This window comes from Streptomyces tropicalis (assembly GCF_029269835.1).
GTDB classification, from domain to species: Bacteria; Actinomycetota; Actinomycetes; order Streptomycetales; family Streptomycetaceae; genus Streptomyces; species Streptomyces tropicalis.
Window position 1 is genome coordinate 57,672 of the sequence record NZ_JARJBB010000011.1, and the last position, 57,050, is coordinate 114,721.

Below are 57,050 nucleotides of genomic sequence, written 5' to 3' on the forward strand. Positions count from 1 at the left end.
GCGATCAGACGGCCGGCGCCCGGTTCCGGGGCCGCGCCGGGTCCGAGGGCCGGTGCGGGGCCCGGAGCGGAGGCGGGATCCGGTGCCGGTGCGGGCGCGGCGTACGGGTTCTGCGGGTGAGGCACCGGCGGCCGCGGAGCGGGCGGTTGCAGAACGAAACTCGTGGTCTCGTCGGACTCGTGGTGGGCTCCCCCGTTGCTGCTCATACGTCCATCCATACCGTGCCGTCCGCTCCCGCCTCCACCGTGCACGGCGGGCGGTCACAGACCCGTGACCGACGGCGCCGGGATTCTCCCCGTATGGTCCGTACCGGGCGGGACAAGGTCTCCCGGCGAGGGGGCGTTCGGGCCCGGGGGCCGTCCGGGCCGGGGTTCTCAGCCGGGCGCGAACGTGTCGAGGGCGACGTCGAAGTACTCCTTGGACTCGCGGGCCTCGCCGACCGGCGCCGACACCCACACGTCGTACATCTGCCCGTCCTGCTCCCAGCACAGGTCGTACGTGTGCCGGGCGCCCTCCGCCGCGGTGAAGCCGTTCCAGCTGAACTGCCAGAGGGCGGCAGGGTGTCCGTCGTGCGTGGCGGCCGTGATGCGGCCGTCGTGGTAGCCGGGGTTGGTGGCCGGGCCCTGCGCGTCCGACCGGCGCATCACCGCGAGCGGACCGCCGGCGACCGGGTCGGAGACCCGCACGCCGAGCCGGAAGGTCTCCTGCGGCGACATGTAGAAGATCCGCTCGCCCTGCGGCCTGCGGACGAACCGGTCGGGCACGGCGAGGGAGAAGCCGCCGGGGTCGCGGACCGTGCGGTAGCCGGACGGTGCGGTCGGCCCGTGCGCGGCGGAGGCCGCGGAACCGCCGGCGGACCCCGGGGCGGCCGGGCTGCCGGGCGCGGAGGCGGACGAGGACGGCGACGAGGGCGCCGGGCCCGACGGGGTGCGCGGTGCGGTGCTCGCGGGGGTGCCACCCGCGGGGCCGCCGCCGTCCATGAGCAGCGCGACCGCGGACACGCCTGCCCCGGCCATGGCGGCGACCAGCAGCGCCGCGACCAGCACGCCCCGGGTGGAGGGCCGGGCCGGGGCCGCGGTCTCCCGGGTCGGCGCGGCGGGGGCGGCGGCGACCCGGGGCACGTCCCGCTGGGTCGGGCTGTACCGGGCGGGCGGCTGCGGGGTGCGGCCGGAATCGAGGAAGGCCCGCAGCATCCGCTCCGCCTCGGGCGCGTCCAGCCGCCGGTCGGGGTCCCGCTCCAGCAGCCCGCGCACGACGGGGAGCAGTGGCTCGGCCTGGGCGGGCGGCCGGATCTCGTCGAAGACGACGGCGTGCAGGATGCCGCCCAGCGAGTCGCGGCGAAAGGGCGACTCACCGCTCAGCGCCGTGCACAGCAGGGCGCCCAGCGACCACAGGTCGGAGGCCGGGCCGGTGCGGGCGCCGGACATCCGCTCCGGGGCGGTGTACTCGGGCGAGCCGACGAAGGAGCCCGTCTCGGTGAGCGTGGTGGCGCCCGCGACCTGCGCGATGCCGAAGTCGGTGAGGACGGCGCGGTCGGTGCCGGACTCCACCAGCACGTTCGCCGGTTTGATGTCGCGGTGCAGGACGCCCGCCTCGTGCGCGGTGCGCAGCGCGCTCAGCAGGGCCACCCCGATCCGGGCGACCCCGGTCGCGTCGACCGGGCCCTGCGCCGCGATCCGGTCGGCGAGCGAGCCGCCGCCCACCAGGTCCATCACGATGTACGGGCGCCCGTCCTGCTCGACGACGTCGTGGACGACGATGATGTGCGGGTGGCGCAGCTGGGCCACGGCGCGTGCCTCGCGCAGGGTGCGGTCGCGCTGGAGGCGGGCCTCCTCGGCGGACAGCGTCTCGTCGAACGCGAGCTCCTTGACCGCGACCTGACGGCCGAGCAGCTGGTCGGTCGCCCGCCACACGACGCCCATGCCGCCCCGGCCGAGCCGCGCCTCAAGGCGGTAACGGCCCGCGATCACACGGCAGTCGTCCCCCTCGGTCCCCATGAGCCCCATCATGCCGCATCGGACACCGCCGCTCCGGGGCGCCGACCGGCCAAGACCCGACCGGGTTACAGGCCGGTCCGGGACGGGCCGGTACGCGGAAACGATCCGGCCGAGGTGCCGTCAGGATCCGGCCGCGGGGCCCGCCGGGGGCGCGGTGTGCGGGGCCGCCGTCAGCCGGACAGCGGGCGCCAGCCCTGCAGCACGGCGGTGAACTGCTTCCGCGTGGTGCCCCAGTCGGCCGCGGGCGAGGACATGTAGAGCGCGTACTCGACGCCCTCGCGGCTCACGTACGTCTCCTCGACGGCGTGCCGCGGCCCGGGGAACGGGGTGTCCTTGGCCAGCGCGGTCCAGGTGTAGTCCCACAGGGAGCCGGGACGGTCCCGGTAGGTGTTGGCCTCCAGCGTCTGCCGCCGGTAGTCGACCAGCCGGTGGAGCTGCTGCTCCAGGTCGATCTGGTGGTCGTGCGGGGTGGCGAAGTCCGGCGAGGTGTCGATGGCGATGCGGAGGAAGTGCTTGCCGCCGTCGGGCGTGTAGTCGACCTGGTGGGTCGCCTTGTCGAAGACCGTGCGCTTCCAGGCACGGCCGGGGACGGCGATGCTGAAGCCCATGGGGTCGTCGCGGCGCACCCAGCCGGCCGGCAGGTTGTCCGTCGTGTCGGTGGCCCGGCCGGCACCGGAGCTCGACGAGGGCGAGGTGGGCGTCCCCGGGGTGCCGGAGCCCCCGGTGATGTCGTGCTGCCGGCTCTCGTCCCATTTCTGCAGGCCCACCGCGGTGCCGCCGCCGATGAGCGCGGCGAGGGCCACCACGAGCGCGAACGTGCGCAGCCGGCTGCGCCGGGGCGGCGCGGCGGCGGGCACGGGGACCGGGGCGGTACCGGCGGCCGTCGTCGGCTGGTACGGCGTGGTCGCGGCCGTGTCCGGCGCGGGACGGCCGTCCGCCTCCCACCGGGGGCCCGCCGGCTGTGTCGGCACGAAGGCCTGCGCGACACTCGGACGGCGTCCCTCCGCGGCCTCCGCGAGCATCTGCTCGGCCTCGGCGAGGGACGGCCGCGCGGCCGGATCCTTGCGCAGCAGCGCGGTGATGACGGGCCCGAGCGCGGCGGCGTGCCGGGGTTCGCCGGGTTCCTCGTCCACGACGGCCTGCATGGTGGTCAGCGGCGAGGTGCGGCGGAACGGGGACAGCCCCTCCACCGCGGTGTAGAGGGTGGCGCCGAGCGCCCACAGGTCGGAGGCCGGGCCGGGATCGTGGCCGCGGACCCGCTCGGGCGCCAGGTAGTCGACGGAACCGACGACCTCACCGGTGCGCGTGATGGTGGTGTCGCCCTCGATCTGCGCGATGCCGAAGTCGGTCAGCAGCACCCGGCGGTCCTGCGAGAGCAGGACGTTGCCCGGCTTGACGTCGCGGTGGAGCACTCCGGCGGTGTGCGCGGCGCGCAGGGCGCGCAGCACCCACAGGCCGATCCGGGCGGCCTCCGCCGGTTCCACCCGGCCCTGCTCCTTGACCGCGTCGGCGAGCGAGTGCCCCTCGACGAGCTCCATCACGATCCACGGGCGGCCGTCGTGCTCCAGCACGTCGTGCACGGTGACGACGGCGGAGTGGTTGATCCGGGCGGCTGCGCGTGCCTCCGCCCGGGTGCGGGCGAGGAGGACCGCCTGGTCGCTGTCGGAGACGTACAGCGCGGCGGTCAACTCCTTGATGGCGACGGCACGGTGCAGCACCTCGTCGTGCGCGCGCCACACCCGGCCCATGCCTCCGCTGCCGATGGCGTCGGCGAGCCGGTAGCGGCCCGCGAGAAGCAGGCCCTGCATCTGATTCACGTTTCCCCGCAATGGTCTTGACAGGGTCAGAGTAAGGACCGGCCCCCGGACAGGGAACCGGCGGGGTGCCAAGGAAACCGCACTGTGACGGTTGTCGCTCCCGGCCATGGCCGGGAACCGCCCCATTCAGCCCGTGAAGCGGTAGCTGGCCGACGCCTGCTCGTAGACCGCGGTGACCCGGTCCCGCTGCGTCTCCGGACCACGGACCTGCACCACGTGGTAGCGGCCGTCCTGGAGCAGGGCGAGGTTGCGCACGAACAGGTCCGTTCCGTCGGAGCCGGTCCAGGTGAACTGCCCCTCCGCCATGGTGCGTCCGCCTACCTGGATGGTCCGCATGCCGGAGGAGGTGGCCCAGCTGGAGTCGCGGTAGGCCTGCAGTTCGCTCTCCTTGTCGCGCTGATACGCCATCGGGTCGCCGCCGAACTCGGCCGAGGTGTCCCGACCGGGGACGACGACGAGCTGGAACCCGCCGTGCTCGTACACGATCTGGCCCCGGTCGTTGCGGGGTTGCCGGGACCACCCCTTGGGCACGGCCATCCGGAAGCCGGCGGGGTCCCGGCGCAGGGTGAAGCCGTCGGCGACCTCCGGAGCGGTGGTGCGGGTGTCCGCCGAACCACTCGACGGAGGAGCGCCGTTGCCCGTGCCGGATCCGGCCGGATCGGGGCGCCCGGCACCGCTCGCGCCGCCGTCCGGCGCGGCGGACGAGGCGTCGCCGGCGGCCGAGGTGCGTCCGCCTCCCGCCGCCCCGTCGTGGTCCGCCTTCGGCATGAGGAGCATCGCGTAGGCGACCACGCCGGCCAGCACGAGCAGGATCAGCAGAAGCAGGGTGCGCCCGAGGCTGCGCGGTGAACGCTCCTGCTCCCGGGCCCGCTTGTGCCGTCCGTGCGGCGCGGGCAGCCCGGCCCGCCGTCTGCGCACCAGCTCGCCGCGGCGGCGCACGACGGGCAGCCGGCTCGGGTCGGCGGGCGGGGCGGCGACGACGTGCGCGCCCGCGTCCGGCTCGGGCGCGGAGCGCACCAGCGAGCGCAGCCAGCCGCGCAGTTCCTCGAAGTCGATCCGCTCGGTGGGGTCCTGACGCAGCAGCGACTCCACGACGGGCCGCAGCGGCCCGCATTCCTCCGCGTAGGCGGGCGGTTCGGCGCACACCATCTGGACCAGCTCGGCGGTCGACTCCTCCGGGTAGGGCGCGTGGCCCTGCACCGCGCGGAAGAGCAGAGCCCCGAGGGCCCACAGGTCGGTGGCGGGGCCGATGGGCGCGGCCAGCTGCCAGTTCTCGTGCACGGGCCCGGCCTGCTCCGGCGCCCAGCGCTCGGTCACCGGCCCGACCACGGTCATCCGGGCCTGCCGGGCCCGCTCGGCGGCCAGCGCGGTGGCGGGTCCCCGCCGCGCGGCGGGGACTCCGGCCACGAGATCGCCCCAGCGGGCGGCACCCGGACCGTCGGCCTCCGGGTGCCCGGGGACGTCGCCGCCCGCCGGATGCGCGGGGGCGCCGTCGACCTCCCGATGCGCGCGGGCGGCCTCGACGAAGGGCCGGCCCGCGCCGGACGCGGCGCCGAGCGCCGGCGCCGCCTGCGCGGGGACACCACCGGGACGGCCACCGGAGTGACCACCGTACGGCGGGGGGCCGTCGACACCGTGGGGGCCGACGCTTCCACCGGGCCTCCGCACCGCGTCGACGCCGTACGGAGGCCGGGTGCCGGGCCGGCGGTCCCCGTCGGGACCGTAGGGCGACGGCACACCGGCCCGCCGGTCCTCGTCCACCCCGTACGGCGGCCGGGAGCCGGGCCGGCCGTCGATGCCCGAGCCGTACGGGACCGGGGCGCCGGGGGCGCCGTCCGTGCCGAACGGCGGGCGGGTGCCGGGCCGCGGGTCCGGTGCGGCCGGGCCGTGCTGCGGCCCTGTGGCGGCGTCGGCGGGTGGACGGGCGCCGGGGAGTGCGGGGCGGGGGCCGGGCTGCCCGGTCTCCTGCACCCGGGCGGCCGCCCGCGCGCCCGCGCGGTACGCGGCGATCGCCCCGGCCCGCGCCGCCCGGACGTCCTCACCGGTCTCCAGGGCCCGCGGCGTACCGGCCCCCGGCGAGCCGGACGCCGTGCCGGTGCCGCGCCCCGGCAGTGCACCGGTCGCCCGCGCCTCGATCGCCGCCCGCCGGGCCGCCTCGGGATCGGCCCCGCCGGGTCCGCCCGGAACGGGGTGCGTGTCCGGGCCGGGGTGCGCCTTCGGGCGGGGGCCGTCGGGACCGGGCTCGGCGGCGTCCGGCGGCTCGCCGCCGTCCCCGCCGTCCGGGTCCGGCGGCACGGGGTCGTACCCGCACAGCGCCTCCTCCGCCGCCCCGACGGCGAGGCCGGTGAGCATCACCCGGCCGTCGTCGCAGACGAGCACCGTGCGGGCGGTGATGTTGCGGTGCACCCAGCCGTGGGCGTGCAGGACGCGCAGCGCGGTGAGGACGTCGGAGGCGATCTCCGCCGCCCGGTACGGCGACAGGGGACTCCCGGCCAGCAGCGCCGCCAGCGGCCGCGCGGCGACCAGCTCGCTGACGACCCAGAGCGAGCCGCCCTCCGCGAACACGTCGAAGACCTGGTCGAGGCGGGCGTGGTCCGGGATGCGGGCCGCCGCCTGCGCGGCCTCCACCGCACGCCGGACCGACGGATCGGCCGGCCGCCGGGTCGCGGACCGCGCGGGCGGCCGGCGCGCGGCTCCGGCACGGGCGGTGAAACCGTCGGGCAGCCCGTCCGCGTCGAGTACCTCCGCCTCGACCACTTCCGGCAACGGCACCTGGCGGACCAGGACTTCCTGGCCGCTGTAGGTGTCGAACGCGCGGGACTCGGTGAGTTCGTACTCGTCGGACGGCGGCAGCGGCAGGCGGTAGCGGTCGGCGAGCACCCGGCCCGCATAGTCGTCCACGTTGCCTCCCCCGGCCCCACGGTCGGTCAGTTCCGTTCGCCATGCGACCCGTTCCCCCTGCTTACGGTCCGCAACCACTCACGATACGTGCCGGAGGCAACCCGCATTGAGGGGATGCGGCATCTCCCGCCGGAAACCGGGTCGGCTCAGCTCACGGCTTCGGTTCGAAGGTCTTCGTCAGGGTCTGCCATGTGTTCTTGCGCAGGTCGCTGTCCCAGTTCGCGGCCTTCGCGCTGTACATGAGGGCATATCCCTGATGCCCGTTGACGACGAACCCACGGTCGATGGTGCGGTACGGAGTGCCGCCGTCGGAGTAGGTGAACTCCCAGTCGGCCGTGTTCCAGCCGCGGTAGTCGACCTTCTCTATACGGATGCGCCGGTACTGCGAACGCACCATGTACCGCTCCTGGTTCGTCCAGTCCGCGACCGGGTCGCCCTTGGGCGTCGACGTCCAGGCGACCAGCAGCCGCTGCCCGTCCGGGCCCGTGAACCGGGCGCCCGCGGAGTCCGTGCTGGCGTACTTCCACCCGGCGGGCAGCCCGATCGAGAAGCCCTGGCCGCTCTTGTACGTCGAGGCGGCCCCGCCGTTCTTCCCGGATCCCCCGGCACCGGAGCCGTCCGCGCCGGAGCCGTCCGAGGAGGGGGCGCCGGAGCTCTGGCCCGCACCGCCGCCCGCGTTCGGCGCACCGGTGCCCGCACCGGTCCCGCCCCCGCCCGCGCGGGACCCGCCGCTCGGGTCCTCCTTGGTGGAGGGCCCGGCGGAGGTGTGGGCGCCGGAGGAGGTGCCCTTCCCCGCGGCCTTGCCGTCCCCGGAGTCGCCGCCGCCGAGGGTCAGGGCGAGCACCGCACCGATCACGGCGAGCGCCACGACCACCGCGACGACCACCAGCGTGCGCTTCGGCACCACGTCGGTGAGCGGAGCCCGCGCCGCGGGGCGCGGCGGCAGGTCCGGCGGCGTCATCACGGGCCAGCCCGATTTCGTGTGCCGGGTCTTCGCGTCGGCGGCGGGCGTGGCGGCCTCCTGCGAGACCGCCTCGGCGTCCGCCCCGGCACCGGGCTCCGCGGACTTCGCGCCCGCGCCCGCCGCCGCCCCGGACTTCGCCGCGCCCTCGGCCTGCTTGCCGCCGGCCGCAGCTCCCGGCTTCGCCCCGTTCCCGGCCGAGGCCCCGGACGCGGCGTCGGACGCCGCCCCGGATCCGGCGCCCTTGGCGGCTCCGGACGTGCCGGCCGCGGACGTGCCGCTCGCGGACTTGGCCCCCGAGCCCTTCCTGGTCCCGTTCTTCCCGGCGCCCGCCCCACGCGTGCCGGACGCCGCGGACCTCTTGCCCGCCGACCCGGACGCGGCGGCCCCGGACGCCCCGGAGTCCGCCGCCGAGGACGTGGAACCGTCCTCGTCGGCGTCCGAACCGGTGCCGGCGGAGCCGGACTTGGTGCGGGAGGCGGCCACCGAGCCGGCCGCACCCGCGGCCGTGGCGGCCTTGCGCACGGAGCGCAGGGCACCGCGCAGCCGCTCGGCCGCCTCCTCGCCGCGGCGCGCACCGGCGGCCGCCGAGCCGTCCCGGCCCGCGGGCCCGTCCGGCTGCGCCGGCAGCGGGACGACCTTCGTGGCGTCGACCGGCTCCGGCTCGGGGGCGCGGAGCACGGACGTGAGCATCGCGCGGGCGCCCTTGTCGTCGAGGCGCTGCTCCGGGTCCTTGGCGAGCAGGCCGTACAGCACGTCGCGGAGCGGCCCGGCGTTCTTGGGCTCCTCCAGCGGCTCGGTCATCACCGCGGTCAGGGTGGCGATCGCCGAGCCCTTGTCGTACGGAGGGACACCCTCGACGGACGCGTACAGCAGCCCGCCGAGCGACCACAGGTCGGCCGCCGGGCCCGGCTTGTGACCGCGGGCCCGCTCCGGGGAGATGTAGGAGGGCGCGCCGACGAGCATGCCGGTGGAGGTGATCGACGGGTCGCCCTCGACCTGCGCGATGCCGAAGTCGGTGAGCACGACACGGCCGTCGTCGGAGATGAGGACGTTGGACGGCTTCACGTCGCGGTGCAGGATGCCCTCGCGGTGCGCCGAGCGCAGCACGTCGAGGACGGCCAGGCCGACCTCGGCCGCGCGCCGCGGCTCCAGCACGCCGTCCTCGCGGATGACCTCGGCGAGCGACCTGCCCTCGACGAGCTCCATCACGATCCACGGGCGGTCGTCCTCGTCGACCACGTCGTAGACGGTGACCGCGCTGGTATCGCGGATCCGGGCGATCGCCTTGGCCTCGCGCAGGGTGCGCGTGATCAGGCGCCGCTTCTCCTCGTCGTCGATGTTCGTCGGGAACCGCAGCTCCTTGACGGCGACCGTCCGGCCGAGGGTCTCGTCCTCGGCGCGCCACACGGTGCCCATGCCGCCCCGGCCGAGCACGTCCCCCAACCGGTACCGCCCGGCGAGAAGACGCTCGCTGTTGTCCTGACGAGTGTCCTGACGGGATGTCCCCGCCCGCTCCGCCTCCGACATGCGTCCCCTCATGCAACCCGCCCTGACAGAGCCTCCATTGTCTCTCACCCGACAAGTGCTCAGCGCCCAGGGTGCCCCCTCGCGCGCCGTACGCCTCCCACGAACGGCGCTGCTCCCGGGCGGGGATGACGGGCCGTGACAGACGGGCACCCGCGGGTGCCGACGCTTCGGACCTTTCCGGCCATAATCCGCACCGTCCCTCCCTGCCGCTCCGATGTGCCCGCCCGGACCACTGCCGGTGCGAACCCGGACCACTCACCCGGATCGCCTTCCCGGCGGACGGTTGAACGACGAACGGGACTCGTGGAGATGGTGCGAAGAATTCGCGGTGGTTCCGCACCCTCCGGGCGAGGCTTCGGCGCATCCGCCGCACGCGACTCCCCTGCCCCACCGGCCCCGGACCCGGGCCGACACCCCCGCTCCTCCCCCCACCGCCACACGCCCCTCGCGGACCCCGCCCGGCCGCACCGCTGACGCGGCCCCGCCCAATCGCCCACCGGCCGGGCGGCGCCCGGCCCGACGCAACCCGCTCCCGCTCCCGCTACAGCTACAGCTACCGCTACAGCGGCACGATGTCCGGCGCCCCGAGGCGGGCCGCGTCGGCCGTCAGGTCGTCGGGCTGCCGCTGCGACTCCCGCTCGGCCTCGACCCGCTTCTCGTAGTGCTCGACCTCCCGCTCGATCTGGTCCTCGTCCCAGCCCAGCACCGGCGCCATCAGTTCGGCGCACTCACGGGCGCTGCGTACGCCCCGGTCGAAGGTCTCGATGGAGATGCGGGTGCGCCGGGTCAGCACGTCGTCCAGATGACGGGCGCCCTCGTGCGAGGCGGCGTGGACGATCTCGGCGCGCAGGTAGTCGTCCGCCGCCCGCAGCGGCTCGCCCAGCTTCGGGTCCTCCGCGATGAGGTCGAGGACCTCCTGCGCGGCCGAGCCGTACCGGTTGAGCAGGTGCTCCACGCGGACGACGTGGATGCCGGTCTCGGCGGCTATGCGCGCCCGCGCGTTCCACATGGCGCGGTAGCCCTCCGCGCCGAGCAGGGGCACGTCCTCGGTGACGCAGTCGGCGACCCGCATGTCGAGTCCGTGCACGGCCTCGTCCACCGCGTCCTTGGCCATGACCCGGTACGTCGTGTACTTGCCGCCCGCCACCACCACGAGCCCCGGCGCCGGGTGGGCGACGGTGTGCTCGCGCGAGAGCTTGCTCGTGGCGTCGGACTCGCCGGCCAGCAGGGGCCGCAGGCCCGCGTAGACGCCCTCGACGTCGTCGCGGGTGAGCGGTACGGCCAGGACCGAGTTCACGTGCTCCAGGAGGTAGTCGATGTCCGCGCTGGAGGCGGCGGGGTGGGCCTTGTCGAGGTCCCAGTCGGTGTCGGTGGTGCCGACGATCCAGTGCCGGCCCCAGGGGATCACGAAGAGCACGGACTTCTCGGTCCGCAGGATCAGCCCCGTCGACGAGCTGATACGGTCCCGCGGCACCACCAGGTGGATGCCCTTGGAGGCCCGCACGTGGAACTGGCCGCGCTCACCGACCATCGCCTGGGTGTCGTCGGTCCACACGCCGGTGGCGTTGACGATCTGCTTGGCGCGGATCTCGTACTCCTGGCCGCTCTCCACGTCCGTCACCCGGGCACCCACGACCCGCTCGCCCTCGCGCAGGAAACCGGTGACGCGGGCGCGGTTGGCGGCCTTCGCGCCGTACATCACCGCGGTGCGCACCAGGGCCGTCACCAGGCGGGCGTCGTCGACCTGGGCGTCGTAGTACTGCAGCGCGCCGACCAGTGCGTCCTTCTTCAGGCAGGGCGCGACCCGCAGGGCCTGACGGCGGGTCAGGTGACGGTGCACGGGCAGGCCGCGGCCGTGCCCGCGGGCCATCGACATGGCGTCGTAGAGCGCGACGCCGGATCCGGCGTAGAAGCGCTCCCAGCCCCGGTGCTGCAGCGGGTACAGGAAGGGCACCGGCTTCACCAGGTGCGGGGCGATCCGCTCCAGGAGCAGGCCGCGCTCCTTGAGGGCCTCGCGGACCAGCGCGAAGTCGAGCATCTCCAGATAGCGCAGCCCGCCGTGGATCAGCTTGCTGGACCTGCTCGACGTGCCGGACGCCCAGTCGCGGGCCTCGACGATGCCCGTGGACAGACCGCGGGTCGCGGCATCGAGGACGGTACCCGCGCCGACCACGCCCGCGCCCACGACCAGGACGTCCAGTTCCCGCTCGGCCATGTCCGCGAGGGCCTCGGCTCGCTGCACCGGCCCCAGAGTCGCTGTCCTCACTGCCGCCTCCCGCTGTAGGTCGCGCCGGCCGCACCCCGTGGGCGAAGCCCGTCCCTTCCCCATGCACCAAATTCTGACCTTGATGCCCGACTTCAGCCACCAGTCGCCCTCAGCCTGTGGACAACCGGCGCGGACTCTCCGAGAAACGCGCTGGTCAATCCCACAAAACGGTCATATTTACTCCTAGTCTGACATTGCGCTCGCTCATTCTGTCCACCGGGCTTGCGCGCCAGCCCCACCTCGGTTATTGGAAGGACGGCCCACTCCATGCCCGCAGATCTCGCCGTCATCGGACTCGGCGCACTGGGCCTTCCCCTGGCCCAGGCCGCCGTCGCCGCCGGCATCCCGACCCTCGGGTACCGGACAGGCCCCGAGGCGGGTCCCCTCAGCCCCGCCGAGCTGCGTCGCATGCACGCCAGAGGTTTCCGCACGGCCACCGGCCCGGCCGAGCTGGGCCGGGTGCGCACCGCGGTCATCTGCGCGCCGACCCCGCGGAGCGCGGACGGCGGGCTGGACCTCGGCCAGGTGGAGGCCGCCGCACGGGCGCTGGCCGAGCGGCTGCGCCCGCACACCACGGTGATCCTGGAGTCGCCGGTGCCCCCCGGCACCACGGAGGGTGTCCTGCGTCCCCTGCTGGAGGAGGGCTCGGGGCTGCGCGCGGGCCGCGACTTCCACCTCGCCTACTCGCCGAGCCGCGTCGACCCCGGCAACCGCGACGTCACCCCGGCCAACACGCCGAAGGTGATCGGCGGCCTGACCCCGGCCTGCACCGAGTCGGCCGCCGCCTTCTACGGGCGGCTCACCGACAAGGTGGTCCGCGCCCGCGGACTGCGCGAGGCGGAGACCGTCCAGCTGCTGGAGTCCAACTACCGGCACGTGAACATCGCGCTGGTCAACGAGATGGCCGTGCTCTGCCACGACCTGGGCGTCGACCTGTGGGACGTGGTGCGGTGCGCCGAGACCAAGCCCTTCGGCTTCCAGGCGTTCCGGCCCGGCCCCGGCGTCGGCGGCCACGGCCTGCCGCAGGACCTGGCCGGGCACGCGGGCTCCGGCCTGCGCATGGTGGAACTGGCCCAGCAGGTCAACAGCCGGATGCCGCGCTACGTCGTCCAGCGCGCGGCCACCCTGCTGAACGAGCACGGCAAGTCGGCCCGCGGCGCGCGCGTGCTGCTGCTCGGCGTCACCTACAAGCCGGACCTCGCCGATCTCCAGGGCACACCCGCCCGGGAGATCGCCGCGCGGCTGATGGAGCTGGGGGCGTCCGTCAGCTACCACGACCCGCACGTGCCGTCCTGGAGCGTCCTGAACCGCCCGGTGCCCCGCGCGGACGCCCTCTACGAGGCGGTCGCCGACGCGGACCTGACCGTCCTGCTCCAGCAGCACCGCACCTACGACCTCCAGGGCCTGTCCGTGAAGGCCCAACTCCTCCTGGACACCCGCGGCGCCGCCCCGACGGGGGCGGCGCACCGGTTGTGAGCACGGGCATGCACGCCGAAGGGCCCGGTCACCCGCGTGTGCGGACGGCCGGGCCCTGTCCGCCCCAGGGGGCGGTGGATCAGCGGCGGTGCTGGGAGTCCGCGACCGTGACCTCGACCCGCTGGAACTCCTTGAGCTCGCTGTAGCCGGTGGTGGCCATGGCGCGGCGGAGGGCGCCGAAGAGGTTCATGGAGCCGTCGGGGGTGTGCGACGGGCCCGTGAGAACCTCCTCCAGGGTGCCGACCGTGCCGAGGTCGACCTTCTGGCCGCGGGGCAGTTCGTCGTTGACCGCCTCCATGCCCCAGTGGTGGCCCTTGCCGGGGGCGTCCGTGGCGCGGGCGAGCGGGGAGCCCATCATCACCGCGTCGGCGCCGCAGGCGATCGCCTTGGGCAGGTCGCCGGACCAGCCGACGCCGCCGTCGGCGATCACGTGCACGTACCGGCCGCCGGACTCGTCCATGTAGTCGCGGCGTGCGGCGGCCACGTCGGCCACGGCGGTGGCCATCGGGACCTGGATGCCCAGCACGTTGCGCGTGGTGTGCGCGGCGCCGCCGCCGAAGCCGACCAGGACGCCGGCCGCGCCGGTGCGCATCAGGTGCAGGGCCGCGGTGTAGGTGGCGCAGCCGCCGACGATCACCGGGACGTCCAGCTCGTAGATGAACTGCTTCAGGTTCAGCGGCTCGTGCGAGGACGAGACGTGCTCCGCGGACACGGTGGTGCCGCGGATGACGAAGATGTCGACGCCCGCGTCCACGACGGCCTTGGAGAACTGGGCCGTGCGCTGCGGGGAGAGCGCGGCGGCGGTGACCACGCCCGCGTCGCGCACCTCCTTGATGCGCGCGCCGATCAGCTCCTCCTTGATGGGAGCCGCGTAGATCTCCTGCAGACGGCGGGTCGCGGCCTCGGCCGGCAGCTCGGTGATCTCGTCGAGCAGCGGCTGCGGGTCCTCGTGGCGCGTCCACAGGCCCTCGAGGTTCAGCACTCCGAGGCCGCCCAGCTCGCCGATCCGGATGGCGGTGGCCGGGGAGACGACGGAGTCCATGGGGGCGGCGAGGAAGGGCAGCTCGAAGCGGTAGGCGTCGATCTGCCAGGCGATCGAGACCTCCTTCGGGTCCCGCGTACGGCGGCTGGGGACGACGGCGATGTCGTCGAAGGCGTACGCCCGGCGGCCGCGCTTGCCGCGCCCGATCTCGATCTCAGTCACGTCTGTGGCCTTTCCCTCTGCGTTTCAGCGTCTTCCAGTATCGCCGACGGGCACGACAGGGGCGGCCCGGGAGTCCCGCCGGGCCGCCCCTGTCGTGCCTCACGCGCGCGTGAGGATCACTTGCTGCTGTAGTTCGGTGCCTCGACCGTCATCTGGATGTCGTGCGGGTGGCTCTCCTTGAGTCCCGCGGAGGTGATCCGCACGAAGCGGCCCTTCGACTCCATCTCGTCGACGGCGGCGGCGCCCACGTAGCCCATGGTCTGGCGCAGGCCGCCGACGAGCTGGTGCAGGACGTTGGCCAGCGGGCCGCGGTAGGGCACCTGGCCCTCGATGCCCTCGGGCACGAGCTTGTCGTCGGCGGCCACCTCCGCCTGGAAGTAGCGGTCCTTCGAGTACGACTTGCCCTGGCCGCGGGACTGCATGGCGCCCAGCGAGCCCATGCCCCGGTACGACTTGAACTGCTTGCCGTTGATGAACTGCAGCTCGCCCGGCGACTCCTCGCAGCCCGCCAGCAGGCTGCCCAGCATCACCGCGTCGGCACCGGCGGCGAGCGCCTTGCCGATGTCGCCGGAATACTGGAGGCCGCCGTCGCCGATCAGCGGGATGCCGGCCGGGCGGGCGGCGAGGGACGCCTCGTAGATGGCGGTGACCTGCGGGACGCCGATGCCGGCGACCACACGCGTGGTGCAGATCGAGCCGGGCCCGACGCCGACCTTGATGCCGTCCACACCGGCGTCGATCAGCGCCTGGGCGCCGTCGCGGGTGGCGACGTTGCCGCCGATCACGTCGACGCGCACGCTCGACTTGATCTTCGCCATCCAGCTCAGGGCGTTGCTGTTGTGGCCGTGCGAGGTGTCGACGACCAGGAAGTCCACACCGGCCTCGGCGAGCGCCTGGGCGCGCTCCAGCGCCTCGGGGCTGGCGCCCACGGCGGCGCCGACGAGCAGCCGGCCCTCGGCGTCCTTGGCGGCCCGGGGGTACTGCTCGGCCTTGACGAAGTCCTTGACCGTGATGAGGCCCTTGAGGACGCCCGCCTCGTCGACCAGGGGAAGCTTCTCGATCTTGTGGCGGCGCAGCAGCTCCATGGCGTCGCTGCCGGAGATGCCGACGTGCCCGGTCACCAGCGGCATCGGGGTCATGACCTCGCGCACGGGGCGGGAGCGGTCGGACTCGAAGGCCATGTCGCGGTTGGTGACGATGCCGAGCAGCTTCTTGCCGCCGTCGGTGACCGGGACGCCGCTGATGCGGAACTTGGCGCACAGGGCGTCGGCCTCGGCCAGCGTCGCGTCGGGGTGCACCGTGATCGGGTCGGTGACCATGCCGGACTCGGAGCGCTTCACGAGGTCGACCTGGTTGACCTGGTCCTCGACGGAGAGGTTCCGGTGCAGCACGCCGACGCCGCCCTGGCGGGCCATCGCGATCGCCATGCGGGACTCGGTGACCTTGTCCATCGCGGCCGACAGCAGCGGGATGTTCACCCGGACGTTGCGCGAGATGCGCGACGAGGTGTCGACCGCGTTGGGGAGCACCTCGGATGCGCCCGGCAGCAGCAGTACGTCGTCGTAGGTCAGCCCGAGTGTCGCGAATTTGGCGGGCACTCCGTCGACGTTGGCAGTCATGACACCTTCCCCACATGGCCTTGATCGGTGCGGATGTCCATGCTAACGGGAAGCGCGGCTGGCTCATTCCACGGTCCGAGGGGATGTACAGCTTCGTACGTTCGTACGGAGGGAGGCGGGGGGCCGTTCACGGAGGTCCCCCGCAGGGTCATGGGCCGCCGGTGGCGTGGGTGTTGCCCCGTGCGGGCCCGCGGGTCACTGCTCCGCCAGCGCCCGCAGCCGGCTCAGCGCACGGTGCTGGGCGACCCGGACCGCGCCCGGTGACATTCCCAACATCTGACCCGTCTCCTCCGCCGTCAGGCCGACGGCGATGCGCAGCAGCAGGAGCTCGCGCTGGTTCTCCGGCAGGTTGGCCAGGAGTTTCTTGGCCCATTCGGCGTCGCTGCTGAGCAGCGCACGCTCCTCCGGGCCGAGGGAGTCGTCGGGCCGCTCGGGCATCTCGTCGGACGGGACGGCGGTGAGCCCGGGGTGCCGCATCGCCGCCCGCTGCAGGTCGGCGACCTTGTGGGAGGCGATGGCGAAGACGAAGGCCTCGAAGGGGCGGCCGGTGTCGCGGTAGCGCGGCAGGGCGAGCAGGACGGCGACGCAGACCTCCTGCGCGAGGTCCTCGACGAAGTGGCGCGCGTCGCCCGGGAGCCGGGACAGACGGGTGCGGCAGTAGCGCAGGGCGAGCGGGTGCACCCGGGCCAGCAGGTCGTGCGTGGCCTGCTCGTCCCCGTCGACGGCGCGGTGGACGAGTGCGCCGATCTGCCCTTGGGCACGTGCCGCCTCGTCGTCGCGCATCGGTCCATGGTGCCTTGGCGCCGAAGGCTCGGCGGCACCGCCTCCGTGGTTGTGCACCGAAGCGTTATGAGCAGGTGCGCCGGAACTCATCCCCTGCGCCCTCCCCTTCCGCTCGACCGACTCGTCCCCGAGGAACTCCACATCCTCAAGGATGCGGCATCCGCCGCGAAACGAGCAGCGGACGTCCGGCGGGGCACAGCGCCACCGGCGCCCGCCCCGCACCGGACGGCGGCCGCGCCGGCCGTCCGGACCGCGCGGCCGTCTCGCCCCGCAGGCCGGTACACGGTACGCCGCACGCACCGCCACGACCGTAGGGCGGCCGGACGTCCCCCACGCCTCCACTGACGCGTGGGGGTGCCGCCGGCCGCGTGCTCCACCCCGGGGCCGGGGTGCTCCTCAGCGGACCAGGCCCCAGCGGAATCCGAGCGCCACCGCGTGCGCGCGGTCCGAGGCGCCGAGCTTCTTGAAGAGCCGGCGGGCGTGCGTCTTCACGGTGTCCTCGGAGAGGAACAGCTCACGGCCGATCTCCGCGTTGGACCGGCCATGGCTCATGCCCTCGAGCACCTGGATCTCGCGCGCGGTGAGCGTGGGCGCGGCGCCCATCTCGGCGGAGCGCAGCCGGCGCGGGGCGAGCCGCCAGGTGGGGTCGGCCAAGGCCTGTGTCACCGTGGCGCGCAGCTCCGCGCGGGAGGCGTCCTTGTGCAGATAGCCGCGGGCGCCGGCGGCGACGGCGAGCGCCACCCCGTCGAGGTCCTCGGCGACGGTGAGCATGATGATGCGCGCACCGGGGTCCGCCGAGAGCAGACGCCGCACGGTCTCGACGCCGCCCAGACCGGGCATGCGCACGTCCATCAGGATGAGATCCGAGCGGTCGGCGCCCCAGCGGCGGAGGACTTCCTCGCCGTTGGCCGCCGTCGTCACGCGCTCGACGCCGGGCACGGTAGCGACCGCGCGACGGAGCGCCTCTCGGGCAAGCGGGGAGTCGTCGCAGACGAGGACGGATGTCATGGCCGCCCTCCGCAGCTGATGCGCGTCACCTTGAGCCTCCAGGCTGGTACGAAATCGTCACCTGTGCGGTCGAGCGCCTCGGACGCCTGCCCGAGCACTTTTGTTTTCAACCGCCTCCGCACTCTCAACGACGGTCACTCGAAAGAGTTACGGGGCTGTGTGCCATCTTCGGCACTCTACGTGAGGAAGCGGACACGGTGCAGACATGCCCGCCAGGCTCTCAACTTTTCATCACAAGCAATGCCCCATTCGGCCGCTTTTCTTCCCGTTTCACGGTGTCTGGAGCTAGATTCGCAATGAGTCATATTTTCATCTCCTTAGATTGGAGATGTACGGTCGTTGGCACCGTATCCGCCACGAATGGCTACAAGGGGTCACGTAATGGCAGATTTCTCGCGCCTCCCCGGTCCGAACGCGGACCTGTGGGACTGGCAGCTGCTGGCGGCCTGCCGCGGGGTCGACAGCTCGCTCTTCTTCCATCCGGAGGGCGAGCGCGGTGCGGCTCGGAGCGCTCGGGAGAACTCGGCCAAGGAGGTCTGTATGAGGTGCCCGGTCCGTGCGGAGTGCGCGGCGCACGCCTTGGCGGTGCGCGAGCCGTACGGCGTGTGGGGCGGGCTCACGGAGGACGAGCGCGAAGAGCTCATGGGGCGGGCCAGGAACCGGCTGGTAACGGCGTCGTCCGGCAGCGCCGACGGCGCATCGAACAACTGAAGGAACGTTTCTGCATCAGCAGGGCACGCGCAGGCGTGCCCTTGTGGTTCCGGGACGGCGCACCGCGTGCGGGTGTGACCGCGCCCCGGCTTTCGTGTGCCCGCGCACGCCCCGCCGGTCCGTCGGGGGCCTGAGCGCACCCCACCGGCCTTCCGCAGGACGGCGCACCCCACCGGTCTCCGCCTCCACCGCCGCGCGCCCCGCCGGTCGTCCTTCTGCCGCCGCGCGCCCCACCGGTCGTCCCGCCGCCGACGCGAGCCCCACCGGTCACCCCTCCGCCGACCCGCACCCCGCCGGTCACCCCTCCGCCGACCCGCACCCCGCCGGTCACCCCTCCACCGACCCGCACCCCGCCGGCCCTCCGGGGCTACGCGCGCCCCGCCGTTCTCCCCGCAGCCCGTGCGCGGCCTGCCGGCCGACGCCTCACGCGGGACGGAGGCCCGGGTCCGCGGTTCCGCGGGCCGCCGCGCGCGTCAGCTCGTCCAGGGTCGCCGCCACCGCCGGCACCTGGGCCAGGTCGGGCAGGGTCAGCGCGACGATCTCCCGCCGCACCTCCGGCTCCAGCGCCACGATGCGCGCCCCGCGCGGGCGGACGGACTCGATCGCCAGCTGGGGCAGGACGGCGACGCCGAGTCCGGCGCCCACCAGGCCGACCACCGCCGGGTAGTCGTCGGTCGCGAAGTCGATCCGGGGGGTGAAGCCGGCACCGGCGCACGCCTCCACGAGCTGGCCCCGGCAGCGCGGGCAGCCCGCGATCCACGGCTCGCCGGCCAGCTCGCCGAGCGCGACCGTCCCGGCGCGGGCGAGGCGGTGCCGCTCGGGCACCAGCGCCACCAGCCGGTCGGCCAGGAGCGGCCGGACGACGAGGTCGTCCCACTCCCCGGCGCCCGCGGCCCCCTCGTAGCGGAAGGCGAGGGCCACGTCGCAGTCGCCCTCGCGGAGCAGCTCGACCGAGCGCGGCGGCTCGGCCTCCTCCAGGGAGACGCGGGTGCCCGGGTGCGCGGCGCGGAGCGCGGCCAGCGCGGTGGGCACCAGGGTGGAGCTGCCGCTCGGGAAGGAGACCAGCCGGACCCGCCCGGCGCGCAGCCCCGCGATGGCGGCGACCTCCTCCTCGGCGGCCGTGAGCCCGGCGAGGATCCCGCCGGCATGGCGGACGAGGGCCTCGCCCGCCTGGGTCAGCCGCATCTCCCGGCCGCTGCGCACGAGCAGCGGGGTGCCGACGGCGGACTCCAGGGCCTTCATCTGCTGGCTGACGGCGGGCTGGGTGCAGCCCAGTTCGCGCCCGGCCGCGGAGAAGGATCCGGTGGTGGCCACGGCGCGCAGCACCCGGAGATGACGAGCCTCTATCACTCTGTGAGCATAAGCGATCCTTGGGTGCGGACGCCGGATGGCTGTCGCCGCTTTGGGCCGCTCGCCTACCGTGGCGCCATGAAGCTTCTGTCAGTGAATCTGGGCCGCCCGCGGGCCGTGCCGTACACCGACCAGCCGGAGGGCGTGACCGGCATCGACAAGCGGCCGGTGGAGGGCCCGGTGCGGGTGGCGGCGCCGGGGCCGAAGGGGACGGGTGCGAGCGGGCTCGCCGGCGACGCGGTCTGCGACCTGCGGCACCACGGCGGCGACGACCAGGCGGTGTACGCGGTGGCCCGTGAGGACCTGGACGACTGGGAGCGCACACTCGGCCGCACCCTGGCCGACGGCGCCTTCGGCGAGAACCTGACCACGGCGGGCCTGGACGTGTCCGGCGCGCGGATAGGCGAGCGCTGGCGCATCGGGGCGGGCGTCGTGCTGGAGGTCACCAGCGGGCGGATCCCGTGCCGGACCTTCCAGGGGCACCTGGGCGAGGGGGGCTGGGTCCGGCGGTTCACGCAGAAGGGGGCGCCGGGCGCGTACCTGCGGGTGGTCGAGGCCGGGGAGATCCGGGCGGGCGACCCGGTCGAGATCGTGCACCGGCCCGACCACGGCGTGACCGTCGCCCTGCAGTTCCGGGCCGTCACCACCGAGCGCACCCTGCTGCCGCGCCTGCTCGCCGCCGGCCCGGCCCTGCACCCGGCGTCGCTCGCGGCGGCCCGCACGTACCTCGATGCACACGGAGGGTGAGCAGGCGTCAACAGCGTGACGGGCGACGGCGGCTGAACGGGCGTCATCGTGCGCCCTCCGCCCGGGCCGGCGGGTGTGCACCGGCGGGCACCGGCCCGCTCCGCACTCCGCCCCACCGATCGGGGGCCTGTACGGAGATCGGACCCACCGCCCGGCCCACTAATCTTTCGCCATGACAACGGCTCTGATTACGGGATCGACCGCGGGGATCGGCGCCGCGTTCGCGCGGCGACTGGCGGCTGACGGGCACAACCTCGTGCTGGTGGCACGGGACACCAAGCGTCTGACCGAGCAGGCGACCGAACTGCACGACCGGCACGGCATCGAGGCGGAGGTGCTGACGGCGGACCTGGCGACCGACGCGGGCATCGAGTCGGTCGCCCGGCGCCTGGGCGACCGCAAGAACCCCGTCGACCTGCTGATCAACAACGCCGGCTTCGGCAACAAGGGCCGCTACCTCGACGTGTCGATGGACGACGAGCTGCGGATGCTCAAGGTCCACATCGAGGCGGTGCTGCGTCTGACGTCGGCGGCGACCGACGCGATGCGCGAGCGGGGACGCGGCGGTGTGGTCAACGTGGCGTCGGTGGCGGCCTTCGTGCCGCGCGGCACGTACGGCGCGTCGAAGGCGTGGGTCGTGCAGTTCACGCAGGGCGCGGCCCGGGACCTCGCCGGGACGGGCGTGCGCCTGATGGCGCTGTGCCCCGGCTTCGTGCGCACCGAGTTCCACGAGCGCGCCGGGATGGGCACGGACAGCATCCCGAACTGGATGTGGCTGGACGCGGACAAGCTGGTCGCGGCCGCCCTGGCCGACCTGGCCCGAGGCCGGACCCTCTCGGTCCCGGACCCCCGCTACAAGGCGCTGATGGGTCTGGTGAAGGTGACCCCCCGCGGTCTGCTCGGCGGAGTCACCTCGAGGACGGGACGGAAGTACGGGCCGCAGTGACCCGCCGGTCCGTGCTCCCGGCACGGAGGTGACGGCGGCGCCCCGGTGGGAAAATGGTCGTGCTCACTACCGGGACCCAGGGGGGCCGGAGGCGACGCCATGACCTTCGTACAGCTCATCGAGTGCAGGACGAGCCGGATCGACGAGATGAATCGGCTGATGGACACCTGGGTCGAGCAGACCCGGGGGAAGAGGACGGCGACGCACACGGTGGTCGGCAAGGACCGCTCGGACGCGTCGCACATCGTGGAGCTGGTGGAGTTCCCGTCGTACGAGGAGGCGATGCGGAACTCGCGGCTTCCGGAGACCGACCGGATCTTCCGGGACATGCTCGCGCTGTGCGACGGGGCGCCCGTGTTCACCGACCTCGACGTGGTGCGGGACGAGCCGCTGTGCGCGGCCACCGCGCGGAGGCTGTTCGAGACGCTGGCCGCGCCGGGCGAGCTTCCCGCGATGAACGACCTGCTCGCCGAGGACTGCCACAGCCACGACCCGGTGAACCCGCAGGACACCATCGGCCTCGACGCCCTGCGGCGCGAGTTCGACATGTGGCGGGGCGCCTTCGACTTCGCCTTCACGGTCGATGACCTGATCGCCCAGGGCGACCGGGCCTGCGCGCGCTGGACCTGGAACGCCGTGCACACGGGCGACTTCCTGGGCATCGCGCCCACCGGGAAGCAGGTCACCATGTCCGGGACGACCCTGTTCCGCTTCGGTGAGGACGGGAAGATCGCCGAGCTCTGGTGGCAGCACGACCAATTGGGCCTGATGGCGCAGCTCGGGGCGCTGGACGCGCTGGAGGGCTGACCCTGGAGGGCCGACCTGCCGGATCGCTTCGGCGAGTCAGGGCTGCCGCAGCCCGGGGTCGAGGCGAGGCGACGGCGCGGGTGGCCGCGGCACTGATCGCCGCGCCGTTCCCGCTCGGCCGGGAGCGAGTGGGAGCGGCGGCCGCGTACCGCGGCCCGCCGGGACGGAGATCGCTCCGATGCACGGGTCAGCCCAAGGAGCGCTTCATCTGCTACCCCGGCACCTCCCCCGAGGCAGACGGCTCCCTGCTGCTCGGCTGGGCCGGCTGGAACCACAGCGACCCGGCCGACGCCCTCGTCAGCCTGATCCGCGACCGCGTCGAGACCGACGGATGGGCCAAGGAAGACCCGCGCTTCGTTCCGCTCCTTGCCGGTCTGCGCGAGGTGATGCCCTGGGTCCACCAGTGGTACGGCGAGTACGACGAGGAGTCGGAGGGCAACCCCGCCGAGGAGTTCCAAGCCGCCCTCGGCTCGGGCCGCGCCGAGCGGGAGCCGTCCGAGTCCGACCTCGTCAACCGGCGGGCGCCCCGAGAAGAAGACTCGCGGCCGCCAGAAGAAGAGCGAGTGCCCCTGCCAGCAGGCGCGAGTGAGGGGCGGCAGGGAGCGAAACGGCTCCTTACCGCCCCTCGTGCGCATCAACCGCGTACGGCCAGGCTCACGAACGCCGTCCACCTCGCGGCGGAGACGTTGAGTACCGCCCCGCCCGGCCGCTTCGAGTCGCGCACGTACACGAGAGGGCCGGCGGTGGCGACCTCGACGCACTGACCACCATCGCCTGCGCTGTAGCTGCTTTTCACCCAGGTCAGCTCGGCTGCCTGATCGTCGTTGGCGTTCACAACTCTCCCAAGAGCTTCTCGATCCAGGCCAGCGACTCCCTGGGGGTCATGGCTTGCGCTCGGAGGACTCCGTAGGTGGACTCGAACCCTTGGACCTTCGCTGGCTCCGTGTGCAGGGTGCTGTTGCTCTGCACCTCCGTGTACGCCATCCTCCGTCGTCCCCGCGTGAGGATCAATGTGAACGGTCCCGCGACTCCGGCATGTTCGTCGCGGTCGGTCGGCATCACTTGGAGTTCCACGTTGCGCTCATGCCCGATCAGCAGCAGGTGTTCCAACTGGGCACGCATGACATCAGTCCCACCGAGCGGCCTGCGCAGCGCGTTCTCTTCGATGACGAAGCTCAGCAACGGCTTGGGGCGTCGCGCCAGCACCTTCTGGCGATCCAACCGTGCCGACAACCGTTGCTCGATGATCTCGGCATCCAGTAAAGGTCGCCACATGCCGAAGACGGCTCGGGCGTACTCCTCGCATTGCAGAAGCCCGTTGACGAGGTGGGCGTCATAAGCGTGCAGCTCGGCCGCATCGGCCTCCAGAGCCGCGAACTCGCGGAAGAACCCCGGATACCGAGCCTTCGCCACCTCCCCCTTCATGGCCGCGAGCACCCCCCGCGCCCCCGTCTCCCGATCCACCGCCTCCACCAGTTCCGGCCTCGGGATCCGCCGCCCCTGCTCCACCGCCGCGATCTGCGCCTCGCCGTAACCGACCCGCTCGCCCAACTGCGCCTGCGTCAGCCCGGCAGCCTCTCGAAACAACTTGACCTGGCGGCCGAAGCAGCGCAGGAACTCCCCGTTCGAGTCCCCTTCCGCACCCACACCCACACCCGCGCCCGAATCCGCGCCCGACTCCACCCCTCGCCCCTTCGGCTCCCGCGTCACCCGGCCGTACGCCGACCCAACCAGTTCACGTGATCGCAGACTAGAAAGAGAGAGCGTCAACCAAGCTCAGAGCAGGACAAGTTGCGTCGTACGAGTGAACGCCCCACGCGAAGGCTTTCTTCACTCAACGCGTACGCGCGCACTTTCCGTGCGGTACGGTCACCCCGACAACACGTCTTCCGCGCGCCTCGCCGGGCGCACACGAAGACGGCCCCCGCAACGGCTGCAACCGTCCGCGAGGGCCTTGACCACCAGTGGAAGTAAGGGCTCCCACAGTGATTTACCGGCACCATATCGCGCCCCCGCGCGCCTTCACCCAGTTCTCGCACGACCTCATCCGGCACCCACGGCTGTCCTCCGACGCCTCCTTTTCACGCTCGTCTGGATTGCCGTACTCATCGGAGTGAACAAGCTGCTCGCCGGGACCGATTGGGCTCAATACGTGGCCACATTCGTTCTGGCCGGCGCCTACGCACTGCTGATAGACAAAGCGAACAAGCGCACTGTCCGGGGCGGCCAGAATTAGGGGATCGTTTTCACACGGTCTTGGCCGCATCAGAAGTAATGCGAATGGCCCGCCGCTTCACAGGAGGCGGCGGTGCCGGAGAGACCGAAGCCGCGCCGTCCCGGGCCGGGTTCGCCGACGGCGGCCGGTGCGGGACTCCCGGCCGACTCCCGTCCGCCCGGCCGGGCACCCCGACAAGCCCTACGCGCCCGCGCCCCACCCCGACAGACCGCGCGCGTAGGGGCTGCGGACCTGGTGACGGCCCGACGCGCCGCGAGATCTTCGGTCCATGACGACCTCCCCCGACCGGCAGCGCCCGCCGCTGCGCCCGGCCGCCGACCAGCCGGTCCTCACCCTCCGTTTCACCGCGTCCCCGCGCGGCGCCCGGCTCGCCCGCAGACTCGCCTCACAGCAGATGGACACCTGGGGATGGCCCTACGGCACGCCGGTCCACGACGCCGTGGAACTGGTCGTCGCCGAGCTGGCCGCGAACGCCGTCACCCACGGCCTCGTACCCGGCCGGGACGCCGAGCTGAGGCTCAGCGCGGAGGCGGGGCACGTGCGCGTCGAAGTGAGCGACGCCCGGGGGGAGCGCCTGCCGACGCCGCACGAAGCCGAGGGCGACGATGAGAGCGGCCGGGGACTTCTCCTCGTCGCGTCCCTCGCCAGGGATTGGGGTGCGGTCCCACGGCCGGGCGCCCCCGGCAAGACCGTCTGGGCCGTCGTGCCCGCCGGGTGCCCGGCAGGGCGCACCTACGGGATGAGGATCACGGCCGACGAGCCGCAGCCGATGAGCTGACCGGGCCGAGCCAGGGAATGGGGCCGACCTGACCGGCGGCGGTGACGTGCGGTCCGCCCCGGCCCGAGCCGCGCTGCTCAGTAGTGGCCCTCGCCGCTCGGCCGGCCGACGAGGCCGGTGCCGGTGCGGAGCTCGGGGAGAAGGTGCGGTTCCTGGTGCGCGAGGGCGGCTGAGGCGCGCTTCGAGCGACGCCCTGTCGCACGCCGAGGCCCGGCCCCCCGCGGGGGACCGGGCCTCGGTGGGCTCGGCGCCGTACCTCAGTACGGCTCACCGACGTGCGTCAGTGGGCGTGGCCGTGGCCCGCGGCGGCCGGCTCCTCCTCCTCCTTCTTCTCGACGACCAGGGTCTCGGTCGTGAGGAGGAGGGAGGCGATGGAGGCGGCGTTCTCCAGGGCGGAGCGGGTGACCTTCACCGGGTCGATGACGCCGGCCTTGACCAGGTCGCCGTACTCGCCGGTGGCGGCGTTGAAGCCCTGGCCCTTGTCGAGCTCGGCGACCTTGGAGGTGATGACGTAACCCTCCAGGCCGGCGTTCTCGGCGATCCAGCGCAGCGGCTCGACGACCGCGCGGCGGACGACGGCGACACCGGTGGCCTCGTCGCCGGTCTTGCCGAGGCTGCCCTCGAGGACCTTGGCGGCGTGGACGAGCGCGGAGCCACCACCGGAGACGATGCCCTCCTCGACCGCGGCGCGGGTCGCGGAGATGGCGTCCTCCAGACGGTGCTTCTTCTCCTTCAGCTCCACCTCGGTGGCGGCGCCGACCTTGATCACGCACACGCCGCCGGCCAGCTTGGCGAGGCGCTCCTGGAGCTTCTCGCGGTCCCAGTCGGAGTCCGTGGTCTCGATCTCGGCCTTGATCTGGGCGACGCGGCCCTCGACCTCGTCCCGCTTGCCGCCGCCGTCGACGATCGTGGTGTCGTCCTTGGTGACGGTGATGCGGCGGGCGGAGCCGAGGATGTCCAGACCGGCCTGGTCGAGCTTGAGGCCGACCTCCTCGGAGATGACGGTGGCGCCGGTGAGGACGGCCATGTCCTGGAGCATCGCCTTGCGGCGGTCACCGAAGCCCGGGGCCTTCACCGCGACGGCGTTGAAGGTGCCGCGGATCTTGTTGACGACCAGGGTCGACAGGGCCTCGCCCTCGACGTCCTCGGCGATGATCAGCAGCGGCTTCGAGGCGTTCGCCTGGATGATCTTCTCGAGGAGCGGGAGCATGTCCGCGATCGAGGCGATCTTGCCCTGGTGGATCAGGATGTACGGGTCGTCGAGGACGGCCTCCATGCGCTCCTGGTCCGTGACGAAGTACGGCGACAGGTAGCCCTTGTCGAAGGCCATGCCCTCGGTGAAGTCCAGCTCCAGACCGAAGGTGTTGGACTCCTCGACGGTGATGACGCCGTCCTTGCCGACCTTGTCCATCGCCTCGGCGATGAGCTCGCCGACCTGCTGGTCCTGGGCGGACAGCGCGGCGACGGCGGCGATGTCGGACTTCTCGTCGATCGGGCGGGCGGTGGCCAGCAGATCGTCGGAGATGGCCTTGACCGCGGCGTCGATGCCCTTCTTCAGGGCGGCCGGGGAGGCACCGGCGGCGACGTTCTTCAGGCCCTCGCGCACCAGCGCCTGGGCGAGCACGGTGGCGGTGGTGGTGCCGTCACCCGCGATGTCGTTGGTCTTGGTCGCCACCTCCTTCACCAGCTGGGCGCCGAGGTTCTCGTACGGGTCCTCGACCTCGACCTCACGGGCGATGGTCACACCGTCGTTGGTGATGGTGGGAGCGCCGAACTTCTTGTCGATGACGACGTTGCGGCCCTTGGGGCCGATCGTCACCTTGACCGTGTCGGCAAGCTTGTTGACGCCGCGCTCGAGGGCGCGACGGGCGTCCTCGTCGAACTTCAGGATCTTCGCCATGGCAGCGGGAGCCCTCTCGGAATTCTTGGTGAACGAAACTGCGCCCCGGGCGCCCGGCTTTCCTATCGGTGGCGGGGAGCCAGGGGCGCAGCTGACAGCAGGTTTGCTGAGGTGACTACTTCTCGATGATCGCGAGGACGTCGCGAGCCGAGAGGACGAGGTACTCCTCGTTGTTGTACTTCACCTCGGTGCCGCCGTACTTGCTGTAGAGCACGACGTCGCCGACCTTGACGTCGAGCGGAAGACGGTTGCCGTCCTCGAAGCGGCCCGGGCCCACGGCCAGGACGACGCCCTCCTGGGGCTTCTCCTTGGCGGTGTCCGGAATGACCAGGCCAGAGGCCGTGGTCTGCTCGGCGTCGAGCGGCTGGACCACGATGCGGTCCTCGAGCGGCTTGATGGCAACCTTGGAGCTGGTGGTCGTCACGATCCGACCTCCCCCTTCGGAGATCTCACGGGGTTTCACTGTCTGAGGTGGCGACCAGGTCGATCCGTCGTCGCGGGTGCCGGACCTGCCCGTCGCTGTGTTGGCACTCTCCAGTGGTGAGTGCCAGGGCCGAGACTATGACCGTCGTTAGCACTCGGTCAAGCGGAGTGCCAATTGCGCACGGCGCGTCGGCCCGTGTTCGTCGTGGGCGTACACGCGGGCGGGTCCTCCGGGCGCCGGTCAGAGGTAGTCCTGGAGGCGCCCCACCGTCAGTCCCTGCTCCTGGACGCGGCGCAGCAGGCGGGCCGTCCGCTCGCGCAGGCCCGGTCCGTCGAGGTCGTCGTCCGAGGCGACGAGGAGGACGTCCCCGGGGCGGAGCGCGCGGGGGCCGTGGACGTAGTGCAGGTCGGAGTCGGTCATGGCGGCGCGCCAGAGCACGACCGCGCTCACGCCGCAGTCGGCCGCCGCGTGCAGCGTGGTCGCGTCGTACCTGCCGTACGGCGGGCGGAGGAGGCGGGGGCGGACGCCGAAGCGGGCGCGGAGCTTGTCGCGCTGGCCGCAGATCTCGGTGCGCTGACCGGCGTAGGGCAGGCCGCGCAGCGACGGGTGGTCCAGGGTGTGGTTCTGCAGGTCCGCGCCGACCGACAGCAGCCGGGCGAAGTGGCCGTACCCCGGTCCCACGACACTGTCCGTGAGGAACATGCTCACCGGGAGCCGCAGGTCACGGACCATGTCGACGAACCGCGGATCCCGTTCCGCCCCGTCGTCGTAGGTGAGGAAGACGACCTTGTCGGCGGTGCGGACGCGGTCCACCACGGGGGGCGGTCCCGCGTCCCGGGCGCCGGGGGGACCCGGGCGGGCGGACGGCCGCGGGGGTGCGGCGAGCGGGGCCGCCAGGCCCCAGCGGCGGTAGGCCGGCTCCACGGCCGGGTGCTGCGGCCCGACGCGCTGGGCCGCCTTCCTGCCCAGCCGTTCGATGGGGTCGACCGAGGTGGCGCAGCCGCCCAGCAGCGTGGCCGCGAGGAGGGCCGCGGCCGAGGTGCGCAGCCGCACCCTCACAGGTAGTCCTCCAGCCGGGCCACCGCGAACCCCTCGGCCGTGACCTTGTTCAGGAACCGTCGCATGTCGTCGGTCATGGTGCCGTTCCACTCGCGGCGGCCGCGGAAGTGGGTCAGGACGATGTCGCCGGGGCGGATGCGCTGGTCGTCCGCGCGGAACTCCCAGTGGTCGACGTAGACCTCCTCGTTCCAGATCGGCGCGTACCTGATGCCGCAGGACTTGGCGGCGCGCAGGGTGTCCTGGTTGTAGTTGCCGTAGGGCGGGCGGAAGGCCGTGGGACGCCGGCCGAACTGCCGCTGCATGATGTCCTGCATGTCGCAGATCTCGTGCCGCTGCTCGCCGTAGGACAGGCCGGGCAGGTACGGGTGGTGCAGGGTGTGGTTGCCGAGGGTGTTGCCGTGGCCCTGCACGGTCCGGAAGTAGCCGTAGTCGTCCTTCACCAGGTAGTTGCTGAGGAAGGCGGTGTACGGGACGTTCAGGTCCCGCATCATCCGCAGGAACCGGGGGTCCTTCTCGGCACCGTCGTCGATGGTGAGGAAGACGACGCGGTCCTTGGTGGGGACGGTGGTGAAGACCGGGGGCAGGTCCCAGTCCCGCTGGTGGCCTACCTCGAAGCCGGCGCGGGGGGTGATCTCCGGCTTGACCGCGGGGGGCTTCGGGGGCAGCAGCGGCACCTGCTCCAGGTCCCAGCGCCGGGCGGCCGCGGCGCGGGCCGGGTAGGAGGCGCGCAGCCGGGCGGCGTAGGAGCCCACCCGCTCCTGACCGGGGGCGGGGCGCACCTCGCGGGCGTCCGGCCGGGCGCAGCCGGAGGCGAGAGCGGCACCGGCGAGGGCGGCGAGCAGTCCGCGGGCTCCCATCGTTCGCGCCGACGCCCGCTTTGCACATTTTTTGTAATTTTGTACTACTGCTCCCATGAGCCGGATCCTCGCAGGCCCGGGCCCGCAACCGGCGCCGACACCGCGGGCCGGAGGCACTCCGTCCACCGACTGGCCCACAATGAGCCGGTGAACGACCACCTGCACGCCTTCGCCCAGCTGCTCACCCCCGAGGGCCGCGCCCTCCTGGACGAGGTCCGCGGCACCGACCCCGCGGCCGAACTGGCCGTCGCCACCCGCCTGCGCCGGCAGCACCCCGCGGAGCTGGTGTCGGCGGCCCTCGGACAGGCCCGGCTGCGGCAGCGGGCGGCGGCCAAGTTCGGCACCGCGGACGCGGAGCGGATGTTCTTCACCCCGAACGGCGTCGAGCAGTCGACACGGTCCGCCGTGGCCGCGCACCGGGCGGAACGCCTGCGCGCCCTCGGCGTGGCCTCCGTCGCCGACCTGTGCTGCGGGATCGGCGGGGACGCCGTCGCACTCGCCCGCGCCGGGATCCGGGTCCTCGCCGTGGACCGCGACCCGCTGACCGCGGCCGTGGCCCGCGCCAACGCCGAGACGCTGGGGCTGTCGGAGCTGATCGAGGTCCGCGAGGCGGACGTCGCCGGCATCGACACCGCTCCCTACGACGCCGTCTTCGTCGACCCCGCCCGGCGGGGCGGCCGGGGCCGCGTCTTCGACCCGGAGGCCTACTCACCGCCGCTGTCCTGGGCCGTCGAGGCCGCCCGCGCCGCCCCGCACGCCGCCCTCAAGGTCGCCCCGGGCATCCCGCACGAGGCGGTCCCCGAGGAGGCCGAGGCCGAGTGGATCTCCGACGGCGGGGACGTCAAGGAGGCGGTGCTCTGGTTCGGCACCGAGCCCGGCCGGGTCCGGGCCACCCTGCTTCCCGGCCCGCGCACGCTGCTCGGCCGGGGACTGCCCGACCCCGGGGTGCGTCCCGTCGGGCGCTACCTCTACGAGCCCGACGGCGCCGTCATCCGGGCCCACCTGGTGGCCGAGGCCGCCGAACCGCTCGACGGCGGCCTGATCGACCCGACCATCGCCTACGTGACCGCCGACGAACTGCGCCCGACCCCGTACGCCACGGCCTACGAGATCACCGACCGGCTCCCCTTCAACGCCAAGCGGCTCAAGGCCCTGCTGCGGGAGCGGGAGGTCGGCACACTGACCGTCAAGAAGCGCGGCTCGGCGGTCGAGCCGGAGGAGCTGCGCCGCAAGGTCCTCCCCAAACCGCAGGGCACCGGGTCCATGACCGTGTTCCTCACCCGCGTCGCCGGGGCCCCCACCATGCTCCTCGGACGGCCCGCCACGCCGTGACGGCCCCCGCCGGGCCACGACGGCCCGGCAGGCCGCGCCGCGCCCCGGTCCGGCACCGGGCGCGGGGCTCAGGCCTCCGGACCGGCGGCGCGGCGCAGGAGGAGGGCGCGCTCGCGGGTGTTGCGGGCCAGGGTCGCGGCACGGGCGAACTCCGCGCGCGCCTCCTCCGTGCGGCCGAGGCGGGCGAGCAGGTCGCCGCGGACGCTGGGCAGCAGGTGGTAGTCGCGCAGGGCGGGTCCGGCGGCCAGCGCGTCGACGATCGCCAGGGCGGGGGCCGGCCCCGACGCCATGGACACCGCCACCGCGCGGTTCAGCTCCACCACCGGGGACGGGGACCGGACGGCCAGCGCGCCGTACAGGGCGGCGATCCGCGCCCAGTCGGTCTCCTCGTAGGAGTACGCGTGCGCGTGGCAGGCGGCGATGGCGGCCTGGAGGGCGTAGGGGCCCGGGGCTCCCCGGGAGGTGGCGTCGGCCCGGGCCAGGGCGTCGACCCCGCGGGCGATCAGCATGCGGTTCCAGCGGCGCCGGTCCTGGTCCTTCAGCAGGACCGGCGCGCCGTCGGTCCCGGTACGCGCGGCGGTGCGGGACGCCTGGAACTCCAGCAGCGCCGTCAGCGCGTGCACCTCCGGCTCCTTGGGCATCAGGCCGCCGAGCAGCCGGGCCAGGCGCAGCGCGTCCTCGCAGAGCCCCGGGCGCAGCCAGTCGTCGCCGGCGGTCGCCGCGTACCCCTCGTTGAAGATCAGGTAGATGACCTCCAGCACCGACCCGAGGCGCTCCGCGCGGTCGGGACCGCAGGGCACCTCGAAGGCGACGTTGCGGGCGGCCAGCGTCCGTTTGGCGCGCACGATGCGCTGGGCGACCGTGGGCTCGGGCGCCAGGAAGGCACGGGCGATCTCGGCCGTGGTGAGCCCGCCGAGCAGACGCAGCGTCAGGGCGGCGCGGGCCTCGGCCGACAGCACGGGGTGGCAGGTGGTGAACACCAGCCGCAGCAGGTCGTCGTCGATGTCGTCGGGGCCCGTGGGTTCGGCGGGCGGGGCCACGGTGCCGAGGTCGCGGCCGATCTCCGCCAGCTTGCGGGCGTACCGCTCGCGGCGGCGCACCAGGTCGACGGCCCGGTGGCGGGCGGTGGCGGTGAGCCAGGCGCCGGGGTTGTCCGGCACCCCGTCACGGGGCCACTGCTCCAGCGCCGCGACCAGGGCGTCCTGGGCGATCTCCTCGGCGATGCCGACGACCCGCACGATCCGCGCGACGGCCGCGACGACGCGCGGGGACTCCAGGCGGAAGACGGTCTCCAGGGCGTGGGCGGCCCCGGCGGGCGCGGCGGACCCCGGTGACGGGGCCGGCCCCGCGGAGGGGGCGGGTCCGCCGGGCGGGGCGGTGGGCTGCGGTTCCACAGCCCACCATGCAACACCCTCCGCGGCCCGGGGCCAAGGGAGACTCACCCCTCGACGATCTCCCGCACCTCGCAGGTGACCGTCCAGTGCTCCTCGTGGACCTTCAGGAACCGCTTGGTCCACTCCAGCGCCTCGGCCATGTCCTTGCACTGCATCAGGGCGTAGCCGCCGACGACCTCCCTGGCCTCGGTGAAGGGCCCGTCGGTGACGGAGATCCGCCCGCCCTCCCAGTGCACCCGGGCGCCCTGCGCGGACGGGGTCAGCCCGGCCGTGTCGAGCATGACCCCGGCCTTGGTGATCTCCTCGATCAGTTCGCCCATCCGCTGCATCAGCTCCGGGCTGGGGCCGCCCTCGGGGACGGAGGACTCGTCGATCTTCACGAGCGACAGGTAGCGCGGCATGGTGGCTCCTCGGGTCGAGGACGGGGCCGTTCCCCGCCTCTCACCCGTGCGTCGAACGGGGAGCCCGCGGATCGACGGGCCCGCCGGACTTTTTTCGGAGATCTTTCCGGGCCCCCTGCGGAGCGGTCCCCGGGCACCTGCCGCACGTCCCTCCCCCGGGGCACGGGGGGCGGGCCTCCGGCCACGGCACCAGGGCCTTTCTTTCGGATCAGGTCGGCTTCCGCCGCCGGCGCCCTGCCATGGGGTCGAGCGGGGTCCGGTGCGTGCGGCGGCAAGGCGGAGGAGGAGGGCGGCGACGCGGAGCGTCGACAACCGACGACAACGCCGCAGACGTGCGTGCCGGACCCCGCGCCCCCCGGCAAGATCCGAAAGAGAGGCCCTAGCCCACCGACTCGAACCGCCACCGGTGCACCGCGCGGGTCACCAACGCGGCGTCCGGTTCGGGCAGTTCGGGGAGGTCGGCGTCGTAGGCCGCGTCCCACCAGGTGATGACGAGGACGCGGTCCTGCGGCGCCCGCAGGGTCTCCCGGCGCAGCGGGCGGGCGGTCAGTTCCTGCGCCCGGGTCCAGGCGAGGAGTTCCGCGCCGCGGCCCGGGAGCGCCCGCGCCTCCCACATGAGCGCGACCGTCACGTGTACAGGTTCTCCTTGCCGGCCTCGTGCGCGTGGGTGTGGTCGTGGGTGGGGCCGCCTCCGGGGACGTGCGGGTCGGTCACCGGCAGGGACGAGTCCGCCGACAGGTCCCAGTCCGAGGCGGCCCGCCCGCGGCTCACCATCTCCGCGCCGAGCGCCGCCACCATGGCGCCGTTGTCCGTGCACAGCTTGGGGCGGGGCACCCGCAGCCGGATCCCGGCGGCCTCGCAGCGCTCCTGGGCGAGCGCGCGCAGGCGGGAGTTGGCCGCGACGCCGCCGCCGATCATCAGGTGGTCGACGCCCTGGTCCTTGCAGGCCCGGACGGCCTTGCGGGTGAGGACGTCCACGACCGCCTCCTGGAAGGACGCCGACACGTCGCGCACCGGGACCTCCTCCCCCGCCGCCCGCTTCGCCTCGATCCAGCGGGCCACCGCCGTCTTCAGGCCGGAGAAGGAGAAGTCGTAGGCGGGGTCGCGGGGGCCGGTCAGGCCGCGCGGGAAGGCGATCGCCCGCGGGTCGCCCTCGCGGGCGTACCGGTCGATCACCGGGCCGCCGGGGAAGCCGAGGTTCAGCACCCGGGCGATCTTGTCGAAGGCCTCGCCGGCCGCGTCGTCGATGGTGGCGCCCATCGGGCGGACGTCGGAGGTGATGTCCGTGGAGAGCAGGAGCGAGGAGTGGCCGCCGCTCACCAGCAGCGCCATCGTCGGCTCCGGCAGCGGGCCGTGTTCGAGCTGGTCCACGCAGATGTGGGAGGCGAGGTGGTTGACGCCGTACAGCGGCTTGCCCAGGGCGTAGGCGTACGCCTTCGCCGCCGAGACGCCGACCAGCAGTGCTCCGGCCAGCCCGGGGCCGGCGGTGACGGCGATCCCGTCGAGGTCCCGGGCCGAGACGCCCGCCTCCTTCAGCGCCCGGTCGATGGTCGGCACCATCGCCTCCAGGTGGGCCCGGGACGCCACCTCGGGCACCACGCCGCCGAAGCGCGCGTGCTCGTCGACGCTGGAGGCGATCGCGTCCGCCAGGAGGGTGGTGCCGCGGACGACGCCGACGCCGGTCTCGTCGCAGGAGGTCTCGATGCCGAGGACGAGCGGCTCGTCCCGCATGTCAGTCATGGATGTCGGTTCCTTGTACGCCGTTGACGGAGGGGGCATCCGCGGCGGGGCCGCCGCCGGACCCGCTGGTCCCGCTGTCGGATCCGCTGCCGGATCCGGTGGACAGCCGCATCACGAGGGCGTCCACGTTGCCCGGCTGGTAGTAGCCCCGCCTGAAGCCGATGGGTTCGAAGCCGAAGCGCTCGTAGAGCTTCTGCGCGCGGACGTTGTCCACCCGGCACTCGAGCAGCACCTCGGCGCACTCGAAGGCGGTCGCGGCCTTGAGGATCTCGGCCAGCAGCCGCGCGCCGAGCCCGGTGCCCCACTGGTCGCGGGCCACCGCGATGGTCTGGACGTCCGCCTGGTCCCCGGAGGCGACCAGGCCGGCGTAGCCGACGATCCGGTCGCCGTGCTCGGCGACGACGTAGCGGCGGGTGGCCTCCGGGCCGCGGGAGTGGGCCAGTTCGGACCAGAACATGCCGCGGGACCAGGTGTCCTCCGGGAAGAGGTCCTTCTCCAGCTCCAGCACCGGGTCGATGTCCCACCAGCGCATCTCGCGCAGCACGGGCACCGCCGCGGGGATGCCTGCCGCGGATCCGGTCGTCGTCCGTCCTGTCACTTGGGGGTGACCACCTTGTAGTTCTTGGGCACCTGGGCGTCGGGCCGCCGCAGGTAGAGGGGGCGGGGCGCGGGCAGTTCCTCGCCCGCGGCGAGCCGCTCGGCGGCCAGCCGGGCGAGCGCGGCCGCGGACACGTGCTCCGGCTCGTGCACCTTGGGGAAGGTGTCGGGGTAGAGCAGGGCGCCGGCGCCGACCGCGGGCAGGCCCCGGACCTCGTCGGCGATGTCGGCGGGCCGGTCGACGGCCGGCTCGGTCAGGCGGGTGCGGGAGTCGGCGTACCGCGCCCAGTAGACCTCCTTGCGGCGGGCGTCGGTCGCCACCACGAAGGGGCCCGGGACGTCGGCGGCGTAGGCAAGGCCGTCGAGCGTGCACAGGCCGTGCACGGGGACGCCGAGCGCGAGCCCGAAGGTGTCGGCGGTCATCAGGCCGACGCGCAGGCCGGTGTACGGCCCCGGGCCGACGCCGACGACGACGCCGGTGACGGCGCCCAGGGTCAGCCCGGCCTCGGCGAGCACACGGTCGACGGCCGGCAGCAGCAGCTCTCCGTGCCGGCGGGCGTCCACCTGGCTCGACGAGGCGACGACGTCCGACCCGTCGTGCAGGGCGACGGTGACGGCGGGGGTGGCGGTATCCAGAGCGAGCAAGAGCACGCAAACAGCCTACGGCTCCGAGGGGCCCGTGGCGGACGTCCCGCCGCCGGACCGCGGGACGGGACCCGGGCACGCGCCCCGCGGGGCGGACGGGCCGCGGCACCGCCGGGCGGGTGGGCGTGCGGCACCGGCCCCGGCGGGCCCGGCACGGCCGCCCCGGTCGCGCGGGGCCCGGCTGCTACGGTCGCCCCGAGGCAGCTCGGACGATGCGATGGCAGAGGTGGGCGACGGTGGCAGGGAGCAGCTCGGGACTCGTGGCCGCCCTCACCGCCGCGGCCGTCGCCACGGTCGGATTCCTCGCCTACCGCGCCGAGGCGACCGTCCCGCCCGGCCTCGCCGGGAAGCCCGGCGCGAGCGCGACGCCCGTCGCCACCAAGGCGCCCCGCGACCGGCAGCACCCCACGGCGCTGCCCGGCGGCTCCGGCTCCGGCGAGCGGGTCGTGTACTCGGTGGACGACGACCGCGTGTGGCTGGTCAGCGCGGGCAACCGGGTGGAGAACACCTTCAAGGTCTTCCCGGGCACGGTGGACCCGGTCCCGGGCACCTACGCGGTCATGTCCCGGTCGAACGCGGTGACCGGCACCGACGGTGCGCCCATCGAGCACGTCGTGCGGTTCGCGGAGCACGGCGGTGTCGTCATCGGGTTCAGCGCGGCCGTGGACGGGGCCCTGCCGACGCCGGACCCGGCGGTGCGGACGGGCGGAGTCCGCGAGTCCCGCACGGACGGCGAGGCGATGTGGATGTTCGCGACGGTCGGCCAGAAGGTCGTCGTCATCCGATAGGGCTACGCCGCCTCGTCGTGCTCGTCCGCCGTACGGGCGTCAGCGGGCTCCGGGACGTGCGGCGGACGCGAGATCAGCTCGGCCGCGGCGCAGGAGGCCAGGAGATCGCTCACCCGCAGCCCCGCGGCCCCGGGCGGCCGCGGCAGGGGGGTGCTTCCGGCAGCCGGCACGGACGCCTCCTGAAGATCGGGGGCGAACGTGGTTAGGCATGCCTAACCACGCACTGGATCCCATGTGACCACGCAGGACACACCCCGCGCAAGGACATGCCGACACCCTGTCGGAGTGTTCACCTCGACGCGGACGCCTCAGACGCCTCAGACGCCTCGGACGCCTCAGGCCGAGAGCACGCCGAGGTCCACCGGCGCCCACCGGCCGCCGAGACCGGTCACCGTCACGTGCCGCACCTCGTCGGTGGTGTCGCCGACGGCCCGGTGGATGAGGACGTGCAGCCGGTCCTCGGTCAGCTCCTCGACCCGCCCCTCGCCCCACTCCACGACCACCACGGACTCGGGCAGCGACACGTCGAGGTCCAGGTCCTCCATCTCGTCCAGACCGCCGGACAGCCGGTAGGCGTCGACGTGGACCAGCGGCGGGCCGCCGCCCAGGGAGGGGTGCACACGGGCGATGACGAACGTCGGGGAGGTGACCGCGCCGCGCACGCCGAGGCCCTCGCCGAGCCCACGGGTCAGCGTGGTCTTGCCCGCGCCGAGCTCGCCGGTCAGCATGACCAGGTCGCCCGCGCGCAGCAGCTTGGCCAGACGACGGCCCAACTCCCTCATCTGGTCCGGGGAGTTGACGGTGATCTCGACGGACACGGGGTCAGCCGGGCTGTGCGGTGCTGCTGGTGCTTCCATAGCCACCCACGGTAGCTCCTGCCGGGACCGCCCCCGCGCGGGTCAGCAGGTCGGCGAGCCGGTCGGTGACGGCCTCCGGGTGCTCCAGCATCACCAGGTGCCCGGCGTCCGGGACCAGCACCAGTTCCGCGTCCGGCAGCAGGTCGGCGATGGCCTCGCTGTGCTCGCTGGGCGTGACGAGGTCCTTGACCCCGGCCAGGACGAGCACCGGCATGCCCCGGAAGTGGTTCAGCGCGTCGGTCTTGTCGTGGTCGGTGAAGGCCGGGTAGAACTCGGCGACCACGTCGATCGGGGTGCTCTCGATCATCCGCTCGGCGAACCGGGCGACCGCCGGGTCGACGTCCCGGGAGCCGAACGAGTAGCGCTTGATGACCCCGGCGAACAGGTCCGCGGTGGCCCTCCGCCCCTTCTCCACCAGTTCCGCCTGCTGCCCGAGCGCCTTCAGGACCCCGGGCAGCACCCGGCGCACCGCGTTGACACCGGCCACCGGCAGTCCGAAGTTGACCTCGCCGAGCCGCCCGGAGGAGGTCCCGACGAAGGCGGTGGCGACCACGCGGTCGCGGACGAGTTCGGGGCACTCGGCGGCCAGCGCCATCATCGTCATCCCGCCCATGGAGTGCCCCACCAGCACGATCGGCCCCTCGGGCGCGGCCGCCTCGATGACGGCCCTCAGGTCACGGCCGAGCTGGTCGATGCTGACCGGCACGTCCTCCCGCGTCTGGGCCGCGCCCCGCCCGGACCGGCCGTGGCTGCGCTGGTCCCAGTGGACCGTCCGCACCACTCCCCGCAGTGCCGAGCGCTGGAAGTGCCAGGAGTCCTGGCTGAGGCAGTAGCCGTGGCTGAAGACGACGGTCACCGGGGCGGGGGCCTTGCGCCCGAACAGGCGGCGCCGGCGGGGGCCGAGCGCGGCCGCGGTCTCCTGGGAGACCTCGTCGACCTCGTAGTACAGCTCCGTCCCGTCGTCGGCGTAGGCCCTGCCCGGGGTACCGCGCAGCGAGCCGTAGGGGCCGGCGGAGTCCAGGGCCAGCCGGGCCTTGCGCCGCATCCCCCGTCCGACGGTCATCCTCTCTATGGCGACACCGGCCGCCGCTCCCGCGGCGACCACGCCTATCGCGGTCCCCACGACCCCCGTCGTCCGGCGCCACCCGCCGGACGCGCCGGTGGCGGAGGCGACGACCGCCGCGGCGGCGTTCGCGACGGCCCCCGCATTGCTCTCGCTCACGTATCGCTCCTCTTCGCCAGACTCGTGTTCGCCGGGTGGGCCGGACGGCCCGCCGGTTCCGGGTGGTGCTCCACCGGTGATCCGCCGCCGCCGGGCCGATCGCGCTGCTCTCCTGCCGATGCCACGCCGGTGCCCGGGCCGTGGCTCCGCACACCCCGGCGTGACCGGACCCACACAGGGGCGCCGTGCGCGCCTACCCCTCCCGGCCGTTCGGCTCCTCGTTCACATAGACGCGCGGAACGCGCTTTCCGATCCGTGTGACGATCTCGTACGCGATCGTGCCCGCCGCCTGCGCCCAGTCCTCCGCGGTGGGCTCGCCGCGGTCGCCCGGCCCGAACAGCACCGCCTCGGCACCCGCCTCCGGCAGGTCGCCACCGAGGTCGACCACGAACTGGTCCATGGCGATCCGACCCGCGACGGTCCGCCACTTGCCGCCGACCAGCACCGGTCCGGTGCCGGAGGCGTGCCGCGGGATGCCGTCCGCGTAGCCGACGGGGACCAGGCCGACGGTGGTCTCGCCCGCGGTGACGAAGTGGTGCCCGTAGCTGACGCCGTGGCCGCCGGGGAGGTGCTTGACCAGGGCCAGCGCGGCGGACAGCGTCATCACCGGCCGCAGCCCGAAGTCGGCCGGGGTGCCCAGCTCGGGGCTGGGCGACACGCCGTACACGGCGATCCCGGTGCGGACGAGGTCGAAGTGGGACTCGGGAAGGGTCAGCGTGGCGGGCGAGTTGGCGATGTGCCGCACCTCGGGGCGGACGCCCGCCGCCTCCGCGTCCGCCACCACCGTGCGGAAGCAGTCGAGCTGCGCGGCGATGGACGGGTGACCGGGCTCGTCGGCGCAGGCGAAGTGGGACCACAGGCCGGTGATGCGGATCAGCCCCTCGGCCTCGGCGCGCAGCGCCTCGCCGACGAGCTCGGGCCAGTCCGCGGGCTGGCAGCCGTTGCGCCCGAGTCCGGTGTCCGCCTTGAGCTGGACGCGCGCGGGGCGCCCGGCGGCGCGCGCGGCCTCCCGGACCTCGGCGAGCGCCCACAGCGCGCTGACCGACACGTCCAGGTCGGCCTCGACGGCCTCGCGCCAGGGACCGCCCGGGGTCCACAGCCAGCACAGGATCCGCACCGGCGGCCCGATCCCGGCCGCGCGCAGGGCGAGCGCCTCCTCGGGCGTGGCCGTGCCCAGCCAGGTCGCCCCCGCGGCGACGGCGGCGCGGGCGCACGGGACGGCGCCGTGGCCGTAGGCGTCGGACTTGACCACGGCCATCAGCGCGGCGCCGGACGCCCGGGCGCGCAGGGTCCGCACGTTGGCCCGCAGGGCGGCCAGATCGATTTCGGCGCGGGCGCGCAGCGTTGCCGTCCGCGGGTGTGCTGTCTCAGTCATGGCGCCCCCAGTGTCTCAGAGGCCCCGGACCGGCCCTCGGCACCGGCCCCACCGGGCCGGTCGGACCCGGTGGGCGGGTACGGGCGGACGGCGGGGGCGCCCCGGCGGACGCGGGGGTCCCGGCGGGGACGGCCGCGGTCGCGCACGGCCGAATCCCCGTACGGGCCGCGCCGGATCGGACGAGGCGCGCGGCCCGGTCCCGTACCGGCCACGCCCGCCCCGGCGGCGGGAAGGCGGCCCGGTCCCGTACCTGCCGGAGCGCGGCCCGGTCCCGCGCGGCCCGTGGAAAGGAATACGGCCCGGCCCGGTGCGGCCCTCGCCCCGTCCGGAAGGAAGCGCCGCCCGGACCCGTGCCACCGCGCTCCCCTGTCGCGACGGGGAGCGCGGCTCAGTCCCGTACGTCCCGCCAGGCCTCCGGGATCGCCTCCGCCACGTCGTGTGCCCCGGCCGGCGCGCCGTCGGACGCGAAGCGGCCCGCCAGCCCGTGGAGATAGGCGGCCACGCTGCCCGCGTCCAGGGCCGGCAGGCCCGCGGCCAGCAGGGACCCGGCGAGACCGGACAGCACGTCGCCGCTCCCGGCCGTGGCGAGCCAGGGCGTCCCCGTCGGATTGACCCGCACGGGGCCCCCGTCCGCGGCGGCGACGAGGGTGGTGGAGCCCTTGAGCAGGACGGTCGCGCCGTAGCGGGCGGCGAGTTCGCGGACCGAGGACAGCCGGGCCTCCTCGACCTCCTCACGGGCCACGCCGAGCAGCGCGGCGGCCTCACCGGCGTGCGGGGTCATCAGGGTGGGCGCGGTGCGGGCGCGCACGGCGCCCGGGTCGGCCAGCCGCAGGCCGTCCGCGTCGATCAGCACCGGCACGTCCTCCGCCAGGACCTCGGCCACGGTGTCCGCGTCGTCCCCGGCGCCGGGGCCCACCACCCACGCCTGCACCCGGCCCGCCCGGTGCGGTCCCCGGTCGGAGACGAGGGTCTCGGGGAAGCGGGCGATCACCGCCTGCCCCGCGGGGCCGACGTACCGGACGGCACCGGCGCCGCCGCGCAGCGCACCGGACACGGCGAGCACGGCCGCGCCCGGGTAGCGCGCGGAGCCGGCGGCGATGCCGACGACCCCACGCCGGTACTTGTCGCTCTCGGCGGCCGGCCGCGGCAGCAGCGCGGCCACGTCGGCGTGCTGCAGCGCCTCCAGTGCGGCGCCGGAGGGCAGGTCGAGGCCGATGTCGACGAGGCGCACGGTGCCGGCGTACTCACGGGCCGGGTCGACGAGCAGCGCGGGCTTGTGGGTGCCGAAGGTGACGGTGAGGTCGGCGCGGACGGCCGCGCCCCGCACCTCGCCCGTGTCGGCCTCCACCCCGCTCGGCAGGTCCACGGCGACCACGGCCGCCCGGGACCCGGCCGCGCGGGCGGCCAGGGGCGTGGCACCGGGGCGCAGTCCGCCGCTGCCGCCGATGCCGACGATGCCGTCGACCACGAGGTCGGCCCGGTCGATCAGGTCCTCCGCGGCACCGGGGGCCGCGACGGTGCCGCCCGCGGCGCGCAGGGCCGCGAGCCCGCCGGGGTGGGTGTGGCCGGGGGCGAGCAGGACGGCGGCGACCCCGGCGCCGCGGCGGGCGAGGCGGGCCCCGGCGTACAGGGCGTCGCCGCCGTTGTCGCCGCTGCCGACCAGGAGCACGACACGGCGGCCGTAGACCCGGCCGAGCAAGTCGGCGCAGGCGGCGGCGAGTCCGGCGGCGGCACGCTGCATCAGCGCGCCCCCGGGGAGTCTCGCCATCAGCTCGCGCTCGGCGGTCCTGACCGTCTCTACGCTGTACGCGGTACGCATGCGGTCGAGTCTGCCCCGGACGGCGGCCCTCCTGCATCCGGGCCACGCGGAGGCCGGGGCCTCATCCCTCCGCGATCACCACAGCCGAGGCGACCCCGGCGTCGTGGCTGAGCGACACGTGCCAGGAGCGGACGCCGAGTTCGGCCGCCCGCGCGGCCACCGTCCCCGTGACCCGCAGCCGCGGCCGGCCGGAGTCCTCGGCGTACACCTCCGCGTCCGTCCAGTGCAGTCCGGCCGGGGCGCCGAGCGCCTTGGCCAGCGCCTCCTTGGCGGCGAACCGGGCGGCCAGCGAGGCGACACCCCGCCGCCCGCCGCCGGGCAGCAGCAACTCGCTGTCCAGGAAGAGCCGCTGGGCGAGGGTGGGCGTCCGCTCCAGGGACGCCGCGAACCGGTCGATCTCGGCCACGTCGATACCGACCCCGATGATGCTCATGCCGAGCACCCTATGAGGTCGGGCGCCGGGATGGAGGCGCTGGTTCCCTGTGCGCACCGACGCCCGACGTGCATCCGATGCCCGGCCGCACGGGAGGTACGCCCGTTTTCACGCTTTCCGTACAAGGTGCGGCGCGGTGAAGCTTTCGTGCCCCGGGGGTGTCGGCGGGCGCACGCACGAAGGGCCCCGGCCGTCGGCCGGGGCCCTTCGCACTCCGTGTCGTGTGCCTACCAGCGGTACCAGCGGCCCCGCCGGCCGCCGTTGCCTGCCGGGCGCACCACGAAGCCCAGCAGCCATACGACGAGCACGATGACGGCGATCCACCACAGTGCCTTCAGTGCGAAGCCCGCACCGAAAAGGATCAGAGCCAGAAGAAGAACCAGAAGCAAGGGAACCATGTCTATCAACCTCCGATCCAGCGAGTGCCCCTCGCCTCGGCGAGCAAGCATCCGAAACTCCCGGTTTTTTCGCGGATTCCCGGGGAATCCTGAACGGTTTGCCCGAACACCCCTCACGCCCCCCGGATATACGCGCCGGAGTGCACCGCGGAGAAAGAGTGGTTTGGCCCAGGAACCCCGGGAAACCCGCAGACCACCGCACACCATGACGATGTTGGGATGTGAGATCGATGGCCGAGCAGCAGAAGGCGGAAGCCAAGACCGAGCAGGCCAAGGGCAAGGTCAAGGAGACCGTGGGCCGAACGGTGGGCAACGAGCGCATGGAGGCCGAGGGCCGCATGGACCAGGCCCGCGGCGACGCCCGCGAGGCCAAGGAGAAAACCAAGGACGCCTTCCGCCACTGAGAACACGCGGGAACAGCGCGGCGCCGACGCGCCACAGGCTGGGCGTGGGCCCCCTTTTCCCAAGGGGGCCCACGCCCAGCCTGCATTTCCCGGTACCCCCATTCACTCGCGGGACCGGACGCACTGCCCGGCGCCCGCTCTCCGGCGGCCGGTTCACGGACGGAGCCCTGCGCCCCGTCACGGGCCGGGATCCGGGGCGGTGCCCTGGAGCCCCCGGCACGGACCCCCCATCGGCGAGTGACCAACGTCACTGCCGCCTGGGCGAGAACTGGTCCGCACCGGAGGGTTTGTCGCGTTTCCCGTCCTGTGCGGAACCCCCGGCACGGGTCATGATCGTCCCGTCGCGAAACTGATCCGAGGGGGAGAACGGTGGAGATTCGCCACCTGGTCACATTTCAGAAGGTCGCCACACTGCTGAGCTTCACCCGGGCCGCCGAGGAGCTCAGCTACGCACAGTCCAGCGTCACGACGCAGATCAGAGCCCTGGAGACGTCGCTGGGGGTGGAACTCTTCGACCGTCTCGGCGGGCGGATCCGGCTGACTTCCGCAGGGGAGAAGTTACTGGAGTACGCCGAGCAGATCCTGGCCCTGGCGGAGGCCGCGCGGGCCGATGTCGCGGGCGGGGACGGCCCGTCGGGCACCCTGGTCGTGGGCACGATGGAGAGCATCACCTCGTACCGGATGCCGCCGTTGCTGGAGTTCCTGCACCACCGCTATCCGAAGGTGCAGCTGTCACTCCGCCCGAGCCTGTGCGCGGAGACCTGTCACGCGCTGCGCCAAGGCATCTTCGACATCGGCTTCCTGATGGAGCAGCAGACCCGTCACCAGGGGCTGGAGACCATGGTGCTGGCCGAGGAACCGCTGGTCCTCGTCGCGGCCCCCGACCATGCGCTGGCCCGGCGCACGAAACTGACCCTGGAGGACCTGCGGGCGGCGTCCGTCCTGGCGACCGAGGCGGGCTGCGCCTACCGCGACCTGTTCGAGGTGGAGCTGCGGGGCACGGAGACCATGCCGTTCCTGGAGTTCGGCACCATCGAAGCGATCAAGCGCGGCGTGGTGTCCGGACTGGGCATCGCGCTGCTGCCCGAGGTGACCGTCACCGGCGAGCTGGAGAAGGGTCAGGTGACGGCGCTGCCGTGGGACATCCCGTTCTCCGTGTACACCCAGCTGGCCTGGCGCAGCGGCAGGCGGCTGTCGCGCGAGCTGAAGCTCTTCATCGACCAGGCGGTACGGCTGATGCGGGAGGACGCGCCGCTGGCCCAGTCGGGCTGAGCCGGTGGCCCGGGGCCGCGGCCCCGGCAGCGGGCCCACGGAAACGGTCGGGGGTGGGCGGCGCGGTCGCCCCGCGTCACCCACCCCCGACCGGCCGGGATCAGTAGTGGACGCGGCGGTTCTCCGGGGTCTGCCGGTAGCGGATGGTCCACTGGCTGCGGCGCACGTAGGTCCGCTGCAGCCAGCGGTCGGCGCCGTCGTAGCGGGCGGTGAACGGGGTCCGGGCGTGCAGCCCCTTGCGGTTGTTGATCAGGAGGGCCTCGCCGGGACGCAGATGGACCTGGTGCGCGGTCTCGCGGCAGGCTGCCTGGAGGCGGTCCAGGGCCGCCTCGGCGGCGGTGGTCATGGCGCGCACGCCGTTGGCGGAGGAAGAGATCTCCGGGAACTCCTCGGGACCGCTGATCATGGCGACCGGGTCGGACAGCACCTCGCGCCCCCCGGCCATGTCGCGCACGTAGCTGCCGGGGGCGTTGAGCCGGAACAGCGGGCTGCGCAGGAGCTCCAGGGTGCGGGAGTCGAGGGCGCGGACGATGTCCCGGGCGTCGGCGTAGTGGGTCGCGGCCACGCCGTCGTGGTCCGCGCGCAGGCAGCTCAGGACGAGGAAGTCGGGGTTGCTGACGTCGTAGCGGCCGATGGCGTCGTGGACGATGTCGTTGTGGAAGTTGAGGAACACGGTCGAGCCCTGGTTGGTCTGGCTCATGGCCCCGCCCTCGACGGGGATCACGTCGTGGACGAGCTGCCCGCTCTTCTCGGTGAGAAAGCCGACCGGCTCGCCGAGCAGCCCGGACAGGCCGAGCAGGACGCCCTCGGCGACGAACGTCGGCTTGCCGCCGGCGGGTCCGCCGCCGGACGGGGTGGCGGGGAGCTCCGGGTCCACGGGCAGGTTGCGGACGTAGCCGACGCCGGGGGCGTCGTTGTGGCGGCCGAAGTCGAGGATCCGCTGAAGCGTGTCGACCGGCAGTCCGGCGAAGATCTGGTGGTACCGGGCCATGGCGCGGTCGATGCCGGCCAGGGGATCGGGCTCTGCGGCGAGGGCTTTGCCGATGGAGTCCCGGACGGTGTCGGGGAGTTCGATCACGCCCAGGGTCTGCGGCGTGCGGGTGGGCGCGGCGGCGGGGGTCTCGACGGAGGTCGCGGTCATGGTCGTGTCTCCTTCGGTGTGCGGGTCAGAGGGCTCGGACGACGGTGGCGGGCTCGGGCAGCGCGTCGTGGAGCTTCTGCGCCAGTTCGCGTGCCTGCCCGGGATCGGCGGCGATGTGGGTGGTGACGCGGCTGCCGACGATCTCGGTGACGGGGATGCCCAGTTCACGGGCCGGGGGCAGGCCGTGCTCGCGTTGGAAGCGGTCGATGTCCAGATAGCCGCCGACGACCACGAGGTGCGGGCCGTCCTCCAGCCGGACGGTGTCGATGCCCTCGGTGTGGAAGACGCTGTGGGCCCGGTCGGCCTCGGCCGCGCTCGCGTGGGCGAGCACCGTGGACTTCGTGTTGAGCACGACGCCGGCGGCGGGGCCGCCCTCGGCGCTGATCACCGTGCCGCTGCTGAACGGGGCCCGGTTCAGGCGGCACACCAGCCTGATGCCGTGCTGCTTGGCCGTCCGCACCGACCTGCGGTGCAGCACCTTCGCCCCGTGGAGCGACAGCAGGGCGGCCGTGTCGTACGTCATCGCCGGCAGCAGCCGGGCGCCCTCGACGGCGTTCGGATCCGCGCTGTAGACGCCGTCGACGTCCGAGTGGATCTCACAGGTCCCGGCACCGAGGGCGGCGGCGACCAGGACGGCCGACAGGTCGGAGCTGTTCTTGCCGAGCCAGGTCGGGCGGCCGTGACGGTCCGCGGCCTGCCCGCCGGGCACGACGACGACCTGGTGGTCCGTCAGCGCCTCGCGCAGCGGGGCCGGATCCAGCCTCTCCGTCTTGGCCCACATGAAGGTGCTGTCGGTGACCAGTCCCTGCTGGTGACCGGCCAGCACGGTGGCCCCGATCCCGGCCCGGTGCAGCGCGGCGGCCAGGAGGTGGGCGCTGACGGTGTCCGCGAGCGTCAGCAGGCCGGCGGTGGTGGAGTCCTCGGGCTGGGGAGCGACCTGGTGCAGCAGGCCGCGCAGCTTCTCGGTCTCGCCCGGCATGGCGCTGACCACGACGGCCATGGGCCGCTGCTCCTCGCGGATCCGGTCCCGCAGAGCCGCTGCGAGACCGGTGTAGGCGCTCGCGGTGGGGAAGCTGGAGCCGCCGAACTTCAGGACGACGGGGGTCCCGGTCCCGGTCCCGGTCACAGCGCACCTCGCCGGGTGAGCTCCTCGGCGATCTGCAGGGCGTTGAGCGCGGCACCGATGCGCACGTTGTCGGCGACGATCCACAGCCAGAAGCCGCGCGGGTTGTGGGCGGCGACGCGGACCCGTCCGACGTGGACCCGGTTGGGGTCGCCCGCGGTACGCGGCGTGGGGAAGGCGCCCACGGTGTCCAGGTCGTGCACGGTGACCTCGTCCTGCCCGGCCAGCAACCGGACCAGTTCGCCGCGGTCGACCGGTTCGTGGCACTCGATCCAGGCGGCCTCGGAGTGGCTGTTGGCGACCGGGACGCGGACGCAGGTGGTGGTGACGTCCAGGTGCGGCAGTTCGAGGATCTTGCGGGACTCCTGGAGCATCTTCTGCTCCTCGAAGGTGAAGCCGTCGTCGAGGAGGCGATCGATGCTCGGTATCACGTCGAAGGCGAGGGACGGGCTGAAGGTGCCGGTCACCCCGGCGCTGTCGGGGTCGTCGAGGACGCTTCGGGCGCCGGCACGCAGTTCCTCGACACCGGAGTAGCCCGCGCCGGAGGCCGCCTGGTAGGTGCTGACCACGACCTGGCGGATGCCCCAGCGCTCCTGGACGGGGCGGAGCAGCCGGACCAGCGGGATGGTGGAGCAGTTGGGGTTGGCGACGACGCCGCTCTCCGGGCGGGTGCCGAGGACGTGGGCGTTGACCTGGGGCACGACGAGCGGGGTGCCGGGGTCCATCCGGAAGGCGCTGGTGTTGTCGATGACCAGGGCACCCTGGGCGACGGCCTTGGGGACGAAGGTCCGGCTCACGCCGGCGCCCGCGGAGAAGAAGGCGATGTCGACGCCGGCGAAGTCGAAGCCGTCCACGTCCTGCACCCGGCAGGAGTGGCCCTCGACGGTCACCTCGCGTCCGGCCGAGCGGGCGGAGGCGACCAGGTCGAGGCCGCGGTAGCGGAAGCCGCGCTCCTCGATGAGCCGCAGGAGGGTGGTACCGACCACTCCGGTGGCGCCGACCAGGGCGATGTGCGGTGCGGTGGGATCGGTGACGCGGGGCATGGCGAGGGATTTCCTCTCGGCGGTGGAACGTGGGAGGGGGCTCGGGGGTCGTGCGGCTCAGACCGCGGTGCGCTTGCGGGGCGCGGCGGCGGGCTCAACCGGGGTGACCGGCGCGGCGGTCGCGGCCCGGGCGGTGGCGGCGCTGCGCAGGCGGGGGCGCCAGCCGAGGTTGATGCCGAGGGACGCCGCGAGGATGAGGGGGATGCCCAGCGCCTGGGTCCAGGTGACGTGGTGCCCGTAGACGGCCCAGTCGCAGACCATGGCGGCGGCCGGGTAGACGAAGGCCAGAACGGCGATCTTCGGGGTGGGCAGCTTCTGGTACGCGGAGTACATCAGCACGTACATGATCCCGGTGTGGATGAAGCCGAGGCCCACCAGCCATCCCCAGCCACTGCCGAGGTGCGCGCTCTGGCCGAGCCGGGTGAAGGGGAGCAGCAGCGGGATGCCGAGCAGGACCTGCACCAGGGCGACCAGGTGCGGCTTCACGCCCGTCACGCGCTTGGTGATGATCGTCGACAGGCCGTAGAACAGGGCGGCCAGCAGGGCGTATCCGAGGCCGGTCAGGTAGGCGCCGCCGGCCGAGAAGTCGGAGGCGGAGACGCCGGCCACCAGGATCAGCCCGAGGAAGGCGACGAGCAGCCATCCCGCCTTGTGGGCGGTGATGCGGTCCTTGAACAGCAGGGCGCCGAGCAGTACCACGAAGAACGGCTGGGTGTGGTAGACGACGGTCGCCACCGAGATGGAGGTCTTGCTGTAGGACTCGAACAGGAACGCCCAGTTGAAGACGATAAAGACGCCGCCGAGCGCGGCCAGGCCGAGCTTCTTCGGGGTGAAGCCGTGGTTCTTGAAGAAGCCCCGGATCAGGCAGTACAGGCCGAGGAACGCGGCGCCGAACACGCACCGGTAGAAGACCACGTTGAAGGGCGAGGCTCCGGACTGGACGACGAAGACGCCGATCGTGCCGGACAGCAGCATGGCCGCCGTCAGTTCGACCGCGCCGCGCCTCTCCTGTTGCGCCGTCATTTCTGATGTGCTCATGTCATACTCCTGGTCTGGGGGGAATGCCGTGTCCCGCTGTCCGGGGCGGAGGAGGGATGCGGCAGGGCCGGACGACGGCCCGACGGGGTTTTCTCCGGGGCTGTGAGCGCCGCGAGAAGCTCACGTCTCGACGCTACGAGCTCGGGTGGTGCCGGGTCCACGGACCGCTGCGGAACGAAATCGATGCGCCCATCAAGGCTGTCGATGGCGCCCCGCGGCGCACGGCGGTGGCGTCAGTGCAGGGGCAGCGGGTAGTGCAGGCCGCCGTCGCCGGCCAGGGCGTTCGGGCCCCGGCTCACGTGCAGGCCGGAGGCCGCTCCCAGGTTGCGTTCGTAGACATCGCCGTAGGTGCCGACGGCGTCCAGGACGCGGTGGGCCCAGTCCGCGCCGAGCCCGAGCGCAGGGCCGTGCCGGCCGGCCGCACCGGCGGCGTCGCGCGCGCCCTGCCGGGACCCCGACTCCTTTTCGGCATGCTCGGCCGCGACGAGGAACTGGAGCACCCACCGGCACACCCGGAACCAGGCCGGGTCGTCCTCGCGGACGGCGAGCGCCATCGGCTCCCGGGAGATGGCGGCCTCCAGCACGGTGTGCTCACCCGGACGGGCCAGTCCGGCACGCGCCCCGGCCAGCGCGATACGGTCCAGCACGTAGGCCGCGCAGGTCCCGTCCGCATAACCGGCCAGCGCCTCGTCCGGGGTGGCATGAGCGACGGCGTCCACCCGTAGCCCGCGGGCGCCGAACCAGGCCGCGAGGTTGCCCGCGGTGGTGGTCCCCTCCTGGGTCGCGACCCGCATTCCGGCCAGCTGCTCCGGGCGCGTGATGCCGTCCGCCGCACGGACCAGGAAGCCCTCACCGTCGTAGCAGGTGACGCCTGCGAACAGCACGGGATGCCCGGCCTCCCGCCCGCACGTCCACGACAGGTTGCAGGTGACCAGGTCCGCGCCGCCCGAGACCAGCCGGTCCAGCCGGTCGGCCGGATCCGTGGGCAGCCAGTCGACCGCGTCACCGTCCCCGAGCACCGCTGCGGCCACCGCGCGGGCGACGTCCGCGTCCAGCCCGTGCCACACGCCGTTCCCGTCCCGCAGGGACAGCCCCCTGATGCCCTGGCTGACCACGGCCCGTACCCGGCCGCGCTCCCGCACGGCCTCCAGGACCGCCTCTCCCTCACGCACCACGGTGGTCACAGCATCCCCCTCGCCGCCGCGCCGACCAGCTCCTCGCGGTCGAAGCGGCGTTCGTTGTAGCCCAGCATGTCGATCAGTGAACGTGCGGTCACCGGCCCGCGGCCGTGTGCGCCCGAGGCCGCCACGGGCATGGCGCCCGGGTCGGACCAGCGCAGGATGCCCGCCGGATCGATGGCGGCCCGGGACCGGTTGGCGTTGTCCTGGTGCAGGCAGTACGGCACGTCCAGGAGTCCGTGGGCGAAGGCGTTGACCAGAGCGGAACCCACGTCGTCGCCGAATTCCAGCGTTGCCTTGACGAGTTGCAGTGCCTCGTCGTGGATCCCGGTCTGCCGAATCGTTTCCCCTGTCGGTCCGTGGAGCCGTTCGTCCGCCTCCACCGCGACCGCGAACTCCAGGGCGTCGACGTTCTCCTCGATGGTCGGAATACGGTGCGCCTCCACCGCGGTCTTCACGATGAGCCGCTCGGTGCCGCTGCGCACGGCGAGACGGACGCTGTCCTCCAGCATCCGGAAGGCGCCCACGGACGTCCGCGGGAACACCCCCATGTACGTGTAGACCACGACGTGCCAGTCGACGTCCCCGAGCCACTGCGCGGCGAGCCGGCGCAGCGCGGCGAGTGCCTCCAGGTCCTGCTCCGGGCTGGTCTGCTGCGCATAGCTCACCGAGATGCTCCGCACCCCGTGCTCGCGGAAGAACATCCCCTCCAGGATGCTGAGGGCGATCAGCAGACTCGGCGGACACAGCTGACCGAGCATGCAGCCGCCGAAGCTCTCCAGGTGCACGGTCCGCGGCTGGTCCGCCAGGATGCGGCAGCACTCCGCCCAGGCGGCCGTCGCCCGCGGAAGCGGGACCCGGCTGTAGGGGAGGCAGTACGACACGGGGCCGCCCTCGGTGGCGTCGGCGCCGGTCCGGGCGAGGGCCGCGAACAACTCCCCCGGCAGGGCCGAGCCGTGCCGGAACTGGACCGGGAAGTCGTCACCGGCGACGCCCCGGAGCAACCTGCGCGTCTCCTCCTCGCCGTGCGCCACCACCGGGTAGCCGTTGAGGTCGTCACCGCGCTCCAGGGCCCGCCGGGCGGAGTCGTGGTCGTTGACCCGGGTGTAGCTGTCGACGGTGACCGTGCCCACGGACGCCCCGCGCACGGCACGCACCGCCTCCAGCCCCTGCCGCATGGTCCTCGTGTCGGCGAACCCCATCCTCGGCTGCACCACCAGGCGGCCCTGCTCGTGCTTGCGCCGTACGAAGCGGGAGAAGCGCCCCCGCGCAGGCCCGACGGGAGACGGAGCGGCCTGGGCCGCACCGGTGTGCGCCGGGACGGCCCGGGCCGGGAGCACCGGCCCCGGAGCCGCGGGCCGAAGGGACGCACCCATGGCGCTGCTGTTCACCTCAGACCCCCTCCCCGACGAGGGCGAGTTCACGGGTGGACATGGTTTCCAAGCCACCGAGGAAAGCGTCGAATTCGGCCAGCCCCGCCTCGGACTCGAAAGCGGCGTCGAATCCCGCCGCCACGAGTTCGGCACCGAACCGGGCGTTCCCGGACCCTCGGATACCGAGTTTTCCGCCGATGACGACACGCATTCCGGCCAGCACCGGATCGGCGCGCAGCTTCTCGATGAGCCGGAGTCCGTCAAGATGGCCGTGTCCGTTGACCGTGCTCACCACGAGGGCGTCGGGGCGATGTCTGCGGCACTCGGCCAGGATCACCTCGTCCGGGACGCATGCCCCGAGATTGACCACATGCCCGCCCCGTTCCTCCAGCAGCAACTGCAGGAAAACGAGATTCCACATGTGGGCGTCGGAAGACACACTGGTGACGACGAAACGCCGTTCAGGTGCCAAGGATATGTCGTCCATTGTTCCCGTCCGCAGGTCGAAGAAGCTGACGGACTGAAACTACGAGCCCAGTCGTTGCCCGGTCCACCAATCACTGCGGAACGAAATCGATGCCCCGATCAAAGCTGTCGATCGTGGGCGACGACAAAAAGGCCCCGGCCGGAAGGTACGCATCCTTCCGGCCGGGGCCCCCACCGCCTCGGCCGAGGCGGCGCCGCGTCACTCCACCGTGACCGACTTCGCCAGGTTCCGCGGCTGGTCCACCTCGTTGCCGCGGGCCGTGGCGAGTTCGCAGGCGAAGACCTGGAGGGGGACCGTGGCGACCAGGGGCTGGAGCAGCGTCGGGGTCACGGGGATGCGGACGAGGTGGTCGGCGTACGGGACGACCGCCTCGTCGCCCTCCTCCGCGATGACGATGGTGCGGGCACCCCGGGCCCGGATCTCCTGGATGTTGGACACGATCTTGTCGTGGAGCAGCGAGCGGCCGCGCGGCGAGGGGACCACCACGACGACCGGCAGGTCCTCCTCGATCAGGGCGATCGGCCCGTGCTTCAACTCGCCCGCCGCGAAGCCCTCGGCGTGCATGTACGCCAGCTCCTTGAGCTTGAGCGCGCCCTCCAGGGCGACCGGGTAGCCCACGTGCCGGCCGAGGAAGAGCACGGTGTTCTTGTCGGCGAGGGAGCGGGCCAGGGACCGTACCGGCTCCATGGTCCGCAGGACCTGCTCGACCGCGCCGGAGATCCGGGACAGGTCCCGGATGACGTCCTGGATCTCGTCGCCCCACTTGGTGCCGCGGACCTGGCCGAGGTACAGCGCCACCAGGTAGCAGGCCACCAGCTGGGTCAGGAACGCCTTGGTGGAGGCGACCGCGACCTCCGGCCCGGCGTGCGTGTAGAGCACGGCGTCCGACTCGCGCGGGATGGTGGAGCCGTTGGTGTTGCAGATGGCGAGTACCTTCGCGCCCTGTTCGCGGGCGTGCCGCAACGCCATCAGGGTGTCCATCGTCTCGCCGGACTGGGAGATGGCCACGACCAGCGTCTGCTGGTCGAGGATCGGGTCCCGGTAGCGGAACTCGCTGGCCAGCTCGACCTCGCACGGGATGCGGGTCCAGTGCTCGATGGCGTACTTGGCGATCATCCCGGCGTGGAAGGCCGTGCCGCAGGCCACGATGACGACCTTGTCGATCTCACGCAACTCGGGCGCGGAGATGCGGACCTCGTCGAGCGTCAGGCTGCCGGCCGCGTCGATCCGGCCCAGCAGGGTGTCGGCGACCGCCTTGGGCTGCTCGGCGATCTCCTTGAGCATGAAGTAGTCGTAGCCGCCCTTCTCGGCGGCCTCCGCGTCCCAGTCGACGTTGTAGGAGCGCACCTCGGCGGGCCGGCCGTCGAAGCCGGTCACCGTCACGCCGTCCCGGCGCAGCTCCACCACCTGGTCCTGGCCGAGCTCGATCGCCGAGCGGGTGTGCGCGATGAACGCGGCGACGTCCGAGGCGAGGAAGGACTCGCCCTCGCCGACGCCCACCACCAGCGGCGAGTTGCGCCGGGCGCCGACGACCACGTCCGGCTCGTCCGCGTGCACCGCGACGAGTGTGAACGCGCCCTCCAGACGGCGGCACACCAGCCGCATCGACTCCGCCAGGTCCGCGCACGCGGAGAACTCCTCGGCGAGCAGGTGGGCGACGACCTCGGTGTCCGTCTCGGAGGCCAGTGCGTGGCCGCGCTCGGCCAACTCGGCGCGCAGCGCGGCGAAGTTCTCGATGATGCCGTTGTGCACGACGGCGACCCGCCCGGCGTTGTCCAGGTGCGGATGCGCGTTCTCGTCCGTCGGCCCGCCGTGCGTGGCCCAGCGGGTGTGCCCGATGCCCGTCGTGCCGGTCGGCAGCGGCCCGTCGACGAGCGCCTTCTCCAGGTTGACCAGCTTCCCGGCCTTCTTCGCCGCCGCCAGCCCGCCGTCCGCGAGCACGGCGACACCGGCCGAGTCGTAACCCCGGTACTCCAGCCGCTTCAGCCCGGCCATCACGACCTCGAGCGCCGACTGCGACCCCACGTATCCCACGATTCCGCACATGGGCCGCAGCCTACGGGCCGGGCGCCGCGCGATCACCGCACTCCGTGCCCGGATTCGGAAATTCCCGCCGGGTTGCGCACCGCGTCCGGAGCCGGTCCGGGCCCCGACCGGGACCGACCGGACCTGCACCGCGGGCGGCAACCGGCCCCCGGCGTGACGGACCCCACCCTGCACCGCGTTCGAACTCCGTTAACAATGGACTGTGATCTCTCCGGTCTCCTCGATTCCCCGGAGCGCCCACCGGTCCCGGCCGGAGGCGACTCCCTACGTCGACCTCACCCGTGCCGAGTGGAGCGCCCTGCGCGACAAGACGCCGCTGCCGCTCTCCGCCGAGGAGGTCGAGCAGCTGCGCGGTCTGGGCGACGTCATCGACCTCGACGAGGTGCGGGACATCTACCTGCCGCTGTCCCGGCTGCTCAATCTCTACGTCGGCGCCACGGACGGACTGCGCGGCGCGCTGAACACCTTCCTCGGCGAGCAGGGCTCCCAGTCCGGCACCCCGTTCGTCATAGGCGTCGCCGGCTCCGTCGCCGTCGGCAAGTCCACCGTGGCCCGGCTGCTGCGGGCGCTGCTCTCCCGCTGGCCCGAGCACCCGCGCGTGGAACTGGTCACCACCGACGGATTCCTGCTGCCCACGCGGGAGTTGGAGTCCCGCGGCCTGATGTCGCGCAAGGGCTTCCCGGAGTCCTACGACCGCCGCGCGCTGACCCGCTTCGTCGCCGACATCAAGGCCGGCAAGGACGAGGTGACGGCCCCCGTCTACTCCCACCTCATCTACGACATCGTGCCCGGCGAGAAGCTCACCGTGCGCCGCCCGGACATCCTCATCGTCGAGGGCCTCAACGTCCTCCAGCCCGCGCTGCCCGGCAAGGACGGCCGCACCCGGGTCGGACTCGCCGACTACTTCGACTTCAGCGTCTACGTGGACGCCCGCGCCGAGGACATCGAGCGCTGGTACCTCAACCGCTTCCGCAAGCTGCGCGCCACGGCCTTCCAGGACCCGTCGTCCTACTTCCGCCGCTACACCCAGGTCTCGGAGGAGGAGGCCCTCGACTACGCCCGCACCATGTGGCGGACGATCAACAAGCCGAACCTCGTCGAGAACATCGCCCCCACCCGCGGCCGCGCCGCCCTCGTGGTGCGCAAGGGCCCGGACCACAAGGTGCAGCGGCTGAGCCTGCGGAAACTGTAGGAGGCACGCCGCGGCGGCCTGTTAGAAAGGCGTCATGCTGCATCTGCGTCTGATCACCCCCACCGACCGCACCGACGAGGCCGTCCGCATGATCGAGCGGACGGTCGGCACCACGCACCTCGTCGTGCTGCCCGGAGCCGCCCGCAATCCGGCCGGCGACGTGGTGATGTGCGACGTGGCACGCGAGGCCGGGGACGAGCTGCTCACCCGGCTGCAGGGGATGGACCTCGACCGGACCGGCGCGATCACCGTGGAGGACATCGACCTGACGCTGTCCCGGCGCGCCGACAAGGCGGAGGCGGAGGCCCCCGGCGAGCCGGCGGACGCGGTGCTGTGGGAGCACCTGGTCGAGGAGACCCACGAGGAGTCGACGCTGTCGGTGACCTACGTCGCCTTCATCACGCTCGCCACCATGATCGCGGCCTGCGGTGTGGTCCTGGACAACGCGGTGCTGATCGTGGGTGCGATGGCGGTCGGGCCGGAGTTCGGGCCGCTGGCCGGGATCAGCACCTCGCTGGTGCAGCGGGCGCCCCGGCTCGCCCTGCGCTCACTGACCGCGCTGCTGGTCGGCTTCGCCGCGGCGATGGCGCTGACCGTCGGCTTCAGCCTGCTGATGGACGCGGCCGGGCTGTTCACCCAGGCCAAGCTGGAGGGCCAGCGCCCCAACACGAACTTCGTCTACGCGCCGGACTGGTTCTCGTTCGTGGTGGCGCTGCTGGCCGGAGCGGCGGGCACCCTCTCACTGACCTCGGCCAAGTCCGGCGCGCTGGTCGGCGTGGCGATCTCCGTGACCACCGTCCCGGCCGCCGCCAACGCCGCCGTCGCCCTCTCCTACGGCGACACCCGGCAGACCCTCGGCTCGACCGAGCAGCTCCTGCTGAACCTGCTGGGCATCGTGGTGGCCGGCACGCTCACGCTGCTCGCCCAGAAGGCGTTCTGGGCCGGGCAGCGCGAGCGGGCCAGGCAACTCGGTTAGGGCGTGTCCGCAAGGTCGCGTCGTTCGCCCGCAGGACGGGCGTCGCGGCGTCCGGTGCGTGCTCTCGGCGTGCCGGCCGGAAGTCCTCGTACGGGGCGTACTCGGGCTTGCGGGCGGTGCGGCGAGAGTGCGTGCCGGGCGTCGCGACGCAGACGGGACGTTGCGGTCAGGCCCTAAGGGCTGTCCCGCGATCCCCGGTGGATCAACGCACGGCGTCAGATGCGGTGCGTCGCAAGGCGGAGGGTCGTCCCCGTACTGGGCGTATTCGGGCGATCCGACAACGCTGCGAGGTGCCGTAGCCGCCGTCGTGCGCCCGCCGGGGATTGCGGGACAGCCCTTAGCCCAGCGCCGACTTCACCGCGTCGGCCAGGCGGCCGGCCACCGACCGGGCCTGGTCGATGTCGGCGGCCTCGACCATGACCCGCACCAGCGGCTCGGTGCCGGACGGACGCAGCAGCACCCGCCCGGTCTCCCCCAGCTCGCGCTCCGCCTCGGCGACCGCGGAGGCCAGCTCGGCGGACGTCTTCACCCGGGACTTGTCCACGTCGGGCACGTTGACCAGGACCTGCGGCAGCCGCTCCATGACGCCGACCAGATCCCGCAGCGGACGGCCGGTCTGGGCGACCCGCGCCGCCAGCATCAGACCGGTCAGCGTGCCGTCGCCGGTGGTGGCGTGGTCGAGGATGATGACGTGGCCGGACTGCTCGCCGCCGAGGGCGAAGCCGTTCTGCTTCATCTCCTCCAGGACGTAGCGGTCGCCGACCGCGGTCTGCACGAGGTGGATGCCCTCGCGCTCCATGGCCAGCTTGAAGCCCAGGTTCGACATCACGGTCGCGACGACGGTGTCGGAGCGCAGCGCGCCCCGCTCCCGCATCGCCAGCGCGAGCACGGCGAGGATCTGGTCGCCGTCGATCTCCGCGCCGGTGTGGTCGACGGCCAGGCAGCGGTCCGCGTCGCCGTCGTGCGCGATGCCGAGGTCGGCGCCGTGCGCCACGACCGCGGCCCTGATCTTGTCCAGGTGGGTGGAGCCGCAGCCGTCGTTGATGTTGAGGCCGTCCGGCTCGGCGCCGATCGTGACGATCTCGGCACCGGCCCGCGCGAACGCCTCCGGCGAGACCCGGGAGGCCGCCCCGTGCGCCTCGTCCAGGACGATCTTCAGCCCGTCCAGGCGGTTGGGGAGCACGGCGATGAGGTGGGCGACGTACTGGTCGAAGCCCTCGTCGTACTCACGGACCCGGCCGACGCCCGCCCCGGTGGGGCGCTCCCAGGGGGCACCGGTGCGGTGCTCCTCGTGGACGGACTCGATCCGGTCCTCCAGCTCGTCGGCGAGCTTGTGACCGCCGCGGGCGAAGAACTTGATCCCGTTGTCGGGCATGGCGTTGTGGCTGGCCGACAGCAT

Annotated in this window: 51 protein-coding genes and 1 pseudogene (2 of these 52 cut by a window edge); 13 read left to right on the forward strand and 39 right to left on the reverse strand. The window is 73.4% G+C overall.

Going from position 1 to position 57,050, the window contains the following annotated elements; translation table 11 throughout:
* The 6 genes from P3H78_RS21200 to P3H78_RS21225 all read right to left on the reverse strand — a co-directional run.
* Window positions 1-206, reverse strand: partial view of a serine/threonine-protein kinase gene (locus P3H78_RS21200; RefSeq protein ID WP_276110672.1) — the 5' portion only. It extends 1,468 nt beyond the left edge of the window; the window shows 206 of its 1,674 coding nt (coding positions 1-206); the start codon lies at window positions 204-206; its stop codon lies off the left edge, out of view.
* A gap of 168 nt (window positions 207-374) precedes the next feature.
* The gene (locus P3H78_RS21205) at window positions 375-1,997 is read right to left on the reverse strand and encodes a serine/threonine-protein kinase (protein WP_276110673.1); all 1,623 of its coding nucleotides are present in this window, start codon (window positions 1,995-1,997) and stop codon (window positions 375-377) included.
* 170 nt (window positions 1,998-2,167) lie between these two features.
* The gene (locus P3H78_RS21210; RefSeq protein ID WP_276110674.1) at window positions 2,168-3,805 is read right to left on the reverse strand and encodes a serine/threonine-protein kinase; all 1,638 of its coding nucleotides are present in this window, start codon (window positions 3,803-3,805) and stop codon (window positions 2,168-2,170) included.
* Window positions 3,806-3,940: 135 nt separating this feature from the next.
* On the reverse strand, window positions 3,941-6,715 hold the full coding sequence (locus tag P3H78_RS21215) for a serine/threonine kinase C-terminal domain-containing protein (protein ID WP_276110675.1): 2,775 nt from the start codon (window positions 6,713-6,715) through the stop codon (window positions 3,941-3,943).
* A gap of 151 nt (window positions 6,716-6,866) precedes the next feature.
* Entirely contained in the window at window positions 6,867-9,206 is a 2,340-nt protein-coding gene (locus P3H78_RS21220; RefSeq protein WP_276110676.1) for a serine/threonine-protein kinase, read from the reverse strand.
* Between the two features lie 559 nt (window positions 9,207-9,765).
* The gene (locus P3H78_RS21225) at window positions 9,766-11,472 is read right to left on the reverse strand and encodes a glycerol-3-phosphate dehydrogenase/oxidase (RefSeq protein WP_276110677.1); all 1,707 of its coding nucleotides are present in this window, start codon (window positions 11,470-11,472) and stop codon (window positions 9,766-9,768) included.
* A 267-nt stretch (window positions 11,473-11,739) separates the two neighbouring features.
* Here P3H78_RS21225 and P3H78_RS21230 point away from each other — a divergent pair, with 267 nt between their 5' ends.
* The gene (locus tag P3H78_RS21230; RefSeq protein WP_276110678.1) at window positions 11,740-12,948 is read left to right on the forward strand and encodes a nucleotide sugar dehydrogenase; all 1,209 of its coding nucleotides are present in this window, start codon (window positions 11,740-11,742) and stop codon (window positions 12,946-12,948) included.
* Window positions 12,949-13,027: 79 nt separating this feature from the next.
* On the opposite strand, the gene P3H78_RS21235 is transcribed toward P3H78_RS21230, so the two are convergent.
* The 4 genes from P3H78_RS21235 to P3H78_RS21250 form a co-directional block, all read right to left on the reverse strand.
* The gene (locus P3H78_RS21235; protein WP_276110679.1) at window positions 13,028-14,152 is read right to left on the reverse strand and encodes a GuaB3 family IMP dehydrogenase-related protein; all 1,125 of its coding nucleotides are present in this window, start codon (window positions 14,150-14,152) and stop codon (window positions 13,028-13,030) included.
* A gap of 116 nt (window positions 14,153-14,268) precedes the next feature.
* Window positions 14,269-15,771 (reverse strand): IMP dehydrogenase, encoded by a 1,503-nt coding sequence (gene guaB, locus P3H78_RS21240; protein WP_276110680.1) that lies wholly within the window; start codon window positions 15,769-15,771, stop codon window positions 14,269-14,271.
* A gap of 195 nt (window positions 15,772-15,966) precedes the next feature.
* Window positions 15,967-16,554, reverse strand: a complete 588-nt coding sequence (locus P3H78_RS21245; RefSeq protein WP_276110681.1) for a sigma-70 family RNA polymerase sigma factor — start codon at window positions 16,552-16,554, stop codon at window positions 15,967-15,969.
* Between the two features lie 396 nt (window positions 16,555-16,950).
* Window positions 16,951-17,562, reverse strand: a complete 612-nt coding sequence (locus tag P3H78_RS21250) for a response regulator transcription factor (protein WP_003948568.1) — start codon at window positions 17,560-17,562, stop codon at window positions 16,951-16,953.
* Window positions 17,563-17,943: 381 nt separating this feature from the next.
* Between P3H78_RS21250 and P3H78_RS21255 the strand changes: the two genes are divergently transcribed.
* Entirely contained in the window at window positions 17,944-18,273 is a 330-nt protein-coding gene (locus tag P3H78_RS21255; RefSeq protein ID WP_276110682.1) for a WhiB family transcriptional regulator, read from the forward strand.
* Window positions 18,274-18,696: 423 nt separating this feature from the next.
* Here the strand turns inward: P3H78_RS21255 and P3H78_RS21260 are convergent, their stop codons facing one another.
* Window positions 18,697-19,623 (reverse strand): LysR family transcriptional regulator, encoded by a 927-nt coding sequence (locus P3H78_RS21260; protein WP_276110683.1) that lies wholly within the window; start codon window positions 19,621-19,623, stop codon window positions 18,697-18,699.
* Window positions 19,624-19,701: 78 nt separating this feature from the next.
* On the opposite strand from P3H78_RS21260, the gene P3H78_RS21265 reads away from it, so the two are divergent.
* From P3H78_RS21265 to P3H78_RS33570, 4 genes are all read left to right on the forward strand, one after another.
* Window positions 19,702-20,370, forward strand: coding sequence for an MOSC domain-containing protein (locus tag P3H78_RS21265; RefSeq protein ID WP_276110684.1), 669 nt, complete (start codon window positions 19,702-19,704; stop codon window positions 20,368-20,370).
* A 172-nt stretch (window positions 20,371-20,542) separates the two neighbouring features.
* On the forward strand, window positions 20,543-21,316 hold the full coding sequence (locus P3H78_RS21270) for an SDR family NAD(P)-dependent oxidoreductase (protein ID WP_276110685.1): 774 nt from the start codon (window positions 20,543-20,545) through the stop codon (window positions 21,314-21,316).
* Between the two features lie 99 nt (window positions 21,317-21,415).
* Complete coding sequence (locus P3H78_RS21275; protein WP_276110686.1) at window positions 21,416-22,123, forward strand: ester cyclase; 708 nt, start codon at window positions 21,416-21,418, stop codon at window positions 22,121-22,123.
* Between the two features lie 128 nt (window positions 22,124-22,251).
* The gene (locus tag P3H78_RS33570) at window positions 22,252-22,887 is read left to right on the forward strand and encodes a DUF7008 domain-containing protein (RefSeq protein ID WP_438828012.1); all 636 of its coding nucleotides are present in this window, start codon (window positions 22,252-22,254) and stop codon (window positions 22,885-22,887) included.
* On the opposite strand, the pseudogene P3H78_RS33575 reads toward P3H78_RS33570, so the two are convergent.
* Window positions 22,836-22,958: pseudogene (locus P3H78_RS33575) on the reverse strand (DUF397 domain-containing protein); the annotation flags it as partial. The gene P3H78_RS33570 and the pseudogene P3H78_RS33575 sit on opposite strands and share 52 nt — an antisense overlap.
* The gene (locus P3H78_RS21285; protein WP_438828007.1) at window positions 22,955-23,806 is read right to left on the reverse strand and encodes a helix-turn-helix domain-containing protein; all 852 of its coding nucleotides are present in this window, start codon (window positions 23,804-23,806) and stop codon (window positions 22,955-22,957) included. The gene P3H78_RS21285 and the pseudogene P3H78_RS33575, both read right to left, overlap by 4 nt.
* Window positions 23,807-24,627: 821 nt before the next feature.
* Here P3H78_RS21285 and P3H78_RS21290 point away from each other — a divergent pair.
* Window positions 24,628-25,137 carry an ATP-binding protein gene (locus P3H78_RS21290; RefSeq protein ID WP_276110688.1) on the forward strand — a complete coding sequence of 170 codons (510 nt, stop codon included), beginning with the start codon at window positions 24,628-24,630 and terminating at the stop codon, window positions 25,135-25,137.
* 280 nt (window positions 25,138-25,417) lie between these two features.
* Here the strand turns inward: P3H78_RS21290 and groL are convergent, their stop codons facing one another.
* The 4 genes from groL to P3H78_RS21310 form a co-directional block, all read right to left on the reverse strand.
* A complete protein-coding gene (gene groL, locus P3H78_RS21295) occupies window positions 25,418-27,037 on the reverse strand; it encodes a chaperonin GroEL (protein WP_276110689.1) in 1,620 nt (539 codons plus the stop codon).
* Window positions 27,038-27,152: 115 nt separating this feature from the next.
* Entirely contained in the window at window positions 27,153-27,461 is a 309-nt protein-coding gene (groES, locus tag P3H78_RS21300; RefSeq protein WP_067397107.1) for a co-chaperone GroES, read from the reverse strand.
* Window positions 27,462-27,701: 240 nt separating this feature from the next.
* Window positions 27,702-28,514, reverse strand: coding sequence for a polysaccharide deacetylase family protein (locus P3H78_RS21305; RefSeq protein WP_276110788.1), 813 nt, complete (start codon window positions 28,512-28,514; stop codon window positions 27,702-27,704).
* A 2-nt stretch (window positions 28,515-28,516) separates the two neighbouring features.
* Window positions 28,517-29,377 (reverse strand): polysaccharide deacetylase family protein, encoded by an 861-nt coding sequence (locus P3H78_RS21310; RefSeq protein ID WP_276110690.1) that lies wholly within the window; start codon window positions 29,375-29,377, stop codon window positions 28,517-28,519.
* Window positions 29,378-29,524: 147 nt separating this feature from the next.
* Here P3H78_RS21310 and P3H78_RS21315 point away from each other — a divergent pair, with 147 nt between their 5' ends.
* On the forward strand, window positions 29,525-30,709 hold the full coding sequence (locus P3H78_RS21315) for a class I SAM-dependent methyltransferase (protein WP_438828008.1): 1,185 nt from the start codon (window positions 29,525-29,527) through the stop codon (window positions 30,707-30,709).
* A gap of 68 nt (window positions 30,710-30,777) precedes the next feature.
* Here P3H78_RS21315 and P3H78_RS21320 read toward each other — a convergent pair whose 3' ends face one another.
* The 6 genes from P3H78_RS21320 to tsaB form a co-directional block, all read right to left on the reverse strand.
* Window positions 30,778-32,103: an RNA polymerase sigma factor gene (locus P3H78_RS21320; protein ID WP_276110692.1), complete on the reverse strand. Its 1,326-nt coding sequence runs from the start codon at window positions 32,101-32,103 to the stop codon at window positions 30,778-30,780.
* A gap of 44 nt (window positions 32,104-32,147) precedes the next feature.
* Window positions 32,148-32,504 carry a YciI family protein gene (locus P3H78_RS21325; RefSeq protein WP_276110693.1) on the reverse strand — a complete coding sequence of 119 codons (357 nt, stop codon included), beginning with the start codon at window positions 32,502-32,504 and terminating at the stop codon, window positions 32,148-32,150.
* A 379-nt stretch (window positions 32,505-32,883) separates the two neighbouring features.
* Window positions 32,884-33,135 (reverse strand): hypothetical protein, encoded by a 252-nt coding sequence (locus P3H78_RS21330; RefSeq protein ID WP_276110694.1) that lies wholly within the window; start codon window positions 33,133-33,135, stop codon window positions 32,884-32,886.
* Window positions 33,132-34,244 (reverse strand): tRNA (adenosine(37)-N6)-threonylcarbamoyltransferase complex transferase subunit TsaD, encoded by a 1,113-nt coding sequence (gene tsaD, locus P3H78_RS21335; protein WP_276110695.1) that lies wholly within the window; start codon window positions 34,242-34,244, stop codon window positions 33,132-33,134. The genes P3H78_RS21330 and tsaD overlap by 4 nt, the downstream gene beginning before the upstream one ends.
* Window positions 34,237-34,776 carry a ribosomal protein S18-alanine N-acetyltransferase gene (gene rimI / locus P3H78_RS21340; RefSeq protein ID WP_276110790.1) on the reverse strand — a complete coding sequence of 180 codons (540 nt, stop codon included), beginning with the start codon at window positions 34,774-34,776 and terminating at the stop codon, window positions 34,237-34,239. Before rimI ends, tsaD begins: the two co-directional genes overlap by 8 nt.
* A gap of 62 nt (window positions 34,777-34,838) precedes the next feature.
* Complete coding sequence (tsaB, locus tag P3H78_RS21345; RefSeq protein WP_276110696.1) at window positions 34,839-35,492, reverse strand: tRNA (adenosine(37)-N6)-threonylcarbamoyltransferase complex dimerization subunit type 1 TsaB; 654 nt, start codon at window positions 35,490-35,492, stop codon at window positions 34,839-34,841.
* Between the two features lie 230 nt (window positions 35,493-35,722).
* On the opposite strand from tsaB, the gene P3H78_RS21350 reads away from it, so the two are divergent.
* A complete protein-coding gene (locus P3H78_RS21350; protein WP_276110697.1) occupies window positions 35,723-36,274 on the forward strand; it encodes a hypothetical protein in 552 nt (183 codons plus the stop codon).
* 2 nt (window positions 36,275-36,276) lie between these two features.
* Here the strand turns inward: P3H78_RS21350 and P3H78_RS21355 are convergent, their stop codons facing one another.
* From P3H78_RS21355 to P3H78_RS21385, 7 genes are all read right to left on the reverse strand, one after another.
* A complete protein-coding gene (locus tag P3H78_RS21355) occupies window positions 36,277-36,444 on the reverse strand; it encodes a hypothetical protein (protein WP_276110698.1) in 168 nt (55 codons plus the stop codon).
* A 165-nt stretch (window positions 36,445-36,609) separates the two neighbouring features.
* Window positions 36,610-37,131 carry a tRNA (adenosine(37)-N6)-threonylcarbamoyltransferase complex ATPase subunit type 1 TsaE gene (tsaE, locus tag P3H78_RS21360; RefSeq protein WP_276110699.1) on the reverse strand — a complete coding sequence of 174 codons (522 nt, stop codon included), beginning with the start codon at window positions 37,129-37,131 and terminating at the stop codon, window positions 36,610-36,612.
* The gene (locus P3H78_RS21365; RefSeq protein WP_276110700.1) at window positions 37,097-38,353 is read right to left on the reverse strand and encodes an alpha/beta fold hydrolase; all 1,257 of its coding nucleotides are present in this window, start codon (window positions 38,351-38,353) and stop codon (window positions 37,097-37,099) included. Before P3H78_RS21365 ends, tsaE begins: the two co-directional genes overlap by 35 nt.
* A gap of 193 nt (window positions 38,354-38,546) precedes the next feature.
* Entirely contained in the window at window positions 38,547-39,728 is a 1,182-nt protein-coding gene (gene alr / locus P3H78_RS21370) for an alanine racemase (protein WP_276110701.1), read from the reverse strand.
* 388 nt (window positions 39,729-40,116) lie between these two features.
* Window positions 40,117-41,547 carry an NAD(P)H-hydrate dehydratase gene (locus P3H78_RS21375; protein WP_276110702.1) on the reverse strand — a complete coding sequence of 477 codons (1,431 nt, stop codon included), beginning with the start codon at window positions 41,545-41,547 and terminating at the stop codon, window positions 40,117-40,119.
* Between the two features lie 61 nt (window positions 41,548-41,608).
* Window positions 41,609-41,980, reverse strand: a complete 372-nt coding sequence (locus tag P3H78_RS21380) for a holo-ACP synthase (protein ID WP_276110703.1) — start codon at window positions 41,978-41,980, stop codon at window positions 41,609-41,611.
* A gap of 227 nt (window positions 41,981-42,207) precedes the next feature.
* Entirely contained in the window at window positions 42,208-42,378 is a 171-nt protein-coding gene (locus P3H78_RS21385; RefSeq protein WP_276110704.1) for a DUF5670 family protein, read from the reverse strand.
* Between the two features lie 230 nt (window positions 42,379-42,608).
* On the opposite strand from P3H78_RS21385, the gene P3H78_RS21390 reads away from it, so the two are divergent.
* On the forward strand, window positions 42,609-42,782 hold the full coding sequence (locus tag P3H78_RS21390; protein ID WP_276110791.1) for a CsbD family protein: 174 nt from the start codon (window positions 42,609-42,611) through the stop codon (window positions 42,780-42,782).
* 369 nt (window positions 42,783-43,151) lie between these two features.
* Window positions 43,152-44,054: a LysR family transcriptional regulator gene (locus P3H78_RS21395; protein ID WP_276110705.1), complete on the forward strand. Its 903-nt coding sequence runs from the start codon at window positions 43,152-43,154 to the stop codon at window positions 44,052-44,054.
* A gap of 100 nt (window positions 44,055-44,154) precedes the next feature.
* Here the strand turns inward: P3H78_RS21395 and P3H78_RS21400 are convergent, their stop codons facing one another.
* The 8 genes from P3H78_RS21400 to glmS form a co-directional block, all read right to left on the reverse strand.
* Window positions 44,155-45,195 (reverse strand): TauD/TfdA family dioxygenase, encoded by a 1,041-nt coding sequence (locus P3H78_RS21400; protein ID WP_276110706.1) that lies wholly within the window; start codon window positions 45,193-45,195, stop codon window positions 44,155-44,157.
* Window positions 45,196-45,220: 25 nt separating this feature from the next.
* Window positions 45,221-46,321, reverse strand: a complete 1,101-nt coding sequence (locus P3H78_RS21405) for an amino acid kinase family protein (RefSeq protein ID WP_276110707.1) — start codon at window positions 46,319-46,321, stop codon at window positions 45,221-45,223.
* Window positions 46,318-47,361 carry an aspartate-semialdehyde dehydrogenase gene (locus P3H78_RS21410; protein ID WP_276110708.1) on the reverse strand — a complete coding sequence of 348 codons (1,044 nt, stop codon included), beginning with the start codon at window positions 47,359-47,361 and terminating at the stop codon, window positions 46,318-46,320. Before P3H78_RS21410 ends, P3H78_RS21405 begins: the two co-directional genes overlap by 4 nt.
* A gap of 57 nt (window positions 47,362-47,418) precedes the next feature.
* Entirely contained in the window at window positions 47,419-48,399 is a 981-nt protein-coding gene (locus tag P3H78_RS21415; RefSeq protein ID WP_276110709.1) for a DMT family transporter, read from the reverse strand.
* Between the two features lie 233 nt (window positions 48,400-48,632).
* Complete coding sequence (locus P3H78_RS21420; RefSeq protein ID WP_276110710.1) at window positions 48,633-49,583, reverse strand: transporter substrate-binding domain-containing protein; 951 nt, start codon at window positions 49,581-49,583, stop codon at window positions 48,633-48,635.
* Window positions 49,580-50,968, reverse strand: coding sequence for a methylaspartate mutase (locus tag P3H78_RS21425; protein WP_276110712.1), 1,389 nt, complete (start codon window positions 50,966-50,968; stop codon window positions 49,580-49,582). Before P3H78_RS21425 ends, P3H78_RS21420 begins: the two co-directional genes overlap by 4 nt.
* Window position 50,969: 1 nt before the next feature.
* Window positions 50,970-51,437: a cobalamin B12-binding domain-containing protein gene (locus tag P3H78_RS21430; protein WP_276110713.1), complete on the reverse strand. Its 468-nt coding sequence runs from the start codon at window positions 51,435-51,437 to the stop codon at window positions 50,970-50,972.
* Between the two features lie 198 nt (window positions 51,438-51,635).
* The gene (gene glmS, locus P3H78_RS21435) at window positions 51,636-53,483 is read right to left on the reverse strand and encodes a glutamine--fructose-6-phosphate transaminase (isomerizing) (RefSeq protein ID WP_276110714.1); all 1,848 of its coding nucleotides are present in this window, start codon (window positions 53,481-53,483) and stop codon (window positions 51,636-51,638) included.
* A 202-nt stretch (window positions 53,484-53,685) separates the two neighbouring features.
* Between glmS and coaA the strand changes: the two genes are divergently transcribed.
* Window positions 53,686-54,675: a type I pantothenate kinase gene (gene coaA / locus P3H78_RS21440; RefSeq protein ID WP_276110715.1), complete on the forward strand. Its 990-nt coding sequence runs from the start codon at window positions 53,686-53,688 to the stop codon at window positions 54,673-54,675.
* Between the two features lie 34 nt (window positions 54,676-54,709).
* Window positions 54,710-55,651 carry a DUF389 domain-containing protein gene (locus tag P3H78_RS21445; RefSeq protein ID WP_276110716.1) on the forward strand — a complete coding sequence of 314 codons (942 nt, stop codon included), beginning with the start codon at window positions 54,710-54,712 and terminating at the stop codon, window positions 55,649-55,651.
* Between the two features lie 337 nt (window positions 55,652-55,988).
* Here the strand turns inward: P3H78_RS21445 and glmM are convergent, their stop codons facing one another.
* Window positions 55,989-57,050 carry the 3' portion of a phosphoglucosamine mutase gene (gene glmM / locus P3H78_RS21450; RefSeq protein WP_276110717.1) on the reverse strand. 297 nt of this gene lie beyond the right edge of the window, so only the last 1,062 of its 1,359 coding nucleotides appear in the window; its start codon lies off the right edge, out of view — the gene reads right to left on this strand; its stop codon occupies window positions 55,989-55,991.

Bases quoted from the DNA above. Each gene is read 5' to 3' on its own strand.
- P3H78_RS21205 (WP_276110673.1), bottom strand. From the start codon at position 1,997: ATGGGGACCGAGGGGGACGACTGCCGTGTGATCGCGGGCCGTTACCGC.
- P3H78_RS21210 (WP_276110674.1), bottom strand. From the start codon at position 3,805: ATGCAGGGCCTGCTTCTCGCGGGCCGCTACCGGCTCGCCGACGCCATC.
- P3H78_RS21220 (WP_276110676.1), bottom strand. From the start codon at position 9,206: ATGTCGGAGGCGGAGCGGGCGGGGACATCCCGTCAGGACACTCGTCAG.
- P3H78_RS21230 (WP_276110678.1), top strand. From the start codon at position 11,740: ATGCCCGCAGATCTCGCCGTCATCGGACTCGGCGCACTGGGCCTTCCC.
- guaB (WP_276110680.1), bottom strand. From the start codon at position 15,771: ATGACTGCCAACGTCGACGGAGTGCCCGCCAAATTCGCGACACTCGGG.
- P3H78_RS21245 (WP_276110681.1), bottom strand. From the start codon at position 16,554: ATGCGCGACGACGAGGCGGCACGTGCCCAAGGGCAGATCGGCGCACTC.
- P3H78_RS21250 (WP_003948568.1), bottom strand. From the start codon at position 17,562: ATGACATCCGTCCTCGTCTGCGACGACTCCCCGCTTGCCCGAGAGGCG.
- P3H78_RS21255 (WP_276110682.1), top strand. From the start codon at position 17,944: ATGGCAGATTTCTCGCGCCTCCCCGGTCCGAACGCGGACCTGTGGGAC.
- P3H78_RS21265 (WP_276110684.1), top strand. From the start codon at position 19,702: ATGAAGCTTCTGTCAGTGAATCTGGGCCGCCCGCGGGCCGTGCCGTAC.
- P3H78_RS21270 (WP_276110685.1), top strand. From the start codon at position 20,543: ATGACAACGGCTCTGATTACGGGATCGACCGCGGGGATCGGCGCCGCG.
- P3H78_RS21275 (WP_276110686.1), top strand. From the start codon at position 21,416: ATGACCTTCGTACAGCTCATCGAGTGCAGGACGAGCCGGATCGACGAG.
- P3H78_RS21290 (WP_276110688.1), top strand. From the start codon at position 24,628: ATGACGACCTCCCCCGACCGGCAGCGCCCGCCGCTGCGCCCGGCCGCC.
- groL (WP_276110689.1), bottom strand. From the start codon at position 27,037: ATGGCGAAGATCCTGAAGTTCGACGAGGACGCCCGTCGCGCCCTCGAG.
- P3H78_RS21310 (WP_276110690.1), bottom strand. From the start codon at position 29,377: ATGGGAGCCCGCGGACTGCTCGCCGCCCTCGCCGGTGCCGCTCTCGCC.
- P3H78_RS21325 (WP_276110693.1), bottom strand. From the start codon at position 32,504: ATGCCGCGCTACCTGTCGCTCGTGAAGATCGACGAGTCCTCCGTCCCC.
- tsaD (WP_276110695.1), bottom strand. From the start codon at position 34,244: ATGACTGACATGCGGGACGAGCCGCTCGTCCTCGGCATCGAGACCTCC.
- rimI (WP_276110790.1), bottom strand. From the start codon at position 34,776: ATGCGCTGGTGGGACATCGACCCGGTGCTGGAGCTGGAGAAGGACCTC.
- tsaE (WP_276110699.1), bottom strand. From the start codon at position 37,131: ATGGAAGCACCAGCAGCACCGCACAGCCCGGCTGACCCCGTGTCCGTC.
- alr (WP_276110701.1), bottom strand. From the start codon at position 39,728: ATGACTGAGACAGCACACCCGCGGACGGCAACGCTGCGCGCCCGCGCC.
- P3H78_RS21375 (WP_276110702.1), bottom strand. From the start codon at position 41,547: ATGCGTACCGCGTACAGCGTAGAGACGGTCAGGACCGCCGAGCGCGAG.
- P3H78_RS21380 (WP_276110703.1), bottom strand. From the start codon at position 41,980: ATGAGCATCATCGGGGTCGGTATCGACGTGGCCGAGATCGACCGGTTC.
- P3H78_RS21385 (WP_276110704.1), bottom strand. From the start codon at position 42,378: ATGGTTCCCTTGCTTCTGGTTCTTCTTCTGGCTCTGATCCTTTTCGGT.
- P3H78_RS21390 (WP_276110791.1), top strand. From the start codon at position 42,609: ATGGCCGAGCAGCAGAAGGCGGAAGCCAAGACCGAGCAGGCCAAGGGC.
- P3H78_RS21400 (WP_276110706.1), bottom strand. From the start codon at position 45,195: ATGACCGCGACCTCCGTCGAGACCCCCGCCGCCGCGCCCACCCGCACG.
- P3H78_RS21410 (WP_276110708.1), bottom strand. From the start codon at position 47,361: ATGCCCCGCGTCACCGATCCCACCGCACCGCACATCGCCCTGGTCGGC.
- P3H78_RS21415 (WP_276110709.1), bottom strand. From the start codon at position 48,399: ATGAGCACATCAGAAATGACGGCGCAACAGGAGAGGCGCGGCGCGGTC.
- P3H78_RS21430 (WP_276110713.1), bottom strand. From the start codon at position 51,437: ATGGACGACATATCCTTGGCACCTGAACGGCGTTTCGTCGTCACCAGT.
- glmS (WP_276110714.1), bottom strand. From the start codon at position 53,483: ATGTGCGGAATCGTGGGATACGTGGGGTCGCAGTCGGCGCTCGAGGTC.
- P3H78_RS21445 (WP_276110716.1), top strand. From the start codon at position 54,710: ATGCTGCATCTGCGTCTGATCACCCCCACCGACCGCACCGACGAGGCC.